We start from the raw sequence: 54,728 nt of genomic DNA, 5'->3' as shown, positions 1-54,728 counted from the left end.
CTCCAGAACCCTGTCGCGGGACTCATCCGCCGCGTCGATGGCCTCCATGCACTGCCAGTAAGTGGCCTCGTCGTCGGCCGCGGACGCGATTCCCACAAGGGCGATGCCCACCTCTCCCAGGAGGCCGCCGAGGTCGACGAGAGCTCGGCGGGCATCGCCGAGTTCCGTGAGCTGCGCGGCACGCAGGGTGCCGGCTCTCGGCAGGGGCACATCCAGGACGCCGCAGCCTCTGCCCGCCAGCTCGGTCAACCCCATTGCCTCGCCCCGTAATTCGGGAGGGCCGGACATCGCGAGGCGACTGCCTATCGCCTGGGCGAGGGCCTGTGCCTGGCAGGCCTCCGCCATGATGCCCCGCGCGTCCTCACTTCCCATCAGGGCACGCCTGCTCGCACCGATGAGTCGCACCGCGTCCATGCACTGTCCTCGTCTGTCCCGACGCGCTCTTCACACGCCTGCCCGAACTCTGCCTGCCACTACCCAGAGTGAAGCTCCTTGGGACGAAAAGCCAGAGGAAGCCGGAAATCTGTGGACAATAATTCGAGTGTGGACAACTTGATGACTCCGGAGAGTGACTATCGGCCCTCCGTGGCCTCCAAGCCCCTGCGCCGCCCCGACGCCCCGACGCCCCGACGCCCCGACGCCACACGTCATTCCCCGGCTCCCGGCCCCTCCCCCACCGGAAACCTCTCCTCGTTCCGGTCGATCTTCGCGGACAGTGCCGCGAGGGCATCGATGTCCAGCACCTCGCACAGCTGGAGCAAGTACGCCAGGACGTCAGCGACTTCGTCCGTCACGCGGGACGCCTTCTTCGGGTCGGACATCACCCGGGCCGACTCCTCCGGCGTCAACCACTGGAAGATCTCGACGAGTTCGGAGGCCTCGACGCTGAGCGCGGCGACCAGGTTCTTCGGGGTGTGGTACTTCTGCCAGTTCCGCGCCGCCGCGAACTCGGCCAGTCTGCGCTGGAGCTGGGCCACATCAAGTTCTGTCACGGCTCAAGGTGTACCACCGCGACCCCGTCCGCTCCCGAGGCCCAGGACGGGTCGCTCACGGCCCCCACCAGCCGAATGTGCCCACGCTCGCACATCCGCGCCGCGAGCCTTACGAGCTGGTCCCGCTGACGTACGTCCAGATCGCGGTCGAACCCGTCGGCCAGAACCGTGAGCGTCTGGAGCGCCTCGGGCACCTCCCCCGCCGTGTCGACCTCCAGCACACCCGGCCCGGTGAGCAGCACCAGTGCGAGGGCCAGATACCTCAACTCCCCATCTCCCAGCACTCCCAGAGGCGTCCGCAGCCCGTCGCCCCGGTCCAGCACCGCCCGGACTGCCGGGGCCGCCCGGACGGCCCGGACCGCCCGAGCCGTCGGTACCGATCCCTGTCCGGCGCCGGACGAAACCTGCTCGGCCAGTACGTCCACGACCTGACCCGCACACCCGTCCCGTACCGCCGCGACCAGCAGCCCGTGCCGCCTCCCGCACTCCGAGCGCGTGCGCCACAGCACCTCGGCGAGGTTGTCGCAGCCGGGCAGCAGACGTCCCGCGCCGAGCGGCACGGGCGCGCGCATGTGCCGGGGTACCGGGTCGCAGGCGAAGACGGAGCGCAGGGCGACCACCATCTGCTCGGCGGCGGCGAGGACTTGGCGCTGGCCGTCCGTCCTGCCGGCCACACGCAGGGGCAGCAGCGCGGTGCCGAGCCGGTCGTCGGGGAGCGGGGCCCGGGTCACGGGGGACGAGCCCGCCGTGTGCCAGGCCGCCTGCACCGTGGGGCGGCTCGGATCGCGCAGGGCCGTCTCCAGCAGGGTCAGCCCGCCGGTCGTCAACCGCTCGCCGACGATGCGGAGTTCGGGCTCGGCCTGCACAGCGAGGTCGAGCCGTACGACTCCTGCGGGACCGTCCACCGTGCAGCCGATGCGGAACCCGCGCCGCCGCCCGGCATCGGGCCGGGCCCGCTCGGGAACGCAGGCGCCAGGATCCGGGAACACTTCGCCCAGCGACGCCCCGCCGCCCAGCCGTGCCAGTGCTTCGTAGGCCCGCAGCGCACTGCTCTTGCCGCTTCCGCTGGGCCCCGCGAAGAGCGTCAGCGGGCCGAGCGGGAACTCCGCGCGCCGGTGTGTGGCGAATGCCGACAGCCGCAGCGCGGTGACCCTCGGCCGCCCGTCGTGGCAGGCGGCCCCGCCACGCGCAGCGTCTTCGGCGGGCACGGCATCCACGGTGGCGGCGCTCTGGAATCGCAAGGGCACGGTCATATCCGGACCGTAGGCTTCCGCCGGCCTGCCGAACCGTTCCGCCCGGCAGACCTTCCTACGATCGAGGGATCAGCAGGTCAAGCAAGTGATCGTCAGACGCCGGGGACTCCCGCACCCTCCATCAGCCCGCCCACTTCTGTGCCCGGTGGCGTGAGCAGGAACACGTTCCGCTCGACCCGGTGCATGCCGCTCGCCAGCCCGAAGACCACGCCCGTACTGAAGTCCAGTACGCGCTTGGCGACGTCCGGTTCGGCGCCGGTGAGGTCGAGGAGGACCGGGACACCGGCCATCAGCGTCTCGGCGACCTCGCGTGCGTCACCGAACACATTGACCCGGAGCACGACGAAACGGCGGCGCGGTTCGGTGTCCGCCTCGGGTATCGACCGGTGGTCGACCGCCGACGGCCAGGCGTCTCGGCCGCGCAGCGGGACGACCTGGGCGAGCCCTTCCCACTGTTCATCGGTGACGTCGTGGCCGTTCACCGGCTCCCCCCGACCTGACTCGCACTGATTTCCTGCACCGGGCAATTCTTGCGCATGCTCACCCGTTCGGCCCAACAGCGACACGGTCCGCGACGCGGCCGTGCCGTACATCACGCCCTCGACGGCTGTGTGGCGCGTGCAACCCCGGCGATCAGTCGTTAAACGCTCGAACGCCGGACTCCGTATCAACAAGCGCCGGACTCCGTATCAAACACGGGACAACCCGCCGGCCACCGACCAGAAGGGGCCACCCGTGGCCGCACAGGGCCCGCAGAGCAGCAGCACACAGGTACGGACCGTGTGCTCGTACTGCGGTGTCGGCTGCGGAATGCTCCTCAGCATCGGGATGGGCCCCGACGGGCGGCGTACGGTCCTGAAGGCGTCCGGCGACAAGGCACACCCCGCGAACTTCGGACGGCTGTGCGCCAAGGGCGCGACCACGGCCGACATGCTCGCCGCGCCTGGGCGGCTCGGCACCGCCCTCATACGGGACGGCCGCGGCGCGGAGCCGGTGCCCACGCCCGTGGACGCGGCGATCGCCGAGACCGCCCGGCGGCTGCGCGCCATCATCGACGAGCACGGCCCGGACGCCTTCGCCCTCTACGTCTCCGGGCAGATGAGCCTGGAAGCCCAGTATCTGGCGAACAAGCTGGCCAAGGGTTTCGTAGGGACGAACCAGATCGAGTCGAACTCCCGGCTGTGCATGGCGAGCGCGGGCACCGGCTACAAGCTGTCCCTGGGCGCCGACGGTCCGCCCGGCTCGTACCAGGACTTCGAGAAGGCCGACGTCTTCTTCGTCATCGGCTCGAACACGGCCGACTGCCATCCGGTTCTGTTCCTGCGGATGATGGACCGGGTCAAGGCGGGCGCGAAGCTCATCGTCGTCGATCCGCGGCGTACCGCCACCGCCGAGAAGGCCGACCTGTACCTGCAGATCAAGCCGGGTACGGATCTTGCGCTGCTGAACGGGCTGCTGCATCTCCTGCACGAGAACGGCCACACCGACCCCGCCTTCATCGCCGCGCACACCGAGGGCTGGGAGGCGATGCCCGGCTTCCTCGCCGACTATCCGCCTGCCACCGTCGCCGAGATCACCGGCATCCCGGAGGCCGGCATCCGCGAAGCCGCCTCGCTGATCGGCCGGGCGGGCGAGTGGACGAGCCTGTGGACCATGGGACTCAACCAGTCCACGCATGGCACCTGGAACACGAACGCCCTGGTCAACCTGCATCTCGCGACCGGTGCGATCTGCCGCCCCGGCTCCGGTCCCTTCTCTCTCACCGGCCAGCCCAACGCCATGGGCGGCCGTGAGATGGGGTACATGGGGCCGGGCCTTCCGGGGCAGCGGTCCGTCCTCGTCGACGAGGAGCGTGCCTTCGTCGAGGAGCTGTGGGAGCTGCCCCCGGACACGCTCCGGAAGGACGGTGTCGGGCAGGGCACCGTCGAGATGTTCCAGAAGATGGCGGACGGCGCGATCAAGGCCTGCTGGATCATCTGCACCAACCCCGTCGCCTCGGTCGCCAATCGCAGGACCGTCATCGAAGGGCTTGAGGCCGCCGAATTCGTCGTCACACAGGACGTCTTCGCAGAGACCGAGACCAACACGTACGCCGATGTCGTACTCCCGGGCGCCATGTGGACGGAGACCGAGGGCGTCCTCATCAACAGCGAACGCAATCTCACCCTCGCCTCGCCCGCCGCGGACCCGCCCGGCGAGGCGCTTGCGGACTGGCAGCTCATCGCGCGGGTGGCCTGCGCGATGGGGTACGAGAAGAGGTTCTCGTACGAGAGCGCGGAGGACGTCTTCGAGGAGATCAAGCGCGCCTGGAATCCGAAGACAGGGTGGGATCTGCGCGGCGTGACGTACGAGCGGCTGCGGGCGGGGTCCGTGCAGTGGCCGGCCGCGCGGGAGGAGGGACCGGACCGGAATCCGATCCGGTACGTGGACGGGGAGCTCGCCTTTCCCACGGTGAGTGGGCGGGCGGTGTTCTACGCGCGGCCGCACATCCCGGCCGCCGAGATGCCCGACGACGACTTCCCCTTCGTACTGAACACCGGGCGGCTTCAGCACCAGTGGCACACGCTGACCAAGACGGGGAAGGTTGCCAAGCTCAACAAGCTGAACCCCGGGCCGTTCGTGGAACTGCATCCGCAGGACGCCCGGGAGTTGGGCATCGCCGACGGTGATGCGGTCGAAGTCGCCTCACGGCGTGGGCGGGCCGTGCTGCCCGCCGCAGTGACGGACCGGGTCCGGCCGGGGTGCTGCTTCGCGCCCTTCCACTGGAACGATCTCTTCGGGGACTACCTGAGCATCAATGCGGTGACCAGTGACGCGGTCGATCCGGTGTCGTTCCAGCCGGAGTTGAAGGTGTGCGCGGTGGGGTTGGCGAGGGTTTCCTCGCCCCCGCCGTCCCTACCCTCCCCCAAGAATCTGGCCCGGTAGACCACGCCCATACCACCCGCGCCGAGTCTGCCCTCCAGCCGGTATCCCCCGACCGACCGCGGGTCCCCCTCCAACAAGGTCACGCATGCCCCCCTCAAGCTGTGAACCGTCCTCCCGCGAAACTGTACGACCACGGTCCTCGGGCTGGACGAGACCGAGGCGGTCGTGCCGCACATCACGCCGACGGGCCCTCTTGTGGGCTGCGGCGGGATCAGAGACGTACGACCGTCGTCTCCGTCGCCTTGATGCTCGTCCATACCGAAGCCCCGTCCGCGAGGCCGAGTTCGGCAGCTGCCTGTGGGGTGATCTCCGCGACCACGTCCGGTGCGCGGTCGGAGGTGATGAGGATGCGCAGTCTGCTGCCGGTGGCGGTGATCTCGCGGACGGTGCCGGGCCAGACGTTGCGCGGGCTGCCGCTTGGCCTGTCGCGGTGGACGGCGACCGCTTCGGGGGCGATGATCGCGAGGGCTTCCGTGCCCGCGGGCAGCGGGTCCGCGATCACCAACCGCCCTCCGCCGTCGGCGAGTTCGAGCCCGTCGGCGGTCGCCGTGCCGGGCCAGGCGTTGCGGCCGAGCATGCGGGCCACCCATGGCGAGCGTGGATGCCGGGTGACTTCGGCGGGTGGGGCGTCCTGGACGGCGCGGCCCTCGTCGAGTACGAGCACGCGGTCCGCGAGCGACACGGCCTCGACCGGGTCGTGGGTGACGATCAGGCAGACTCCGCCGAAGCCTTCGAGGTGACGGCGCAGGGTATGCCGTACCTGGGCACGGGTGGTCTGGTCGAGGGCGGCGAGCGGTTCGTCGAGGAGCAGGAGCCGGGGGCGTACGGCCAATGCCCTTGCCAGGGCGACCCGCCCGGCCTGGCCGCCGGAGAGCTGGGCGGGTTTACGGTGCGCGAGGTGGCCCACTGCGAGCCGGTCGAGCCAGTCCTGCGCGGCGCGGCGGGCCTCGGCGCGCGGTACGCCGTGGGCACGCGGGCCGTACGCCGTGTTGGCGAGTGCGGTGAGGTGCGGGAAGAGCGCGCCGTCCTGCGGGACCCAGGCGACTGACCTGCGGTGCGGGGGAAGTTGGGTGACGTCGATGTCGCCGAGGTGCAGTGCGGCGTGGGCGCGGGGGGTCAGGCCGAGCAGGGCCCGCAGCAGGGTGGTCTTGCCCGCGCCGTTGGGGCCCACCACGGCGATCGTGGTGCCGGGGGCCGCTTCCAGGACGAGCTGGTCGAAGCCGGTGACCTCGGCATGCAGGGACCAGCCTTCCTTGTCCGGGGCACCCTCGTACGCAGCGGGGGGTTCGGGAGTGTTCGCGGGTGAACTCCCCTCGTCCACGGGTGGCTTGGTCGGGTACGGGCGAGCGCTGCCCGGCGTACCCGTGAAGCGGCCGCGCAGGGCGACGAGGACCGCCATGGCGATGGCGAGCAGCAGCAGCGAGACGGAGGTCGCGGCCTGCGGGTTCTCCTGGAGCAGCAGGTACACCTGGAGGGGCAGTGTTTGCGTCGTGCCCGGAAGGTTGCCCGCGAAGGTGATGGTGGCGCCGAACTCGCCGAGGGCGCGGGCCCAGGTCAGCGCGGCTCCGGCGACAAGACCGGGGGCCACCATGGGCAGCGTCACCGTGGCGAACACCCGGAGCGGCGAGGCCCCGAGGGAGGCGGCGGTCTCCTCGTAACCCTGCCGGAGTCCGGCGATCGCCCCTTCGAGGCTGATCACCAGAAAGGGCATCGAGACGAAGGTGGCGGCGACGACCGCGCCCGAGGTGTGGAACGGCAGCGTGATGCCGAAGACGTCCTCCAGCCAGGGCCCGAGAAGCCCGCGCCGTCCGAAGGCAAGCAGCAGCGCGACGCCGCCGACGGTGGGCGGCAGCACCATCGGCAGCAGGACGAGCGAGCGCACGAGGGCCTTGCCGGGGAACGGTACGCGCGCCAGCAGCCAGGCCAGCGGGACGCCGAGCACGAGCGACAGGCCGAGCGACCAGAAGGAGACGACCAGGGAGAGCTTCAGCGCCTCGCTGGTGCCCGGGCTGGTCAGGTGCCCGCCCAGCTCACCCCAGTCGGTACGGGCGAGAACACCGGCCAGCGGGAGGAGCAGGAAGGCGATGGCGAGCAGGGCGGGGAGGGCGAGGGTGAGCGGGGTACGGGAGGAGCGGACGCGGGTTCGCCCGATATCGGAACGCGGGCCGCCAGGGCGTGGGACTTTCATGACTGGCCACGACTCATCACTGATCACGCCCCCCACATGGTCACGGCTTCTCGAAGCCCGCGGTGCGGAGGATCTGCTGGGCCCGCGGCGAGGACAGCCACTTCACGAAGGCCGTGGCCACCGTGGAGTGCTGCGACTCCTTGAGGGTGGCGGCGGGGTAGGAGGCGATGGCGTTCTGCTCGTCGGGGATCGTGATCGCGTCGGTCTTGTCGGCCGCCGTGGCCGCGTCGGTCTTGTAGACGATGCCCGCGTCCGCCTCGCCGAGTTCGACCTTGCTGAGCACCGCCCGGACGTTGGGCTCCTCGGAGACCGGTTTCACCGTGATCTTCCGGTCGGCCAGGACCTGCCTGCTGTAGCGGCCGACCGGCACCTCGGGCGCCGCGAGTACGGTCTTCACCTCGCTGTCGGCGAGGTTCTCGAGGCCCTCGATCTTCTTCGGGTTTCCCGCGCCCACGGCGATGACCAGGCGGTTCTTGGCGATGACGGTCGCCCTGCCGGTGTCGGCCTTCAGCCCGTCCATCGTCCGGGTGTCTGCGGTGACGAGTACGTCGGCGGGGGCGCCCTGCTTCACCTGCGCGGCCAGTTCCTGGGATCCGGCGAAGGAGAAGGCCAGCTTCGTACCCGGGTGCTCCTTCTCGTACGCCGCGCCCGCGGTCCTGAAGACATCGGTCAGGGAGGAGGCGGCCAGGACGGTGAGGTTCGCCGTGTCCGAACTCCCGCTCGTCTGCTCGGTCCCGCCGGTGCCGCAGGCGGCGAGGGAGCCGAGCAGGGCGGCGGCGATGAGTACGGCGGCGGCGCGGCGCCCGGTACGGAGAAGGGACATGCCGGGGGGCTCCTTGCAAGGAGCAATGCCGGAGGCCGTGGCCGGCGGGTGATCAGGCACGGTCGATGTGCACATTGGTCGACTTCACGCGTGCGGTGGCCTGCATACCGACCTCCAGGCCCAGCTCCTCGACGGCCTCCCGGGTCAGCAGGGAGACGAGGCGGTGCGGGCCCGCCTGTATCTCCACCTGGGCCGCGACGTCGCCCAGCTTGACGGCGGTGACGATGCCGGGGAACGCGTTGCGCGCCGAGGTGTACGGGTGCTCCTCCTCACCGCTGCCGCTCTGCGCGATCTCGACGGAGAAGGCGGCCAGATCACGGCCGTCGATGAGGCGACGACCGCCTTCGTCGCGGTGCGTCGCGACGCGGCCTGCGTCCGCCCAGCGGCGCGCGGTGTCGGCACTGACACCGAGCAGCCGGGCCGCCTGCCCGATGGTGTAGGACTGCATGTGCGCCAGATTAAGCCGTGTTGCCTCGCATCTGCAATGCATGAATGGGATCACACCCGGCAAGTGCCACTCAATAAGCTCTAGTCGATCATCTCCAGGTCCGGCGGGACGAGGGTGGTCGATTCGACCAGGCCCCTGAGGAGGTTGTGCAGGAGGTTGTTGTCCGTGGGCGCTCCGGACTCCTTGTCGTGTATCAGCGGGTAGGGGAAGTCGCCGTTGTGGAGGCGCTTGCGAACCTCCGTGATCTTGTGCTCGATACGGCGCTCGGTCCAGTTGTCGTCCGGGCGCAGACACTCCAGCAGGCGGGCGGCGCGCCGGTAGGACAGGGGGCGCGGGCCGCCCTCGTACAGGAGGTAGTGCTGGCCGATCACGGCCAGCAGCAGCCGTTCGTCCTCGGAGAGCGGCCAGATCCGCGGTTTCAGGGTGCTCGCCTGGCGGCGCGGTACGAGGCCGGGGGCGTCGTGGCCCGTCGCATACAGCTCGACCAGGTGTTCCCGGTAGCCCGACCCCCTCACGAACAGCGGGGTGTAGCCGGGCGTGAGCGGGATGGGCTCGGTGCTTTCGTGCGTCAGGCGGCCATGCGGCAGGCGGACGAGCTGCTGTCCGGTATTGCGCAGCCACCATTGGCTTGCGCGGTACGTGAGTTCGCCGTGCCGGCGGCTGACCCGCAGGTCGTCCTGGCCCACCGCGAGGTCCACGTCCGGCTGCTCGCCGCGACCGAAGCGGATCGTCAGGCCCGGTCGTGGCGGGACCCTGATGCCGCCGGTCAGTGAGCGCGCATGCAAGGTACCTGGACTGGCCTTGGCGACACCGCGAGCCAGACTCGCGAGCTGATCCATGGTGGCCTCCATCCGTCTCCTCGGTGTCGGGGAGTCGGTCGGCGGGTGGGGTGCGCGTACCCCTCCGCCGCGCACCCCGGCGCCAGTGTGCCCGCGGGGATACGGGACCGGTCCCCGGCGGGGTCACTCCGCGGGCAGCACGGCTACTATCACCCCCATCATCAATCGCCAGGAATCCTGATGATTGACCTCGACAAGGAACCATCCCCGAACGGAGCCGTATGTCTCTCTTGGCCAGGCCGGCAGTGGCCTCCTTCGCCGCGAAGACCATGCAGCGCATGCTCGGGCTCGCGAGCCGACGAGCCAGTGGGCGGGGCTCCGTGGCCTCGTGGCGTGAGCGGCTTCCCGAGTTTCCGCGCGACGTCCGCGAGTTGACGGTGCCGACGTCCATAGCTCCGGCCCCGGTCGTGGTGTACATGCCCAAATCCGAGGATGGGGCACTCCCGCCGGTCCACGTCAACTTCCACGGCGGCGGATACGTTCTGCCGGGAGCGGAGATGGACGACGCACTGTGCCGTTACCTCGCCGCGGAGGCGGGCGTGGTCGTGGTCAACGTGGACTACGTGGTCGCGCCGCAGCACCCGTTCCCCGCCCCACCCTCGCAGGCGTACGAGGTCGTCCGCTGGGTGGCCGCGCATGGCGGCGAGCACGGCTGGGACGGCAGCCGGCTCACCGTGGGCGGGCAGAGCGCCGGCGGCGGTCTCGCGGCGGCGGTGGCGCGTCAGGCCCTTGGGACCGGCGGGCCCGCGATCGCGCTCCAGGTCCTCCACTATCCGCCGCTCGACCTCGCGACGAGCGCCAAGGACAAGAAGGCCGCCATCCCCAAGCCGACGCTGCGACCGTGGATGGCCGCGATCTTCGACAGCTCGTACGTGCCGGACCCCGCCCGACGCACCGACCGTCTGGTCTCTCCGGCCAACCCGGCGGACACAGCCGACCTCACGGGTATCGCCCCGGCACTCGTCATCACCCCCGAGTACGACCTCCTCCGCGCCGAGGGCGAGCGGTACGCCGGGCGACTCGACAAGGCCGGAGCACTGGCCGAGCACCACCTCGTCCCCAAGGCCGACCACGGCTACGACCTCAATGACGCCGAGGCCGCCCGGCCGGTCTACGCGCTGATCGCGGACCATGTGCGGCGGGCCACCAACGCGTAGGCGGGCGTGGGCGGTGAACCGGATCGGGCCTGTTCTCCTCTCGTCCGGAAGGTAGGTCACCGGAGGGGGTGAGGGAGCACGTGAGAGACGTCAGCCGACCGGCGGCGTGCCGTGCGTGTGGAAGGACTCGATGGTCTTCAGGCCCCAGGCCTGGCCCTTCTTCCGCTCTTCCTCGGTCCAGGTGATCAGGGGCCAGTCCGGGGCGAGAACCAGTCGGGTGAGCGGGTTGCACAGTTCGACGCGGTTGCCGCCCGGCTCGTAGACGTACAGGAAGAACGTCTGCTGGATGGCGTGCTTGTGCGGGCCCGTCTCGATGAACACGCCCGTGTCCAGGGCGAGATCGGCGGCGCGCAGGATGTCCTCGCGGGTGTCGGTGGCGAACGCGATGTGGTGCAGCCGGCCGCGGGAGCCGGTCCAGTCCTCGGTGTAGACGACGTCGTACGACTTGTTGGTGAACGTCAGCCACTTCGCGGCGATCCTGCCGCTGTCGAGCCGGATCTGCTCGGTGGGGCGGGCGCCGAGGACATGCTGGTGGAAGTCGGCGTTGGCGGCGACATCGGCGGCGAGGTAGTTGACGTGGTCGAGGCGGCGGACGGCCACACCGTGGCCCGGCTTGGCCTGGGGCTGGTTCTTCAGACCCGGCTTGAGCGCCTCCGGGGCCTGGTACCACTCGGACTCCCAGTACAGGGCGACCTCGTGGCCGTCCGGGTCGGTGGTGACGTGGAGCGGACCGATGCCCGGCTCGTCCTCGGTCCAGCGGCCCTCGTGTCCCGCGGACGCCAGCTCCTCGACCCTGCGCTGCAGGGCCTCCTCGCTGGAGGCGCGCAGTGCGGTGCGGCGGATGCCGGAGGTCTCGTGCGCGGTGAGGACCAGGCTGTGGTGCTCGTAGTCGTCCCAGGTCCGCAGGTAGACGGAGTCGCCGCGTTCGCCGTTGACCGTCAGGCCGAGGTAGTCGGTGAAAAAGGCGAGGCTGCGGTCCAGGTCCGGTGTGAGCAGTTCGACGTGCCCGAGGTGGGCGATGTCTCCGAGGGGCGGTGTCATAGGGAGCTCCGCAGGGACGAGGGTACGGGGAAGGCGGTGCGGGAACGCTGGTGCAGCGAAAGGGAGTTGTTCAGGAACGGGGCGCGGCGGTTTCGGCGGGCCCGGGGTATACCGTCCCGTCGAAAATCTTGCGCGCGGTGCGGACAACGGCCGTGCGGCGAGCCACCGGAGCGCCGCCTCCCGCGTCGACGACCGCCTCGATGTCCAGGAACCCGGTGGGGTGCTCGATGCGCAACCGCTCCCCCGCTGCCGGGAGTTCGGCCACGTCCTGGCCGACGCCGCCCTCGATCCGCAGCCCGGCGGCGACACTCGCGGCGGCCAGAACGCCGATGGAGGTGTGGCAGCGGACCGGGATGAAGGTGCGGGTCATCACCGCGCCGCCGTGCGCGGGCGGGGCCAGCAGGCTGAGCTTGGGCACGGTGGTGCCGTCGACCTCGCCGAGGCCCATCAACGGGCCCGCCTCCAGGCGGATTTCACGGAGCCGATCGGCGAGGGCCGCGTCCTTCTCCAGGTACTTGGGGTCCTCGTAGCCGGTGATCTTCAGGGAGGAGGCGGCGATCAGTACGGTCGGCATCCCGTTGTCCACGCAGGTCACCGAAGTACCGGCGAGGGTGTCGCGGATCTTGCCCGTGGGCAGCAACGGGCTGCGGCCCGGCATGAACTCGATGGCCACGGGCGCCGCGGTCCCTGGCACTCCGGAGATCTCGGCGGAGCCGGTGTAGTCGACGCGTCCGTCCGGGGTGGGGAAGGTCGCGATGGCGAGTTCCCCGGTGTTGAGCATACGGATCCGTACGGAGGTCTCGCCGTCGGCCGGGGCGACGAGCCCGCGCTCGACGGCGAAGGGTCCGACGCCGGCGAGCAGGTTGCCGCAGTTCTGACGGTCCGACACCTCGCTCGTGCCGACGCCGACTTGGAGGAACAGGTAGTCGACGTCCACCTCGGGATCGGCCGAGGCCGACACCACGGCCACCTTGCTGGTCAGCGGGTGCGCCCCGCCGAGCCCGTCGATCTGGCGCGGATCGGGGCTGCCCATGACGCGCAGCAACAGGTCGTCGCGTACGCCGGGTTGGGTGGGCAGGTCGTCGGCCAGGAAGTAGGCGCCCTTGGAGGTACCGCCGCGCATCAGCATGCAGCGCACCTCCTCGGGCTCGGGCCCGCCGCTCACGATCCGGCTTCGTCGCGGGCGTAGTCGGCGTATGACCGGTACCGCACCCCCAGGCGTACGAGGGTCTCCCGCAACGCATAGCGGTCCAGGCCGAGTTGGCCCCCGGCGAAGGCGGCGCGGGAGGCCTCCTCCTTGGCGGTACGGGCGGCTGACGCCGCGACGGCCTCGGCGGCTTGCTCGCGGGGCACGCACATCACGCCGTCGTCGTCGGCGAGGATCACGTCGCCGGGCCGGATGATCTGCCCGCCGATGGCGACCGGCACGTTGACCGAGCCGCCGGTCGCCTTCACGGTGCCCTGGGCGGACACGGCGGCGGACCAGGCGGGGAAGCGCATCTCGCGCAGTTCCGCGGTGTCGCGGATGCCCGCGTTGATCACCAGGCCGCGTACTCCGCGCTTCTGGAGCGCGGTGGCGAACAGTTCGCCGAACATGCCGTCCGTGGAGGGCGAGGTGGTGGTGACGACGAGGAGGTCGCCCTCGCCGCACTGCTCGACCGCCGCGTGGATCATGAGGTTGTCGCCGGGCCAGCTCAGAACGGTGACCGCGGTGCCGGCGATGCGCACGTCCTGCTGGATGGGGCGCAGGTGGGGGCCGAGGAGGCCGGTGCGGCCGACGGCTTCGTGGACGGTGGCCACGCCGTACGCGGAGAGGGCGTCCACGTCCTTCTCGGAGGCCTTGGGAGGGTTGGTGACGATCACGCCGCTCATGCCAGCTCCCCGGTGATCTGCGGGTAGGGGCGCATGTAGGCCTCGGCGTAAGTGGTGTGCGGCAGGCCGAGGTTGGGGCCTGCGTTGCGCTTGAGCTGGACGCCGCGGCGGATGGCGAGGTCGGTGTAGTAGTCCCAGAGGTGCTGCTGCGCGGCCAGGCACTCCATGGCCCGGCGCTTGGTCTCCCACACCTCGGTGATGTCCAGGAGAACCTCCGGCTTGAAGCCGCACATCTCGGGCTGGTGCGGCTCGAAGAAGAACACCGGCGGGGCTCCGATGATCTCGCCATCGGCCGGGTAGCCGATGGCCTGGGCGAGCACGCGGGCGTCCAGGGCCATCCGGGCGGCGGCCGGATGGTCGCCGTTGTACGGGTCCTCCAGCGGGTGGGTGAGCACGACGTCGGGCTGGGTCTTCCGATAGGTGCCCACGAGTTGGTCGGTCAGCTCCGGGGTGGCGAGGAGGGGATAGTCGCCGGCGTCGAAGAAGACGACCTCCGCACCGAGGGTGGCCGCGGCCTTCTCGGCCTCCTCGCGGCGTATCCCCTTGATCTCCTCCAGCGTCTTGCCCTGGCGCCACGCCTTGGCGGACTCGCCCCGCTCGCCGTAGGTCAGGCACGCGATGGTCACCCGCTCACCGCGGGAGGCGGCCAGGGCGATGGCTCCGCCGGCCCGCCATACGAAGTCCCCGGCGTGCGCGGTGATGACGAGGGTCGAGCGTGGGGGTGCGGGCGCCGTTTCGTCGTGCGTCATGGCTGCAATCTCCTTGCTGGAAAGGTCAGTCGACCCACTCCCGCGGCCTCATTCGCGCAGCGTCTATTCGCGCAACGCGTCGATCACGCTCGTGAGGTGGTCGCGGGCGGCCGCGTCGGCCGCCTGGGGGTCGCGGGCCCTGATCGCCTCGATCATGGCCAGGTGTTCGTTCACGGACAGCTGGGGGCGCCCGGGGCGCAGTGCGAGCTGGAAGCGGTGGCGCACCAGTTGCGCGTTGAGCCGGTCCAGCAGTTCCACGGCCACCTGCTGGCCGGAGAACTGCTGGATCTTGGCGTGCAGTTCCTGGTTGAGCCCGGAGTAGGTCATCGGTTCGCCGTCGGCGACGGCCTTGCTCATCGCCGTGCCGAGGTCGGCCAGTTCGGTCAGCTGGTCGTCGGTGGCCTCGACGGCCGCCTTGGCCGCGCACAGTCCTTCGAGGACCATGCGGCACTCGGTGATGGCGACCGCTTCGTCGACCGTCACCAGCCGGACCCGTGAGCCGCGGTTGGGGATCCGCTCGACCAGTCCCTCGGCCGCAAGATCGATCAGTGCCGCGCGCACGCTGGCCCGTGTCACACCGAACTGCTCGGCGAGTTCGTTCTCCACCAGCCGCTGGGCCGGTGCCATCTCGCCGCGCAGGATCGCCTGCCGCAGCTGCGTCAGCGCGTGCTGCTTCGCTTGCTCTCCGCCGCTCGGCCTGCCTTCGTCCGCCATCGTGCTCTCCCTGAGTGAGTGCCTGTCGACCGTAAATGCAGGTGAACAAAATTGTCAACAATTTCGTTCACATACTGCGCCACGCAGGAAGCCTCAGGGCCGTCGCAGACAGCGGGCTCGGGAGGCGGCTACTCAGGCCGTCCGGCCGAGCGGAAGCCTGATCGTGAAGGTCGTCGAGCCCGGACAGCTGGTCAGTTCGAGGGTTCCGCCGTGGGCCCGGGCCAGTGAGTGCGCGACCGCGAGGCCCAGGCCGCTGCCGCCCCGGTCGCGGCTGCGGGCCTTGTCGACGCGGTAGAAGCGGTCGAAGACGCGGTGCTGGTCGGCGGCCGGGATGCCGGGGCCTGCGTCGGCGACCCGCACCACCGCCATGCCGGACTCGACGGACACCTCGGCCGACACCTTCGTACCGGCCGGGGTGTGCACCGCGGCGTTGGAGAGCAGGTTGTCCAGCACCTGCCTGATGCGCAGGGGGTCGAGCCACAGCCTCACCGGGCCAGGACCGGGCGTGACGGTCAGCGGGTGGTCCGTCCGGCCCACGCGGAAGGCGTCCGCCGCCTGGTGCACCAGTTCCACCAGGTCCACCTCCTCCAGCCGCAGCGGCGCCTCCACATCGGCGGCGTCCAGCCGGGCGAGCAGCAGCAGGTCGTCCAGCAGTACGCCCATCCGCGCGGCCTCGGCACGCAGCCGGGCCAGGTGCTTGTCCCGCTCCTCGGGACTGTGGGCCGCCGCGTACTGGAACAGGTCGGCGTAGCCGCGTACCGACATCAGGGGCGTACGCAGCTCGTGCGAGGCGTCCGCGACAAAGCGGCGCAGCCGCTGTTCGACCTCTGTGCGGACGGCGAGCGAGTCGTCGATGTGTTCCAGCATGGTGTTGAACGCGGTGCGCAGCTCCTCGACCTCGGGGCCGCCGCTGCGCCCGTCGTGGCGCACCGGCAGCCGTGCCGAGTCGGTCAGGTCGTGCGACGTGATGCCGCGGGCGGTGTGCGCCATGTCGCTCAGCGGCTTCAGACCGCGCCGCAGCATCCCCCGGCCGGACACCACGAGGGCGAGAATCGCGAGCACAAAGGTGACGACCTGGATCGTGATCAGCTGCCCCACCGTGTCGTCGATGCCTTCCATGGGCGCGGCGCTGACCAGGATGACGCCGGGCTCGACCTCGCAGGCGCGCAGCCGGTACTCACCCTTGCCCTGGAGGTGTTCGGTGCGCAGGAGCTCCGTGTCCGCGGCGGTCTGCGCCCGGGCCAGGGCGGTGAAGTCGTCGACGTCCTTCGGCAGGTCGGAGGCTTCCTCGGGCTTGCGGAGCACGGGCGTACCGCCCGACACGTCGTACACGGCGTAGAACCAGCTGTAGTACTTCTTTCCCGAGAGCGTGCCGTATTCCTCGATGTTCCTGGACTGGGCGATCTGTGCCTGCGCCAGCTGTGTGTCGAGCTGATCCGACAGGTAGTCCCGCATGTACGTCGTCAGCGCCGTACCGACGACCGCGAACACCATCAGGGACAGCACGCCCAGGCCCAGCGCGAGCCGGGTGCCCAGGCGCAGTCTGCGATACGTCCGCCTCAGCCGGCCGATCACCCGGTGACCTGCCGCACCACGTACCCGACGCCCCGCACGGTGTGGATCAGCGGTGCCCGGCCGTCAGCGCACTCGTCAGGCCCTTCGAGCTTGCGGCGCAGCCTGCTGACGACCAGCTCCACGACGTTGGAGCGGCCTCCGAAGCCGTACTCCCAGACGTGGTCGAGTATCTGCGCCTTGGTCAGCACGGTCGGCGACTTGCGCATCAGATAGCGGAGCACCTCGTACTCGGTCGGGGTGAGCGTGAGCAGTTTCTCGCCGCGCCGCACCTCACGGGTGTCCTCGTCCATCGTCAGGTCGGCGACCTGGAGCACGGACCGCTGGAAGGCGGGACCCGCGCTGCGGCGCAGTACGGTGCGCAGCCGGGCCATGAGCTCCTCCACCGCGAACGGTTTGACCAGGTAGTCGTCGCCGCCCCGGGTGAGGCCCGCAATGCGGTCGGCGACTCCGTCGCGGGCGGTGAGGAACACGACGGGCACCATCGTCCCGGACAGCCGGAGCCGGTCGAGCACACCGAATCCGTCCAGGTCGGGAAGCATCAGGTCGAGCACCACGATGTCGGGGTGGAACTCGGCGGCCTGGCGCAGCGCCTCCTCACCGGAATACGCGGTGACCGCGTCCCACCCCTCGTAGCGGGCGACGGTGGCGACGAGGTCGGCGATGGGCGGATCGTCGTCCACCACGAGCAGGCGTACTTTTTCCACCCGCTCATAGTGCTTCACGTGACTCCTGGCGCCCATAGCCGTCCCCCCTCCAGACTCACATCGATAAAAACTTGAAAGTTGACCGACAGCTGAACGACAGCTCCCACCAGGCAGGCTCGGTATCCCCGGATCATTGATCGAGGAGTTGCCGTCCCGTGACGACTGTCCAACGCGTCAGACCCCCCACACCGGCGATACGCCCCAAGATGGTGGCCCGCACCGGCCTGCACACCCTGCTGGCCGCGAACGTCGCGGTGGTGACCGCCTTCTTCTTCCAGTCCGGGCTCAACTCGAACGCCCTCCTCCTGCTGGGGCGGTTGACCGGCCTGTACGCCGCACTCCTCATGGCCTTCCAACTGCTGCTCGTCGCCCGGCTGCCGTTGCTCGACCACCGGATCGGCATGGACCGGCTGACCTCCTGGCACCGCTGGGTCGGTTTCGGTCTGCTGTGGTCGCTGCTGGGGCACGGCGTGTTCATCACCCTCGGCTACGCCGAGTCCTCGTCGATGGACCCCGTCAGCCAGCTCGTGGACCTCGCCGAGACCGTCGAGGGTGTGCTGCGCGCGATCGTCGCCCTGGTGCTGATCATGGTCGTCGGCGCGGTCTCGGCGCGCTGGGCCCGGCGCCGGATGGCGTACGAGACCTGGCACTTCATCCACCTCTACACGTACGTCGCGGTGGTGCTGGCGTTCACGCACCAGGTCGCGGTGGGCACGACCTTCACGACGAACTCGGCGGCCACGACGTACTGGTACGCACTGTGGGGCGTGGCGCTCGGCTCGGTGTTCGTGGGCCGGCTCGTGCTGCCGCTGTGGCGCAATCTGCGGCACCAGCTGCGCGTCTCGGCCGTCGTCCCCGAGTCCGACAACGTGGTGTCGGTCTACATCACCGGCCGCGATCTGGACCGGCTGCCCGCGCGGGCCGGCCAGTTCTTCCTGTGGCGGTTCATGACCAAGGGCCGCTGGTGGCAGGCCAACCCCTTCTCGCTGTCCGCCGCCCCGGACGGCCGGAGCCTCAGGCTGACCGCGAAGACGGCCGGCGACGGCACGGCGGCGCTGCGGCACCTGAAGGTCGGCACGCGGGTGTTCGCCGAGGGCCCGTACGGCGCCTTCACCACGATGCACCGGACCCGCCCTGACGCCCTGCTCATCGCGGGCGGCGTCGGGGTCACCCCGATCCGGGCGCTGCTGGAGGATCTGCACGGCCACGCCACCGTCATCTACCGCGTGGCCACGGACCGGGACGCGGTGCTCTACGACGAACTGCGCGAACTGGCCCACGCCAAGGGCGCCCACCTGTTCCTGGTCAGCGGCCCGGCCACCCCGGACAAGCTGGCACCGGCCGAACTGACGCGGCTCGTCCCGGACATCGCCGACCGGGACGTCTACGTCTGCGGCCCGCCCGGCATGACCGGCGCCGTCCTGCGCACCCTGCGCGACCTGGACGTGCCCAAGCAGCAGATCCACTTCGAACGCTTCAGCCTGGCCGGATGAGGGGACGACACCATGAAGCGAGCAGTTCCTGTCCTGGTCGTGAGCGTCGCTGCCCTGATCCCGGTCTGGCGTTACGCACCGTCGGCCGAGACCTCGTCGTCGAGCACCGAGGTCGCGGCACCGGCTTCGACGCCGTCCGCGGCTGCCTCGTCGGGCTCGGGCTCTTCGGACTCGGGATCGTCCGACACGGGATCCTCTGGTTCGGGCACGTCGAACCAGGTCATCGCGGGGTCGACCCTCAACACCGAGAAGGGCCCCGTGCAGGTCGAGGTGACCTTCGAGGGTGACACGATCAGCTCCGTACGGATGCTGCAGCAGCCGAACCACCCGCAGACCGAAGCCGCCGTGCCGAAGCTGATCGAGGAGACGCTCGAGGCGCAGAGCGCCGACATCGACACGGTGTCCGGCGCCACGATCACCAGCGAGGGCTACGTCGAGTCCCTCCAGGCCGCGATCGACGCGAAGAGCTGAGGGGCTGAGGGTGCGCCGGGTCGAGCACATCATGGGGTTCCCGATCTCCGTACGGATGGACGAGGGAGAAGGGGATGCCGCCGAGGCCGCGGACCGGGCCTTCGACTGGCTGCGCGAGGTGGACGAACGGTTCAGCCCCTTCAAGCCCGGCAGCGAGGTGTCGCGGCTCGACCGTGGTGAGCTCGAACTCCACGACATCAGTCCGGAGTTGGCGGAGATCCTCGACCTGTGCGAGAGGTACCGGGTCGCGACCGGGGGCGCCTTCGACGTACGGCTGCCCGGTCGCGGCCTCGATCCCTGCGCCATGGTGAAGGGCTGGGCGGTGCAGCGGGCGGCGGACCTGGTGGCGGCGACCGGGCCGTCCCGGTTCTGCCTGAACGCCGGCGGCGACGTGGTCGCGGCCGGCGGTCCATGGCGGGTGGGCGTACGGCACCCCGAACAGGCCGACAAGCTCTGCACGGTCCTGGATGTGACGGACAGCGCCGTGGCGACCTCCGCACGCTACGAACGGGGCGACCACATCATCGACGGCCGCACCGGCCGCCCGGCCACGGGCCTCCTCAGCGTGACGGTCGTGTCCTCGTCCCTCACGGAGGCGGACGCCACGGCGACGGCGGCCTTCGCCATGGGCCCGGAAGGCATCGACTGGGCCGCCGCACGAGACGACTGCGAGGTGTTCGCGGTGGACGCGGAGCGGAGGGTGTTCCGGACCAAGGGGTTTCCGACGGCGGCGTGACGGGGTCTGAGTACGACCCCGGGTCCCGAGGACGCGGCCTCAGGTGGACGCCTCCTCGTCGGGGGTCAGATCGGGTTCGGAGTCCGCGTCGAAGCTGGCGAAGTACGCGGCAGCCATGTCCTCGTCGGCGTGGCCCTGGGCGGCGGCGCGCTTCATGCGTGCGGCGCTCGCGGCGGCGACGTCGAGGCGTACGCCATTCTGCTCACCCGCCTCGACGATCAGGCGGGCATCCTTGGCGGCGGTGGCCACCGCGAACTGGGCCGGGGAGAGCCTGCCGTCCAGGATGAGTCCGGCCTTGGCCCGCAGATAGCCCATGTCGAGCGGGCCGCCGGCGATGGCGTCGAAGAAGCTCTGCGGGTCCACGCCCAGCGCCTTGGACAGCGCGAGGACCTCGCCGGTCGCCGCGGTTGCCGCGAGGACCCAACTGTTCGCCACGAGCTTCAGCCGGGTCGCGCTGCCGGCCGCGCCGTCCTCGCCGGTCCACACCGTGCGGGCGCCGACCGCGTCGAAGACGGGAGCCACCACGTCCCGGCCCTCGACCGGGCCCGCGGCCAGGACCAGCAGTTGGCCCGCCTCGGCGGGCTGACGGGTGCCCAGCATGGGCGCGTCGTAGAAGACCAGCTCGTGTGCGCGGGCGAAGCCGGCCAGCTCGCCGATGCCCTCGATCCCGGCAGTGGTGGACTGCACCCAGGCCGTGCCGGGGCGCAGCGCGGGCTCCGCCTCGCGCATGACCTCCAGGGCGGCCGGCCCGTCATAGAGCATGGTCAGGACGACATCGGCACCGGTCACCGCCTCGGCGGGCGTACCGGAAATGTGCGCCCCGTCGGCCGCGAGGGGCTCGGCCTTGGCGCGAGTGCGATTCCAGGCGCGGACCGTGTGCCCGGCTTTGGCGAGGTTACGGGCCATCGCGGCGCCCATGATGCCGGTGCCCAGGACGCTCACGGTGAGCTTGTCGGTCATGACGTCAACTTCCCTGTGCCTGTGGTGCGTTGGTCTTCTTCGGCCTTGGTCGGCTGCTTGGTCGTGGTCTGCTCATGGGAGCGGCTGAGGATCTCGTGTGCCGCGACTCAGCCGAGCTTCTTGAGCAGTTCGGCCGCGAGCGGGCCGGAGGAGGCGGGGTTCTGGCCGGTGACGACGTTGCGGTCGGCCTCGATGTGCGGCGCCCACGGTTCGCGGGCCTCGACCTTCAGGCCGGCCGCGGTGAGCCGGTCCTGGAGCAGCCACTTGGCCTTCTCCGCGTTTCCGGCCTGCCGCTCCTCGCTGTTGGTGAAGGCAGTGATGCGGTAACCGGCGTAGGCGTTGGTGCCGTCCTCCTTCGTCGCGGCCAGCAGCGCGGCCGGGCCGTGGCACACCACGCCCACCGGCAGACCGGACTCCACCGCCCGGGCGAGGAGACGGCCGGAGTCGGCGTCCACCGCCAGGTCCTCCATCGGGCCGTGACCGCCGGGAACGTACACCGCGTCGAAGCGGTCGAGGCGTACATCGGCCAGCGCGACCGGGCTGCGGAACTCGGCGGCGCCCTCCACCACACCCCGGACCGCCGCCGCGTTCTCCGCGCCCCCGTTGACCTCGGGGCTCAGGCTGGCGGGGTCGACGGGCGGCACGACACCACCGGGCGTGGCCACGGTGGCCTCGTGGCCCGCGGCCTTGAACGCCTCGTAGGGGACGGTGGCCTCCTCGGCCCAGAAACCGGTGGGGTGCGTGCTGCCGTCGGCCAGCGTCCACTGGTCGGCGCCGGTCATCACGAAAAGGATCTTCGCCATGTGTACTCCCTGAGTGTTGCTGCTGGGTGATCCTGGCCATCGGTCGCCACTCGCACTGGGTGCTGCCACCGCGTGCGCCCTGACGACATCCACGACGCTAGTCCCCACCCGGCGTCCGCGTGTCCTCGCCCCGGGCTCCGGCGCCTCAACCTCGTGCAAGGAGGCGCCAACGGCGGGCACGTGTCAGGTGTCGCGATGCACCACGTGCCCGCCCGTCACGGTGAGCCCCATTCAGTGCTCGTGCGGCTCTTCACGGTGGACCGGGCCATGCGGGTCCTCGCAGTGCGCCCCGTCGCCGGCCGACTCACCGGGCAGGGCCAGCTGCAACACCTTCTCCGGGGTGTGATCCACCTGGAGAGTGGAGTGGGTGATGCCGTAGTCGTGCCGGAGGAGTTCCTCCAGGTCTCGGCGGACGGCGTGGCAGTCGCCGCCGGGTTCGACGAGGACGTGTGCGGACAGGGCGGACTGGCCCGAGGTGATCTGCCAGACGTGCAGGTCATGGATCTCGACCACGGCCGGCTGGGCGACGAGCTTGTCACCGAGCGTGTCGGGGTCGACATCAGCCGGGGCGGCCTCCAGGAATATCCGGCCCGACTCGCGCAGCAGCCCGTACCCGGCCTTCACCATCAGCGCGACGACCACGAGTGTGGCGATGCCGTCGGCGCGGGCGAACCCGGTGAGCAGAACGATCAGACCGGCCACCGCGGTGCCGATGAAGGCGAACAGGTCGTTGAGGATGTGCTGGTAGGCGCCCTCGACGTTGAGCGAGGAGCGGTTGGCCTTGGAGATGCACCAGGCGGCCGCGACGTTCACGACGATCCCGGCGAGGGCTGTGACGAGCACCAGCCCGCCCTCCACCTCGGGCGGATCGATCAGGCGGTGCACGGCCTCGTACGCCAGCCATGCGCCGAGCAGGAGCAGGGTCAGGCCGTTGGCCTGGGCGGAGAGGATCTCGGCTCGCTTGAGGCCGTAGGTGAAGCCGCCGCGGGCGGGGCGTGCCGACAGCCGCATGGCGATCAGTGCGAGGACGATCGACACGGCGTCGGTCAGCATGTGGGCCGCGTCGGAGATGAGGGCGAGGGACTGGGCGATGATCCCGATGACGACCTCGATCGCCATGAACGCCGTGATCAGTGTGAGCGCGATCCCCAACCAGCGGCGGTCGGCGTCCGCGGAGACGCCGTGGGAGTGCCCTGCGTGCCCACCCGCGCCGTGCTCCTGCTTCGGGCCGTGCTCATGACCGTGGTCACTCATGCTGTACGCCTTCCCCCTCGCGACGGATGCCTCGCATGCAGTGAAACGCATGGGTCAGCGAATCACCAAAGGCTGCATCGGTGACCGTTGTCATGTCCGTTAGAAAGCCTCTGACCTGCGGAAACTTATCGACCAATGATCGTTCCCAAGTGGCGGCGTCGCGAGCCCCACCCTGTCGTCAACGGGCGGGAGAGTCGGTGGGTACGCTTCCGGGGCGTACGGGTTCCGCAGTCCCGTAGGCCGCCATCCGCTCCCCGTCCGAACAAGCGACGGACTCCCGAAAGCCCCGACCTGATGCAACCGCCCCACCCGGCACAAGCCGGCTCGCCGGCGTCCGGTGCGCTGCGCGCACTGCGGGCCGGGGTGCTGGCGGTGCTGTGTGTACTGCTGCCGCTGGCCGGACATGTCCTGTCGCAGGGGCATGCGCCTCGGTGGGTCATCGTGGTCGGGATGGGAGCGGTGGCCGGGCCGGGCGCGGCGGTTCTGACGCGGCATCGGCTGACGGACACCCAACTGCTGGGCGTGCTCGCCCTCGCACAACTCGCCTACCACGTCGCCTACTCGTTGCCGGGTGCCTGCGTGGCGGTGACGGGACAAGACGGCACCTTCGGCGGCTCGTCCTGGCTGGTCGAGCACGACGCGGTGTCCGGGCCGCCGCCCGGTGTTCTGCTCGCCGGGCACCTGGTCACCCTGCTGCTCGCCGCCCGTCTGATGGGCGTCACGGAGCGGTTGCTCTGGCAGAGCAGGCCGCTGCTGGCGGCCGTACGACGTCTGCTGGTGTTCGTCTGGCCACTGCTGAACGGCCGTCACGGGACCGGTCCGCAGATCGCGCTCCCCGACAGCAACTCGCCACTGATGTCGGCGCTGCTCGTGCGGTTGAACGAGGGCAGGGCTCCGCCGTCCGCCGGGCACGCTCCATTCGCCCTTCTCCGGCCGACGCCGACCGGCGCCCCCTGCATGCCCTGACGGGTTCGACGCGAGGGCCGCCCGGCGGGCCGGTCCCTCCCACCCCGGTGGCCACGTCGCCGGGGGCCACAGAGAGTCCCGCGTCATGAACGTCACCGACCGGCGTGCCGTCCGCACGGCGGCACGCACCCTGGTCGCACCCGCCGCCCTGGCGGTCCTGGCCACCACCGTTCCGCAGGCCGCAGCCCACACCGAACTCGACACCACCAGTCCGGCCGTGCGCGCCGCACTCGCCGGACTGCCCCCGCGCGTCACGCTGTCCTTCAGCGACGCGATGACCCAGAAGTACTCCAAGGTCGCTGTCACCGGCCCGGACGGCGCCTCGGCCGCCGCGGGCGATCCGCAGGTCGAGGGCAAGACAGTCAGCCTTCCCCTCGACACCGGCTCTCCAGCCGGCCGCTACACCGTGGGTTATCGGGTCGTCTCCGCCGACGGCCATCCCGTCTCGGGCTCTTACACCTTCACCATCAAGGAGACGGGCAGTCCCAGCCCGTCTCCGCGTGCCGCGCGATCGGCCGATGCGACGCCTCGGCAGCCCGAGTCCGGCCAAGCCGGTGGGGGGTCTTGGGACGCGGGCGGCACCATGCTGATCGGTGCCGGTGTGCTGGCCGTCGCCGTGGCGGCCGCGGGCGGGTTTGTGGCGCGGCGGAGGCGAGCCGGTCGTGGCCACTGACACCACCAAGACCCGGCGGCTGCCGCCTCTGTCCCTCGTGCTGGTCGCATCGGTCGGCCTCGCCGTCGCCGTGACGGTGGCCGCCGTGCGGGCCGGTGGCGGCGCGACGGCGCAGATTCCCGGGATCCCGGACGCGGGTGCCGTGACGGCCTGGGGGCTGCCGGTGGCCCGTACCGTCACGGACGCAGCCGCGGTGGCCACCATCGGCTCGCTGCTCCTGGTCGTCGTCCTGTTGCCGGGCGGCAGGAGACTCGGCCCCACGCAGCTGCGTTACCTCAACTGGGCCGCGGCGACAGCGGCGTTGTGGGCCGCCGCCTCGGCCGCCACCCTGTTGTTCACGCTCTCCGACCTGTTCGCCCGGCCGGTCGGCGACATCATGTCCCCCGCCGTGCTGGCCGACTTCGTATCCACCGACCCCCAAGGGCGGTCGTACGCCCTGATGGTGGCCGCCGGAGGCATCATCGGGACGCTCTGTGTGGGCATCGGTACGGCGTGCTGGGCCCGCTTGGCGCTCCTGGTCGCCCTCGCCGGACTCCTGCCACCCGCCTTCACAGGCCACTCCTCGGCGTCCGGCAACCATGACGCGGCGGTCACCAGCCTCGCGCTGCACCTGATCGGTGTGGCCCTGTGGGTCGGCGGGCTGCTCTTCATGCTGGTCGTCGCTGCCCGGCGGGAGCCGGACACGGCGGCCGCAGCCCGCCGCTTCAGTCCCCTCGCCGGCTGGGCGCTGCTCGCGGTCGCGGCCAGCGGAATCGTCAATGCCGTGGTCCGGCTCCCGTCCCTGGGCGACGTGTTCACCAGCCGGTACGGGCTGATGGTCATCGGCAAGGCGGTCGCGCTCGCCCTGCTCGGTGCCGTCGGCTGGTGGCACCGCCGCCGCACGCTGCCCACTCTCGCGGACGGCAGCCGACGGGCGTTCGTCCGGCTCGCGGCCGGCGAACTGCTGCTCATGGCCGCCGCGATGGGACTCGCGGTGGGCCTGTCACGTACCCCGGCGCCCGGTGCCGAGGACGCGTCCCTCTCCTCCGCCGAGGAGTTGCTGGGCTTCCCCATGCCGCCGCCGCTCGGCGACTTCCCGTGGACGCCGCTGTTCACCCAGTGGCACTTCGACCCGGTGTTCGCGTTCGGCACCGCGGCCGCCGCCCTGCTGTACCTGGCGGGCGTACTGAAGTTGCGCGCCCGGGGCGACAAGTGGCCGGTCGGGCGCACCATTTCATGGTTGCTGGGCCTGGTGGTGACCGTGCCGGCGACCATGAGCGGGCTGGCGGTCTACGGCAAGGTGCTGTTCAGCGTGCACATGGGCCAGCACATGATCCTCGCGATGACGGTGCCGATCCTGCTCGTGCTGGGCGCCCCCGCCACGCTCGCCCTGCGCGCCCTGCCCCGCGCCCCCAAGGGAGAATCAGACGGGCCGCGGGAGATGCTTCTCAAGCTCCTGCACAGCCGCTACGTGAAAGTGATCTCGCATCCGGTGATGGCGAGCGTGCTGTTCATCGGCAGCGCCTTCGTCGTCTACTACAGCTCGCTCTTCGAGATCCTGATGCGCAGTCATCTGGGCCACATGTTCATGCTGGTGCATTTCCTGGCCGTTGGACTGCTGTTCTTCTGGGTCGTCATCGGCATCGACCCCGGACCGCACCGACCGCCCCACCTGGGCCGTCTGTTCGTGCTGATCCTGACGATGCCGTTCCACTCCTGGTTCAGCATCTCGCTGATGAGCTCGACCGCGCTGATCGGCGAGGGCTGGTGGTCCGCGCTCGACCGGCCCTGGGTCGAGTATCCGATGGACGACCAGTACGACGCCGGGGCCATCGCCTGGGCCACCGGCGACATCCCCGTCCTGATCACCACGATCATCCTGGCCATCCAGTGGGTCCGCTCCGACCAGCGCGAGGCCCGCCGCGTCGACCGGAAGATCGACCGCGGCGACGAGAACGACCCGCTGGCCGCCTACAACGCCTACCTGGCGAGCCTGCACGCCCGCGACCGGCTGCCCGACCGCACCACCGACTCCGCCCCCACCGAGGAATCATGAAGAAGCTCAAGAAGCACCTCATCGTCGCCGCGGCGCTCGTCGCCGCGTTCGCCGCCGCCCTCGGCGCCTTCCTGCTGTTCTCTCCCGACGACGGCGACACCGGCGGCGTGAACGTGCAGCCCGCCGCCGAGGCCCTGCCGGTCCGCGACACCAGCCACCGCCTCACCGAGCCGAGGAAGAGCGAACTCACCATCGTGGAGTTCCTGGACTTCGAGTGCGAGGCGTGCGGGGCGATGTACCCGGTCGTGGAGAAGCTGCGCGAGGAGTACGGCGACCGGGTCACGTTCGTCGCCCGCTACTTCCCCATGCCCGGCCACCGCAACGGCGAGCTCGCCGCGCGCACCGCCGAAGCCGCCGCCCGCCAGGGCAAGTTCGAGGAGATGTACACCAAGCTCTTCACCACCCAGAAGGAGTGGGGCGAGTCACAGGAGTGGAAGGAGTCCGTCTTCCGCGGCTACGCGAAGCAACTCGGCCTGGACATGGACCGGTTCGACGCCGACCTCGCCGATCCGGAGACGGCCGGACGTGTCCAGGACGACCAGCGCGACGGCCTCGGGCTGGGCGTGCAGGGCACCCCGACGCTCTTCCTCGGCGGAGAGGCCATCGCCACCCCCGGCTCCTACGAGGTGTTCAAGTCCCTCATCGACGACCGGCTGTCCGACTGACGAGGGCCATGCGCCGGCGCGTTCTTCCCCCTGTGAACAGTCCCGCCGTCCCCCTACGTATACGACAAGGTGAACGCAGTGACCTCCAGCAAGGCCCCCGCGTACGACGAACGCCTCACCGCTCCCAGATCCTGGTGGGTCATCGCCGTCCTCTTCGGCCTCTCCATGGCGCTGATCTTCATGCCCTACGGCCCGATTGCCGCGCTCATCGCCCTGGTGGCGGGCACCTGCCTGGCCGGGCTCTTCGTCAGTTCCCAGGGCTCGATGCGGATCAGAGTCACGAACGGCCTCCTGGTGGCCGGCGACGCACGGATCCCGCTGAACGCGCTGGGCGAACCGCAGGTCCTGGAAGGTGAGGATGCGCGGGCCTGGCGGACGTACAAGGCGGACATGCGCGCGTTCATGGTGATGCGCAGCTACATCACCACCGCCGTGCGCGTCGAGATCGTCGACCCCGACGATCCCACTCCGTACCTCTACCTCTCCACCCGGACGCCGGACCGGCTCGCGAAGGCGATCGGTGAGCGAGCCTGACCGTGCGGCGGCGTACGTACGGCTGTTTACGGGACGGCCGCCGACCGGTAGGGACGATGGGCGACCGTGCCGCGTGATCACGTGACCGGGCACGAGGGACGTGCCGGAACAGGCCGGGCCGGCCGCGCGGGAACATGCGCGCGGGCCGGCCTGTTCGCCGTGCTCGGCACCGTGCTCGCGACCTTCGGTCACCACGCGATCGCCGAAGGCACGGTGCCCTGGCGGCTGGTGGGCTCGGCGATCGTGGCCCAGTTCGTGGCGGTCTGGCCGCTGGCGCGCCGCCGCTACGCGCCGGCCGCGACCGTGGTGGCCACGCTGGCGGTGCAGGGTGTGCTCCATCTGGCACTGTCCTTCGCGGACGGCGACACGCAGGCGGCAGTGCCGGGGCACCCCCTGCACGCCGGGCATCTCGCTGCCGCCGCGGGCGACGGTCACGCCTGGCATCACGCCGGGGCGGCGATGACGACCGTCCACGCGGCCGCCGCGCTGGTCGTGGCCTGGCTGCTGCACCGGGCGGACACGCGGATGACGACCGCGCTCGGCACATTCCGCATGCTCGCCAGATCAGCCGCGGCCGCTGTGGCCCAGGTGCTGCCGCGACCGGTGTGCGACACCGGCCGGGTGTTGTTCACGCTGCCCGACCGGCGGCCGGGCGCCTCCTTCCAGGGAGCGCCCCAGGCATGGGACGACGTGCTGGAGCACGCGGTGGTGCGCAGGGGACCACCGCGGCGGGAGCACTTCCGCTCCGTCACCGGTCCCGGCATCCGCTGGACCGGTCTCTCCCGTATCAGCAAGGAGTTCCCCTGTGTCCATGTCCACCCAACTGGTGGCCCATGCCGGTCGCCGCGTCGCTCTCGCCGGTGCCGCCGCGCTGACTGCCACGCTCACCCTGGCCACACCGGCCGCCGCGCACGCGGAGGTCGAGGCCGACAAGCCCCAGGCCCTGGCCGAGAACGCCACCCTGGACTTCGTCTCCGAGGCCGAGTCCGACACCGCCGGCTTCACCGAACTGCGCGTCGTACTGCCCGAGGGCATCGCTCCCGGTGACGTCACGCTCGACGAAGCGCCCAAGGGCTGGAAACTGAAGGCCACCAGCGACGGGTACACCGTCGGCGGCCCCGCCCTGAAGACCGGCGTCGACGCCGAGCACAAGATCAAGATCCGGCAGCTGCCGGACGCGAAGGAGCTCGCGTTCAAGACCGTCGAGACCTACAGCGACGGCGAAGTCTCCCGCTGGATCGAACTGCCCAGCGGCGGCGAGGAGCCCGAACAGCCCGCCCCCGTCCTGAAGTTGAAGGCCGCGGCCCCGGGCGCCAAACCGGCCAACCCCAGCCCGAGCCCCAACCCTGGTGACAGTGCGACGCCCAGCCCGAGCCCGTCGGCAACGGAGTCGGATGTCGCGGCCGCGGGGTCCGATGCCGACACCAATGCCTCGGAGGAGGACGGGGGCAGTTCGGCGGGCCTGGTCATCGGCGGGGGCGTCGTGGCGCTGCTCGTGGTGGGCGGCGGCGCGTGGTGGCTGACGAAGCGTCGCACCGCGGCGTCGCAGAACTGACCGTGCAAGCCCTGTCCGGGGGGCGGGCCACTTCCGCCCTCCGGACGCACGGACGCCGACACCGCACGCCCCGGCGAACGTCCGCGGGCCGGCCGGCGTCCGTGCTCACCACGAACAGCGGGTCAGGTCGGCAACGGCCTGATGGTCACGTTCTTGGAGACGGTGACCTGGTCGATGTCGGAGGTGCGCACCGTGACCCGCAGGGTCCAGGTACCGGGCAGGGGAAGCCGCAGGCGGTCGGTGGCCCAATAGCCTCCCCGGTCAACGAGTTTCGCATCCAGCGGGCCGATCCGCTGGGCACGGTGGGTGAGGGTGAGACGGAGTTCGGGAACCGAGGACGGGCCCCCGTCGGGCCCGTACACGATGGCCTCCACGGTGTTGTCGCCCACTTGCCCCGGCGCGAAGGTGATCTGCGCTCTGCCGTGCCCGTTCGGGGTGCCGACATCGAACGGGATCACGGCCACGCTCGCCCTGGGAGCCTGGGCTGCGGCGGTCGCGGCGGCGCTCTCCACGGCGGCACGGCTGGGCTGGGTGCCGGTGAGCACCGTGGTGATCGCCAGGACCACCACGCCGAGGACGGCCTCGGCGGCGACCGATCGGCGCAGGCCACGCAGGTGGCGGCCGGACTCGGACGGGGAGTCCGAGGCGGCGGGGCTGACGCCCGGGGCGGGCGGCCCGTCGGCGTCCGTGTCCTCGGTTGTGTCGCCGCCCGAGGAGGCACCGGCGCCGACGGCCTGTGCCAGGCGGGCGCGCTGAGGGGCAGTCGCCGGGAGGGATTCCCGCGGTTGCGGCCGGTGGCCGAGTTGCGCGGTCCACTGGCGGGAGAATGCCGCCACGGTCAGTACCAGGACCACAGCGGCAACCTTGAGATTGAGGAGCCTGCCGTACTCGGTGGTGGCCAGGGCCTCCAAGGAGCCGACCTGTCGCCAGGACTGGTAGACGCCGGTTGCGACCATGACCACGACCGCGGTGAACGCCAGCCGGGAGAAGCGCGCCACCGCTGCTGCCGGGATCACCGTGCCTGCGGGTGCCCGGAACAGGGCGACGGCCAGCGCAAGCAGACCACCCAGCCACACCGCCATGGCAAGCAGATGCAGCACGGAGACGGGGATCGCCAACGGGACCTGGATACCGGTGGCGGCGTGGTCGGCAACGGCCCAGGTGAGGGCCAGACCCACGGCGAACAGCACACCCGCCCCGTACACCCCGGTCCCGAACTGCCGTTCACCGGTGAGCCGATCAGCTGCGTCGGCACGGGGAGCGGAAGACGCGTGCGTCGGTGGAGCGGCGTCAGCGGCCGAACCTTGACGCCTCCCCTCGGAACTGCCGCGGAGCCGGGTCGCCAACCGCAAGGCAAGGACTCCCGCCACGGCGAGCAGCAACAGCCGTGCCCCCAGGGCCAGCCCGCCCCTGCCCGTGACGGTCCGGCCCAGGAGCGACAGGTCGAACACCGCGGTGAGTCCCCGGCCGGTCTCGTACGGGCCACGGAGCAGCAGCAGGACGACGGTGGAGGCGAACAGCGCCGTCCAGCCTGTCAGCAGCAGCCTGCGCAGCGGGCGCAGACCTGCGCCGGCGGGCCAGCACCCGAGGGTGAACACGGCGACGCCGATGAGCAGGGCGAGACCGCCGTACGCGACGTAGCGGAAGGCGTCGTAGAGGCGGGAGACGGCGGTGTCGTCCGAGGTCTCGGCCGAGGGCGCGGCGGCGGCGGAGGCGGATGGTTCGCCGATGGAGAAGGTGAACGCACCGGAGATCGGGTGACCGTCCGCGGAGACGACCCGCCAGGACACCGTGTAGGTGCCCTCGGGCAGCTTGCCGCTCAGCATCACGCGGGCGGTGTCGGCCTTCCCGCCAGCGCGCGTGACCGCACCCTGGTCGACCCGCTCGTTCTTCGGGGACAGTACGCGCAGTGAGCCGTCGGCGAGGCTGACGCCTTCGCTGAAGGTGAGCGTGACCTGCTTCGGGGCCGCCTTGAGGACCGATACGTCGGCCGGTTCGGACCCGGTCAGGGTGGCGTGGGCGGAGGCGGGTCCGGCGCCGCCGAGGAGGAAGGCGAGCACGGCTCCGGCCAGGAGCAGGGCAGTCAGCGGTTTGGCCCGGCGCGATGCCACGAGCATGAGGGCAGCCTCCAGGGTGGGTCGTACGGTGCGGATGCGGGCGGGCCTGCGGTGAGGGGTGGGGTTGTCGCTACGACGCGCTCGGGGCCGGAGTCGGGCCGATGCCCCGCAGTTGCTGAATCGTCCCGCCGAGCTTGGTACGGAACTGCTCCAGCATCTCCGGCTCTTTCGCGCTGAGGATCCAGCGCGAGCCCACCAGGTACTTGCCGCCGTAGATGGCGGCGGATTCCAGCCAGGTCTGCTTGTACTTCTCCTCGGGGAAGGTGGTGATGAGGTAGTCGACCTTCTTCGTGTGGCAGAGGCCCTGGCGCAGTTGGTCCGCCTCGATGCGGATCTTGGGCTTGCAGCCGGTCAGGTTGGCGATCACCTCGACCTTCGCAGGCGCCACGGCCTCGGCCACGGGGCTGGTCGAGGGCTTGGGGTCCTCCGCGGCACCGTCCTCGCCCCCGCTGCAGGCCGTGGCCAGGGGAAGGAGGGCCAGGCTCGCGGCCAGCGCGGCGCCGCGTATCAGGCGGGCGGTGGGCAGGGTGCGGCCGGTACGTCCCCCATCTGACTGCTCCGGCTGTTCTGGCTGCTCGGGATGCTGTGGCACGTGCCTCTCCGTCTCCAGGCTGTTCCCGCCCGCGGTCAGCGGCCAGGAGTACGACAAGGGGTACGGGTGAACGCTGGGTGCCGTTCACCCCGGTATGTCATGGAATATCCGCGGGGCGGCAGAGGCGCCGCAGCCCAGCGAGGTTCAGCTCGATGGACTGGTGCGCGGGCAGGCCCCCGGCCGGCAGCCCGAGCTCCCCCTGCTGGTCGGCGATCTTCGCGGGGAACGTTCGGGCGTGCTCGCTGAGCGTGTGCATGAATATCGGCCTCGTGACTCTTCGTGGGGCTCTCGGGGAGGGAAGGCGCGAAGAGCGCGTGCCGCGCGCGTCCGGATACGCGTCAACGAGCCGGGGCGAGCGGCCGGTTGAACGCTCGGTCGGCGATGGAGGTGCGTACCGGTGGTGGGGAGGGTGCGCGGAGCACGCTGCCGATCAGCAGCGGAAGGTCTGCAGGGTGGTGAGGTCGGGCGCGAGTCCGCCGCCGGGGTTCCAGACGTCTCTCGCCGCACGGGGATGCGGCACGCCGGACACGACGACGAGGGACGTAATCGTCGCCCTCGCGCTCGCGTCCTCGGCGAGAGACGGCGGCTCGACGAGGTGAACTGCCCGGGGTGGCATGGCAAGAACGTCGTCGGCGGCCTCGTGGTGCTGCGACCCGGTACCGGCGTGAGCCACGGTGGACACGGGACTCTGCGCCGTCCTGGACTTCGCTTCGATTGTGGGTGCCACGGCTGACACCGCGCCCGGAGTGGCCGAGGAGTGGTGGGGCAGTCCGAAGTGCAGCAGGACGGCAGCAGCCAGCAGCACGGCTGCTGCCGCCATGCGCCGCATCACCACCGGACCCCCGGATGTCTTGCTCGTACTGACACCGGAACGTTACCGGCGCGCATCCCTCGAACATGCCGAACTACCCTGCAGGAAAGGTGACATGGGCAACACCACCACCTTCACTTCAAGAGCAATCACCCGGTTCGGTGGACCTTGCCGGATGTAGGAAGCGAGTGAGGGTCCAACGGCAGTGCGGCACTGTCCGCGGACGGCGGTCTCCAGCGCCGAAGAGGCGACACGGACGACCGTCCGGCCGCCCAGGGCCGTGACCGACGGGTCAAGGCTCGTTTCCGACCCCGGCGCGGAGCCGCGAGTTACCTCTCGGGCAAATACCCCGAGGGGTATTTGACGCTCCCCTCCAGGCCGCCGTACTCTCGCCGGAGAGATACCCCCGGGGGTAATTGAGAGCCAATCAAATGGCTCGTGAAGTGACACAGGAAGCGTTCGCGGCGGCCTGGGCCGACGGCGCGCTCGTGGTCGACGTCCGGGAGGCGGACGAGTACGCCGCCGGACACGTGCCCGGCGCCCGTCCGATGGCGCTGCGCACCGTGCCCACACGGTGCGGCGAACTGCCCGCCGACCGGCCGGTGTACGTGATCTGCGCCAGCGGCAACCGCAGCAGGACAGCCGCCGACTGGATGACCTCCCGCGGCGTCGACGCCTACTCGGTGACCGGCGGCACCGGCGCCTGGGCCCGCGCCGGCCGTCCCGTCGCGGCCGTTTCACACGAGCACGCCACCTGACCCTGCCGGGCCCCCGCACACCGGCCAGCCGGAAAGGAGCACCGCCTTGGCCGCCACCCCCTCCCCCACCGACACCCCGATCACCGGCCGCCACCGCGTCGCCGTCATCGGCGGCGGCAGCGCCGGCATCAGCGTCGCCGCCCGCCTGCGCCGCGCCGGCGTCAGTGACATCACCCTGGTCGAACCGTCCGACACCCACTGGTACCAGCCGCTGTGGACCCTGGTCGGCGGCGGCCAGGCACCCCTGCGCGTCACCCACCGCCCCGAGGGGTCGGTCATCCCGGACGGCGTGCGGTGGATCCGCCGCCGCGCCCTGGCCGTCGCCCCCGAGACCCGCACGGTGACGCTGTCCGGCGGCGCCGAACTCACCTACGAACATCTGGTGATGGCACCCGGTCTCCAGTTGGACTGGGACGGTGTCCCCGGCCTCGGCGAGGCAGTGGGTCACGATCGGGTGAGCAGCAACTACGCGCCCGAGTACGCTCCGCGCACCTGGGAGCTGATCAGCAGGATGCGGTCGGGCACGGCCGTCTTCACCCATCCGGCGACACCGCTGAAGTGCGGCGGCGCCCCGCAGAAGATCGCCTACCTGGCCGCCGACCACTGGCGCAGGCGCAAGGTGCTCGACGACATACGGATCGTCCTGGTCATCCCCGACCCGGTGATGTTCAAGGTGCCCGCCTGGTCCCAGGTGCTGGAGAAGGTGGCGGCGCGGTACGGGATCGAGGTGCGGCTGCGCTCCGAGATGACCGCCGTCGACGGCGACGCCCGCGAGATCACCGTCGCCGACCACGCGAACGGCACGAAGGAGACCATCGGCTACGGCCTTCTGCACGCCGTGCCGCCCCAGAGCGCCCCCGACTGGGTCAAGGCGAGCCCGCTCGCCGACCCGGCAAGCCCCCAAGGCTTCGTCGCCGCCGACAAGCACACCCTTCAACACCCGTCCTACGACAACGTCTTCGCCCTCGGCGACGTGGCGAACCTGCCCACCTCCAAGACCGGAGCCGCGGTGCGCAAGCAGGCCCCGGTGGTCGCGGCGAACCTGCTGGACGTGATGAACGGACGCTCCCCGGCGCACCGCTACGTCGGCTACACGTCCTGTCCGCTGGTGACGGCCCGCGACCGGATGCTGCTCGCCGAGTTCGACTACGACCTGAACCCCACGCCCACCTCCCGCTGCTCGACCCCTTCAAGGAGCGGCGCACGATGTGGCTGTTCAAGCGGTACGGCCTGCCGCCGGTGTACTGGCACGGCATGCTCACCGGCCGCCTCTGACCGGTCGGCCCGGGCACCCCCCGGCCCGGGCCGACCACCGTCCCCGCCCTCCGACAAGGGCGGACCAGACTCTCGAATATACCCCCAGGGTATTCAGTCCCATTCGACATGGAGGTCACCCGACCATGTTCTTCGCCCAGTACTACCTCGACTGCCTCTCCCAGGCGTCGTACATGATCGCCGACGAGACCACCGGCAAAGCCGTCGTCGTCGATCCGCGGCGCGACGTCTCCGAGTACGTCACCGACGCCGCCGAGCACGGTTTCACCATCGAGGCCGTCCTCAACACCCACTTCCACGCCGACTTCCTCGCCGGCCACCTGGAGCTCGCCGACCGCACCGGCGCCTGGATCGGCTACGGACAGCGCGCCGAGGCCGAGTACCCCATCCGCAAGCTCACCGACGGCGAGCACATCAGCCTCGGCGACGTCCAGCTCCAGATCCTCGAAACCCCGGGACATACGCCGGAGTCGATCAGCGTCCTGGTGTACGAGCACGCGCAGGACACCGTCCCCTACGGCGTCCTCACGGGTGACGCGCTGTTCATCGGCGACGTGGGCCGCCCCGACCTGCTCGCGTCGATCGGCGTGACCGCCGACGAACTCGGCAAGATGCTTTACGACACCATCCAGCACAAGTTGATGGACCTCCCGGATGCCGTGCGGGTCTTCCCGGCGCACGGCGCCGGATCCGCGTGCGGCAAGAACCTCTCCACCCAGCGGCAGTCCACCATCGGCGAGCAGCGCGCCACCAACTACGCCTGCCGGCCGATGAGCGAGGAGAAGTTCGTCGAGCTGGTGACGGCCGGGCAGCCGTCCGCGCCCGCCTACTTCGTCTACGACGCCATTCTCAACCGCAAGGAGCACGGCCTGTTCGACGCGGCCGCCGCGCCCCGGCCGCTGTCGGCCGGGGAGTTCCTGCAGCGGCGCGCGGCCGGGGCGGTCGTGGTCGACGCCCGCTCCCCGCAGGACTTCGCGCCCGGCCATCTGCGCGGCTCGGTCAACGTGCCCGCCGACGGGCGCTTCGCCGAGCAGGCCGGCATGGTCGTCGCCCCCGAGCAGGACGTCGTCGTCATCGCGCCCCAGGACCGCGAGGAAGAGGTCGTCACCCGCCTCGCCCGGATCGGCTTCGACAAGGTCTGCGGCTACCTGCGCGAACCCGAGGGCGCCTTCCCCGCCCTGGCCGACGAGATGGAACAGGCCAGCCGGCTCACCGCCGAGGGACTGCGTCGGCTGCTCGACGGCGACGAGCCCCCGCTGGTCCTGGACGTGCGCAACACCGCCGAGCGCGAAGAGGGCTTCATCGAGGGCTCGCTGCACATCCCGCTGGCCGAACTCGCCCGCCGCGTCGACGAGATCCCCGCCGACCGTCCCCTGGTCGTGCACTGCGCGGGCGGCCACCGCTCCTCCATCGCCGCCAGCCTGCTGCGCCACCACGGCCACACCGACGTCTCCGACCTGCTCGGCGGCTACGGCGCCTGGCTCGCCCTGCCCGCATCCGCCGACGTCTGATTCACCGCACTCCCGCCACCCTGCGCGACCTGGCCCTCTCCGGCGAAGGTCCGCGGCTGCCGGACGTGCGCACGCCCGGCGAGTTCCGCACCGCCCACATCCCCGGCTCCTACAACGTCCCCCTGGACACCCTGCGCGAGCACCGCGCCGAACTGCGCCACCACCTCGACGAGGACGTCATCCTCATCTGCCGCTCCGGCGCCCGCGCCGCCCAGGCCGAACAGGCCCTCGCCGAGGCCGGACTGCCCAACCTGCGCGTCCTCGACGGCGGCGTCATGGCCTGGGAGACCGCAGGAGGCCCGCTCACCCGCGGCCCGGAACGCTGGGACCTGGAGCGCCAGGTCCGGCTCGTCGCCGGAACCCTGGTGCTCGTGACCGGCGTCGCGGGCCTGTTCCTGCCCGGACTGCACCTGATCGGCACTGCGGTCGGGGCAGGGCTGGCCGTCGCCGCGCTCACCAACACCTGCGCCATGGGCATGCTGCTGGCGAAGCTGCCCTACAACCGCGGTCCCCGCGCCGACCTCGCCACCGTCGTCGCCGCCCTGCGGGATTCCTCGTGATCGCCGTCGTCATCGCCGCGTCCCTGCTCATCGGCGTCAGCCTCGGCGTGCTGGGCGGCGGCGGGTCCATCCTGACCGTGCCCATCCTGGTCTACCTGGCCGGAATGGAGACCAAGGAGGCCATCGCCACCTCGCTGTTCGTCGTCGGCGTCACCAGCGCCGCCGGCGTCGTCTCCCACGCGCGGGCCGGACGCGTCCGCTGGCGCACCGGGCTGCTGTTCGGCCTGGCCGGCATGACCGGCGCCTACGCGGGCGGACGGCTGGCCGAGTTCATCCCCGGCAGCGTCCTGCTCATCGCGTTCGCTCTGATGATGATCGCCACCGCCGTCGCCATGATCCGCGGCCGCCGGCAACAGCCGCGGAAGGTCCACCACGAACTCCCCGTCCCCCACGTCCTGCTGGACGGCATCGTCGTCGGCCTGGTCACCGGACTGGTCGGCGCGGGCGGAGGCTTCCTCGTCGTGCCCCGCGCTCAGCGGTCGACTGGACTCAGGAGCAGCCGACACCAGCGAGAGGGGCCCGGCCATGACCGGCAGCACACCGCAGACCCTCAGCACGAACCACCCGCAGCAGACAGACGTGCATCGCCTCCAGGTCACCCACGTCGAGGGCGACGCCTACACCGTGGACGTCCGCGGACACCGCCTCCACGTCGACCAGCCGCTGGAAGCGGGTGGCACGGACACCGCGCCCACCCCGACCGAGCTCTTCGCGGCCTCGCTGGCCACCTGCGTGGCGTTCTACGCGGGCCGCTACCTCCACCGGCACGGCCTACCCCTCGCCGGACTGCGCGTCCGTACCGAGTTCACCATGGCCACCGACCGCCCGGCGCGCGTCTCCTCCCTGCGCCTCGTGATCACCCCTCCGGCGGCGCTGTCCGAGCAGCGGCGGGCGGCACTGCTGGCCGTGGCCTCGCACTGCACGGTCCACAACACCCTCCACCAGCCGCCCGAGACCGACATCGAGCTGGAGCCATGAGCACGACCTCGGCGCCGACCGTTTCGGCACTGCTGGACCGGATCCGGGGCGGCCTCATCGGCGACGACGAGGTATTGGAGGGCCCCTACGGGCCGAAGCGGATCGTCTACGCCGACTACACCGCCTCCGGCCGCTCGCTCGACTTCATCGAGGACTTCGTCCGCGAGCAGGTGCTGCCGCGCTACGGCAACACCCACACGGAGAGCTCCAGCACCGGGTTGCAGACGACCCGGCTGCGCGAGGACGCCCGCCGGATCATCCGGGAGGCGGTCGGCGGCACCGAGGACGATCTGGTGATCTTCTGCGGGTCCGGTGCGACCGCCGCGGTCAGCAAACTGGTCGGTATCCTTCAGCTGCGCCCGGACCGGCCGCCACCCGCCGAGCGGCCGGTGGTCTTCGTCGGCCCCTACGAACACCACTCCAACGAGCTGCCCTGGCGCGAGTCCATCGCCGATGTGGTCGTGATCGACGAGGATCCCGACGGCCATGTCGACCTCACCGGGCTCGAAAGGGAACTACGCCGCCACGCCGGCCGCCCGCTGCGGATCGGCAGCTTCTCCGCCGCCTCCAACGTCACCGGCATCCTCACCGACACCGACCGCATCGCGCGGCTGCTGCACGCCTACGGCGCCCTGTCCTTCTGGGACTACGCGGCAGCGGCGCCGTACGTCCCGATCCGGACGGCCGAGAGCGCTCCGGGCGCGGGGGACCGCAAGGACGCTCTGTTCCTCTCCCCGCACAAGTTCGTCGGCGGTCCGCAGACCCCCGGCGTGCTCGTCGTGCGGCGCGAGCTGGTGCGCAACCGGGTGCCCACCGTGCCCGGCGGCGGCACGGTCGCCTTCGTCGATCCGCTCGGCCACCGCTATCTCGACGACCCCGTGGCCCGTGAGGAGGGCGGCACCCCCGCGATCGTCGAATCCGTCCGGGCCGGGCTCGTCTTCGCCCTCAAGCAGGCCGTCGGCACCGACACCATCCAGGCCGCCGAGGAACACCACTGGCTCCGCGCCCTCGCCGAATGGGACCGCGACCCCGGCATCGAGATCCTCGGGAACCACCACGCCCGCCGACTGTCCATCGTCTCCTTCCGGATCCGCCACGGCGACCGCTCCTACCTGCACCACAACTACGTGGTGGCCCTGCTCAACGACCTCTTCGGCATCCAGGCCCGCGGCGGCTGTTCCTGCGCAGGCCCCTACGGCCACCGCCTGCTGGCCATCGATGCCCCCACCTCGCACGCCCTGCTCGACGAGGTCGCACACGGCTGCGACGGCATCAAACCCGGCTGGATCCGCGTCAACTTCAACTACTTCATCAGCGACACCGTCCGCGACTACCTCATCGACGCCATCGACCTGATCGCCACGCACGGCCATCGCCTCCTGCCCGACTACCGCTTCGATGCGCACACCGGACAGTGGCACCACCACGACGGCCCCGCCGACGCTCCACTGCGGCTGACCGACGTGCGCTTCGGCGTCGACGGGTGGACCTCCGCCCCGGCCGTCCGCCATCACCGGCTGGGCGAGGAGGCGCTGTCCGGTCAACTCGCCCGTGCCCGCGAGGTGCTGGCCGCTCGTCCCGACCGTCTCGACGACGGCCCCACCGGACTGCCGGCCGACTTCGAGCACATGCGCTGGTTCCCGCTGCCTCCCGTCTGCATGGAACAAACCCGGACCGGCACCGGTTGAACCGAGCAGGCCAAGATACCCCGCCCGGTATAGAAGAGCGGAGGGAACACCATGCCGACCGTCGATTGCCGCAGGTGTGGGTGAGGGCGGAGAAGACCAGGCCGCCCGCGATGCCGGCCGAGATCAGCAGGAGGGCCGGATGCATGAGCAGGCCCCGAACGAGGCCGAGGAGAAGCAGGCTGCCGGCGGTGAAGCGCACCTGGCGTTCCATGCTCCAGCCGGAACGGGCGGTCGCAGGCTGCCGGCGTGTGCAGGTCGCGCTCCTCGGCGGCCCAGGCGTCGGCGCCCTCGACGAGGGTCGCCGTGGTGATGCCCTGCTCGGCCGGCAGCTTGCAGGCTCTCCGAGCGGACCCCCGAGGCGCACACGACGAGGACGTCGCCGCGCCCGGCGACGTGCCGTATCTCCGGCAGCACCCGCCGGACGCGCCCCAGGGGGATGTTCAGGGCGCCGGACAGATGGCCGGAGGCATACTCGGCGGTCGTTCGCACGTCGATGACGGTCAGCTCGTGCAGCCGCGTGCGGGCCTGATCCGTGGCGAGGGTGACAGGGGTCGGGGAGTTGGCCATGACAGGTGTGATCCTTACTGGTCGACGCCACCCCGAATCGGGACGTACAGTACCCCTAGGGGTATTTTTCGAGGAGTGATCGTGGAACTGGAGCTTGAGGGTACGGACCTGAAGGCCGTGCTGAACCGGCTGCGCCGGGCACAGGGTCAGATCTCCGGTGTGATCCGGATGATCGAGGAGGGGCGCGACTGCGAGGATGTCGTCACGCAGCTCGCCGCAGCATCGCGCGCGCTGGACCGTGCCGGTTTCGCGATCATCGCGACGGGCCTGCAGCAGTGCGTCACCGACATGGAGTCCGGGCGCAAGAACGGCGAGGACCCGGAGGCGATGCGCGCCCGTCTGGAGAAGCTGTTCCTGTCCCTGGCCTGAAGCTGCTCGCCGCGGCGGCGCCCGCCACGACAGCACGTCAATCAGCATGAAGGCCACGACCGCCGGCAGCACCAGGGTGAAGATCCGCTGAAGCGTGTGTCCGGAGACCTTCACGGCCAACCGCTTGCCGTCCCATGCGCCGAGGATCGCGGCCCCGACGAATGGGCCGACCACCGCCCAGTCCGGCCCCTCGACCGTGCCGGCGCGCATCGACAGTGCGGCCGGCGAGTTGACGCTGATGACCAGCAGGCTGGTGCCCACCGCGTTGCGCATCCGCATGCCGAGCACGGCCACCAGCGCCGGTACGGCCAGGAAGCCGCCAGCCGGCACCGAGGACACCGGTGACCGCGCCGAGCCCGGCACCGGCCGCCGCGGGACGCCCCGGCCGTACCGTCACGACTCCCTCAACGCCCGGCCCCGACCGCAGCATGCGCACGGCGCTCCCGCGACCACGGGGAACGCCGCCGTCAGTACGGTCTCCGGGATGCTGTCGGCGAGCGTGCTGCCCCGAATCGCCGGGCCGATCCCGGCGGGCGCGAACAGCAGCCCCGTACGCCAGCGCACATTCCCCGTCGCGGGCGTGCGCGACGAGCGCGGTGGCCGAGGTGAGCGTGACAATGACCAGACTCGCGGTCGTCGCCCCGACCGGACTCAAACCGAGCAGGTAGATCAGCGCGGGGACGGCCAGGGGACGCTTCCGCCGCCCCCGAGCGCGCCGAGCGCCAGGCCGATGACCCCTCCGGCGGCCAGGGCGAGCATGAGAGCGCTCACGCGACCGTGCCGTTCCGGCCACGCGCGTCCACCGCCGGCAGACCCGATCCGGCCCGCTCCCGCATCCCGCCGATCACGTCCACGGCCTCCGAGCCGCGGGCGACGAGCAGTTCGGCGTCCTGCCGGGAGCGGTTGCCGGAGCGGCAGATCACGACCAGGGGCCGCTCCTGCGCCTGAGCGGGCAGCCCCGCCCCGGCGGCCGGCGCGGACAGTGGCAGGTGCACGGCTCGCGGAGCGCGCCCCACTTGCCACTCGCACGGCTCGCGCACTTCCAGCAGCACGGCGTGCCCCGCCGCGCCCGGTGCTCGCGGCCGCGCCTCCTGCACGCTCACCCGGCTCGGGCCGCCCCGGGCCCGTCGGAAGATGCTCATCTCGGTTCCTCGCTCCCGGGCCGGCCGACCGTGCCGATCAGAAGTGAGCCGCCGGTGAACACCGCGGCCGCCGCGCCGTCCTCCTCCGAGATCCGCACCCCGCGCCGAGGGCCGCCGCGATCACCTGGTCGACGTCTCACGGCGGGTCGACCGCCACCGCCGTGCGCTCACCGCCGGCGAAACAGCTGCGGTTGCCGAGCCCCGACACCTCGATCGTGTCGACGAAGAACACGAGGTACTCCCTTCCAGTGAATATTTACCCTTGGGGGTATACATTCGACGTAGACGAGTACCCCGGGGGGTATCCAAAGGGGCGAAAGCTCGTGGAACCACCTCACGAGTACCTCGCACACGACCGGTAACCCGCCCCGAGCGAGCTGACAAGAAGGGCCACCGCCATGCGCTACGACCGCACTGTGCACCTCGACTCCGACTTCGCCACCACCGTGGAGCGCGTCCGCGAAGCCCTCGCCGCGCAGGGTTTCGGCATCCTCACGGAGATCGACGTCACCGCCACTCTCAAGGCCAAGCTCGACCAGGACATGGAGGACTACGTCATCCTCGGTGCCTGCAACCCGCCCCTCGCCCACCGCGCCTTGGAGGCCGACCGCTCCATCGGCTTGCTGCTGCCCTGCAACGTCGTCGTCCGCCGCCAGGGCGACCGCACCGCCGTACAGGCTCTCGACCCGAACACGATGGTCACCCTCACCGAACTCGACGCCCTGCGCCCCGTCGCCGAGGACGCCACCCGCCGCCTCGACGCCGCCCTTGCCTCACTCACCACGCCCGACACGAGCATCTGACCGGCAGCTCGGCTCAACACGCGCCGGACGCCCTCACAGGGCCCGCCCCATGCCGACTCCAGGGCGAATCCCGGCCTTAGCGCCGCCCAGGACGGCAAGCGGACACGAGCCGGCGACCCACAGGACGTTTGCCGTGAACATCGAGCAACCAGAACGCCGCCTACTCCCAGACCGAAGGACTCGCCCTGCCCGCCAAGAACCTCCACGGCGCCGGCCGTCCTTTGACCAAGCCCCCGTAAGCGGCCCCGCCCCAGACCACCAGGTCGAACCGGAGCTGAGCGAGCCGGATCATCCCCTCGGCACTGGTGCCTGCCGTTCCGACGCGATATCCCGCCAACTCCAGTGCGCCGGCGAGGAGTTCGGTTACCCCGGGATCTGGGTCGACGACCAGGACATGCCGCCCGCCACCACGAGGCGGTGACGGCTTCTCACTGGTGATGATGTTCCTGTGCATGGCAAGACCATTCGGGTAGGGCTTACGCTTCACGACTGAACGGCAGGCCAGGGGCTCGGCCCCGGCCTGAAGAGGCCGCCCGCACAAGGTCTCCGCATCGCCGTCAGGCAGAGGGCCGAACGTCGATGTCGACCTCGGCGTGAGCGACGAAGTCGTCGACAAGCCGGTGGAAAAGCACGGAGAGCTGCACCAGGTCCTCGGGCGACCAGTCCGCCAGAGCCATCTCCATGCCCCGGCGGCGCACCTCCTGCATGCGCTCGACCGCGGCCAGACCAGCCGGAGTCAGCTGAACTCGCTGGGCCCGCCGGTCGTCCGGATCCGGGGCGCGAGCCACGTAACCGGCCCTCTCCAGCTGCCGCAACTGCCGGGCGATGTGGGATGCCTCCACGGACAGCCGGGCCGCCAGCACTCCGGGACGCAGTGGCTCGCTTTCGGCGATGTACCCATGATCGCCGCGGCGTCCCGGTCCAGCGACAGGCCGGACTCGGCCATCAGGCGCTCGTGCTGGCGGGCCCGGTCGCGGCCAGATAGGTGATGCGGGTCAGGGCGCGCTCACTCTCGGTCACAGCCGTCGGGACGGGTGCCGACGTGGGGTGCGGTGTGGACATGGGACCACCATAGAAGTGCTTGCCTGAGTTTAAGCAAGATGAAAAGTTGCTTGACTTAGGCAAGGCAATCTGCTTGCCTAACTCGAGCAGCCTGGATGGGCGCTGCGTCACGTGTCGCGCTGACCATCCGAGTCCTACGGCCACCGGCCGTAGGACTGCAGACCGCCACGAAACCCTCGGCGATGCCCCGTGACCGCACGGCGCACCAGAGCGCCTGACCAGCGACCCAACACACCTGACACTCCATCAGAACAAGCGTCAAATGAGCGTCACGAGCGTCATTTCAGCGTCAGGATATCGCCCGCAACGCCCGCACCGCACATAATGCGCACGCACAAAACCGCAGGTCAGGAGCCCTTCGCAGCCGGTTCGAGGATCGCCACGCACTGAGGGGTGCACAACCTGAATCTCCGCTGGTCAGCGGTGCTGGCGTGGGAGGCCAGTGGCGTACTCGCGGCGGTGGGCGGCGGGAGTCTGGAGCGTAGATCATCTGACACGTCGGGGATGGGGCTTTCCGGCTTTGTCCGCGCCGCAGCGGTCGGGGTTCCTACGATCGCGGGCGGGGTGCCTGATCGTTCGGGAGGGGAAGCGTGTCACGGCCGCGCCACCTCCGCGACCTGCACGTTCACGTTGAACACAGCTCAATGGGGCCGGTGGCCTACGAGTTAGGGGATGCGGCTCTGGCGGCGTGTCTGCGTGTACGCGTGCGTCTATGCGGCATGTTCTGAAGTCCTCCCGTGACTGACATTTGCGCGTCCTTCCCAGGCGTCGAGGGCCCGGTCGAGGGCCGCTTTGACGCCGGCTGTGTAGGCGGCGGCGTGGAGCAGATGGTTCTCGGCGGTGCGCAGTTCTGTGCAAATCTTCAGGCGTCGCTCGTCGAGGGCGACGCCTTCGGTTGGTCGAGTAGCACCGGCCGTGGCTCGTCGCCCGGTGGCGACCGGTTCGAACTCCGGGGTCACTCCTGGGGAGTTCTTCACCGCGTGGCACCAGTCGGCGAGTTGGGCGATGACGTGCGCGTCGTCGGCTATCCGGCCGGCAAGGTCGTCCAGCCTCCTCCGGTCGGCAGGATTCGAATACGTGTGCTCATTGAACTGCATGGCGAGGGTTCCTCTTCAAGCCATAGCAGGGGTGTCGTGATGTGGGGTTCGCGCAGGTCAGGGGGTGCCCTGCGACCGGCAGAGGCGTTGGCCGTCACCTCAGCCGTCGAGGCAACGTGCCGCCCCCTGGGAAAGTACTTGCCAGTTAGGAAAATGCTTAGTACTTTCCCTCTAGGAAAGTACTTCGAGGAGGGCATATGTCTGACCAGGTACGGCCGGAGGAGGCCGCACGCGCACTCACCGAGATCGGCCAGCGGCAGGAGCAGGTCATCCGGATGGCCGGCACTCCCAACTGGTTCTGGTGGGCCATCGCGTTCCTGATGGTCGCGATGTCAGCGGTTGCCGAGACCGGGCAGGGGCCCGTCGCCGTGATCGGCACCGCCGTGTTGGTGGCCGGCGTGCTCACCACCGCCGGGCTGGTGGCGTTCCGCGCGGCCCGCACACCCCAGCCGCGCACCAGCCTGCCCGTCCCCCGTTTCGTGGTCGCGGCTCTGGTCTTCGCGGCGGTCCTCGTCGGCGTATCGCTGGCCGCCACGTTCACCCTGAAGGCGTCCGGGGTCTCGTACCCCGGGACCATCGGTGTCTCGGTCACCGCCGTGGTGCTTGTGGTCGGTGGACCGATGCAAACGCGGTACCTTCAGCGCCTCATGCTCGCGAACCGGCCCGGGAGCCGTCGGTGACCAAGCCCAAGTTCGACGAGCTGATCCACGCACCCACCCGGCTCTCGCTCGTCTCCTTGCTCGCAGCCACCGAGTGGGCGGACTTCAAGTTCCTGCGCGACAGCGCCGGCCTGTCGGACTCCGCCCTGTCCAAACAGCTCACGACGCTCGAGGCCGCCGGCTACATCGAGATCCGCAAGGGCTTCGTCGGAAAGCGGCCGCGCACGTCGGCGCGGCTCACCAGCGTCGGCCGGGCCGCCTTCGATCAGCACGTCGCGGCCCTGCAGGAGATCATCGCCAAGGCAGGCGCGTCGGTACTCCCCTCGACCTGAAGGACGCACGGAAGGGTCCCTCCCACGCTCTCGGGACATCACACGACCGCCCGCCACGTGGACACATCGAACGCGAAACGCTCCCGATTGAGTTGTGTTTTACGTGAACGCGTAGTCGCGGGGGTGGCGTGGCCGGGTGATGCCGTACCGGTACTGGTCGCGGGGGCCTGTCTGGCGTGAAGATCGTCGGTCAGCGGGCGATCTCGTGCCAGGTGAGGATCATCAGCGCCCGTACGAGTCGGGTGGCCCACTTCACGTCGAGGCGGAGCTTGGCTAGTATCCGCCAGTTCTTCAGATGCGCGAAGGCGTGCTCGCATACCGCCCGTTCCGCCGCGATCAGCTGGTTGACCAGCTTCTTCGCGGGCGGGAGCTTCTTGCCCTTGGGCTTCTTGTAGCCGGTGATGACCGCCGGGTCGGCGTCCGGGCCGCCGTCGTCGAGGCCGACGAAGCCGAGGTCGGCGATGGCGGCGAGGCCGGCCTCGCGGAGCCGGCCGACCAGGTCGTCGTGACGGCAGGCGGTGATCTCCGAGCCGCGCGCCGGGCGGGCGGTGGAGGTCCACAACAGCCGTCCCTTGACGTCGGTCAGGGCGATGACCAGCAGCCCGTGCCGTTTGTGCTTCGCCGACCAGCGCCGCCGCATGGGCAGGCCCGTCTGGCGCTGGGTGGGTATCAGCGACCCGTCGAGCAGAACCACGCTGCCACCCTCCCGGGCGATTTTCGCCAGCACCCGCTCCAACCTGGGGGCTCGCGCGGCCAGCAGGTCGATCATCTCCTTCAGCCACCGGTCCACCGTGGTACGGGAGATGTCGTTGCCGCCGGCGAGGTCGGCCAGGCGCTGGTCATGCCGCAGCGCGGCCAGCACGATCACCGCGATCCGCCCGGCCGGGAGCTTCCGCCACCGCGAGCGGATCTGCTTCAGGTGGGCGCGCAGCAGCCCGGTCAGGAAGGTCAGGGTCTGCGTGGACAGCGTCAGCCGGCACTGGTAGACAAGCTCGGTGTGGGCCCCGGCCGGGGGAGACTTTGTAGGCATACGTCATCAACTCGGGCCGGGGGCCGCCTGGTTACGGCCTCACCGCGGGAGATCACGCCCGGATGGTGAAGGTGCCGTTCGACAGCTTGTGCAGCCAGCCCCGATCGGCCAGCTTCGACAGCTTCCCGCGCAGCGGCTCCAGCCGGCCGGGCACCGAGGCGTCGATCCCCAGCTCGGCGCCGACGTCCTTGACCATCACCGGCCCGCCCGCCGCCTTCACTATCCCAAGCATCCGCCGGTAGTCGCCGGGCAGCGCGGACGCACCCGGAACGTCGCTGCGGTGCGGCACCTTCAGCACCGACCGGCCCGCGACCTGCACCCGCTGCGGTGCCCCGGCGTCCGCCTCCTCGGCGACAGCCTCGACTTCCTGCTCGTACAGACGCCGCAGCACCCGCTCCGCGACAGCCAACTCCTCGCGCTCGGCGTCCACCTCGGCCAGCTGCTTGGCCAGCGCCTCCGCGAGCTGGTCCAGCTCAACCCGGCGAGCTGCGACCTTCTCCAGCGACGACACGCTTCCCCTCCCGAACGATCAGGCACCCCGCCCGCGATCGTAGGAACCCCGACCGCTGCGGCGCGGACAAAGCCGGAAAGCCCCATCCCCGACGTGTCAGATGATCTACGCTCCAGACTCCCGCCGCCCACCGCCGCGAGTACGCCACTGGCCTCCCACGCCAGCACCGCTGACCAGCGGAGATTCAGGTTGTGCACCCCTCACTCCACATGATGCGTCATCGGAAAGATGTCGGTCTGAGCGGGTCTCGGAAAAGCCCAGGTCAGAGCAGGTTTCTCGGCTCACTGTCCCGCGTGCGGGCGCCCAGAGCGTCAAACGAGCGTCACGGTCGGCAGTTCTCTTTCGGGGCCCACAGGCTGCCACGGTCAGCTCACCCAGCTGGGGCCTCCGCCGCTGGCTCCGGACGCCGGTTCGCACGTCATGCCCCGCACCACTTCTCGGGTCGCCACAGTCGAGCCTGCCTTTCAGCCCATGACACCCCACACCCACGCCGAAGAACCTCTCGGGGGCGGAGGCCGAGGACCTCGCGCTGCACGGGGAGAAGTTCCGCGCCTGCCTGACCTCCACATCCAGATGCTGTGCCGAGTGCCGGCTCACTGCCCAAGCATGCGGTCGCGGGCCCAGCCCAGACCGTCGGCCAAGGAAGTGAGCTGCTCGGGGGTCAGTACGTCGATGAGCAGCTCGCGGACCGCGGTCACATGGCCGGGTCCAGATGAAGCTCATCAACGATGACTGGTCGGATGTGGAGGACGACCCCGGCGCGGTCGGGGAGATCGCGATCAAGGGCTACAACATCATGAAGGGCTACTACAAGCACCCCGAGGCCACCTCGTAGGCCATCAGCCAAGAATGGTTCCGCGCCGGAGATCTGGCTCGCAAGGACGCGGACGGCTTCTACTTCGTCGTCGACCGGTCCGAGGACATGATCATTCGCGGCGGGTTCAACGTCTACCCGCGCGAGCTCGAGGAGGTGCTCATGGAGCACCCCGCGATCAATTCGCAGGCTACAAATACCCGCGCATCGTCGCGTTCGTCGACGCCCTGCCCATGACCGCCACCGGGAAGATCCTCATGCGCGAACTGTCCTAGAAGGCAGGGCCGTGTCCGGCGCCACGGGTTCCCTGCGCACTGCCCGCGCCTCGCGGCTGTCACCCGTCGCGTCGGTCGCCGGTCCACGGCTACGAGGACGGGCTCAGTGCTGATCCGCTGCCGGCGGCCTGGCCTCGAGCCTTTTCGACAACGTCGGGATCGGCTACTCGCCGCCCCAGGGTCCGTCTTCGAACAATGTGGTCCAAGGGTGGGGACATGGCCCAGAACGTCATGGTGTTGCGCATGCATCCGCGGCACGCGACCGCGCTGGTACGGGCCCTGCTGGCGCTGACGCACCACCAGGTGGCTCGGTGACCGATGATCTCCCCGCAACGATCACGTGATGAGCTGCGCGAACACCCCAACGACTCGTCACACCAGGGCCGTTGACCTGCATGAACCATGGTGGAACTTCCTTATTCCTTGAAAGCGTGGCTCAGCGGCCTGGGAGAGACCTCGTCCGTGATCCACAGAAATCAAGTCGGCTTGGGCACTTGACGTGTTGCATGCAACACATCACACTCAACCCATTCGTACGGATCGGACAACAAGGACAACAGGAGGTCCGATGGCGCCGACCAAAGTGCATGTCCTGGACTGCGGGGCCATGAGTTGCGATCTGGCCTGGCTGCTGCTGAAGCCGGGCCGCACCATGCGCTCCCGCGCCGACCGCGACCGGCCGGTCGAGTGGTATCCCTGCACGACCCACGCCGTTCTCGTGGAGACATCGGAAGGCACACTGCTCTGGGACACCAGCTGCCCGCGCGACTGGGAGACCCGGTGGGAACCGACCGGGCTGCAGGAGTTCTTCCCCTACGACCAGGTGAGTGACGAGCAGTACCTCGACGCCCAGTTGGGCCGGCTCGGCGTAAGCCCCGAGCGGCTGGACTACGTCGTGCTGTCGCACCTTCACTTCGACCACGCCGGGAACGTGAACATGTTCGCCGGCACCGGCGCGCGGCTGGTGTGCCACTCGGAAGAACAGAAGTGGGCCTTCGGCTACGAGGGCGCCTTCAACGGGGCACACCTGAAGGCGGATTACGAGGGCCTCGACTTCGAGACCGTCTCGGGCGACACCGAGATCCTTCCGGGGGTCACCCTGATCGAGGCCCCGGGGCACACACCGGGGACCATGGCGATGAAGGTGGACCTGCCGGAGACCGGTTCGATGATCTTCACGTCGGACGCCGTCTACATGGGCGACTCCTACGGCCCCCCTGCCGTACCGGCGGCCATCGTCAACGACCTGTCGGCCTGGTACGGCTCGGTCGAGAAGATCCGCGGCCTGGCCGAGCAGTCGAACGCCCAGGTCGTCTTCGGCCATGACGCCGAGCAGCTGCGCTCCATGCGCCGGGCCCCGGACGGCTACTACTCATGATTCCGGACACGTCCACGGAGACGGTTTTCACCTACGGTTCGCCAGCCCTGAAGTTCGGGGCTGGAGCCAGCGATGAGATCGGGTTCGATCTGGCCCGCCTTGGGGCGGGACGGGTCCTGGTCGTCACCGATCCCCAGATCGCCGCCACCGGGCACCCTCAGCGGGTCGCCGAACAGATGGCGAAGTTCGGTGTCGAAGCCCACGTGTTCGACGGCGTACACGTCGAGCCCACGGACGCCAGCCTGCGGCAGGCCATCGACCATGCCCGAGGCTCGGGTCCCTGGGACGCGTTCGTGGCCGTCGGCGGCGGTTCCAGCATTGACACCGCCAAGGCCGTCAACCTGCTCACCACCAACACCGGTGAGCTGATGGACTACATCAACGCGCCCGTGGGCGCTGCCAAGGCGCCCGCCCAACCCCTCAAGCCGCTGGTCGCGGTGCCCACCACGACCGGTACCGGTTCGGAGAGCACCACGATCTGCGTGCTGGACGTGCTCTCGCTGAAGGTGAAGACCGGCATCAGTCACGCCTGGCTGCGGCCCACGCTGGCTGTCGTGGACCCGACGCTCACGGTCACCCAACCCCCCGAGGTCACCGCCTCGTCCGGGATGGACATCCTCTGCCACGCGCTGGAGAGCTACACCGCTCGACCGTACGACTCCTACGACCGCAATACGCCCGAGCAGCGGGTGCCCTACTGCGGTGCCAACCCCATCTCCGACATGTGGTCCGAGCAGGCGCTCCGACTGCTGTGCCGCTCGTTCCGGTCGGCGGTGCGCGACGGCGAGAACGTGGCGGCGCGCGTGGACATGGCACTGGCCGCGACGATGGCCGGACTGGGGTTCGGCAATGCCGGAGTCCACATCCCGCACGCCAACGCCTATCCGATCGCCGGGCGGGTCAAGGAGTTCCGGCCGCCCGGCTACGCGGTGCACGAGCCGATGGTGCCCCATGGCATGTCGGTGTCGCTCACCGCACCGGAGGCGTTCAGGTTCACCTTCTCCGCCCGGCCGGAACGGCACGTGCGCGCCGCCGAGTTGCTGGACCCGACCGCCGACAGGCCGAAGGACCTCGCCGACTTCCTGCCCACCATGCTGACGGAACTCATGCAGGACATCGGCATCCCGAATGGTATCGGCGGCGTCGGTTACACCCCGTCGGACGTCCCCGACCTGGTCGAGGGGGCGATGAAGCAGCAGAGGCTGCTCGCCACCGCTCCCCGGCCGGTCACGGACGAGGACATCGAGCGGATCCTCGTCCGCTCGATGGACAACTGGTGAGGCGGTCATGGCCATCTACGATCTGAAGTGTCCGTCCGGCCACCGCCGCGAGGTCATCCAGTCCTTCACCGCGCCCCTGCCGGACTGCCCGGTCTGCGGGGCGCCGACGTCCAAGGTTCCCAGCGTCTTCGGTCTCGCGGGCGCCGCGAAGCTGCCGCCGTCCGCGGAGTCGATGCCACAGACCTGGCGTGGCACCTACGAGGGCGATCGGGACTACGTGACCCACCTGCGGCGCACGGCCGAGGAGCGCCGGCGTCTGGAGGACGCCCACCCGGAACTGGCCGGCGACCGCCGGCCGATCGTGGCACACGAGGGACGCTTCGAGCAGCGACCGCTGCGGGCCGGCGACCCAGTGCCCGGCGTGGGCGCTGGAGAAACCCACGTCCACAGCCACCCCCACACCGAGGCTCACGGCCACGGCCACACGCATGGTCCCGGCCACACGCACGGTCAGCCACCCGGCCAGGGCGGCGAACCCGCGCCACCCTCGAGCCAGTGACCGGTCGCACACAGCCCGACGACCGCTCTCCCCCACGTGGCCGCCAGTGCAGCCGACTCCGACAGCCTGCTCCGCTCCTTGGGCCACCGCCGCCCCTGGGACGCACTGCTTGCCCACATCACAGGCCCCCCCACGAGACATCAGGAGTCCCCTCGGACATGCACGCGGTGGAGATGGATCCGAACGAGGTGGTCGCCGCCCTGCGCGCGGCGGGCGTGACGGAGGTGGACGCCTCGACGCGCCGGAGAGCCGAATACGCGACCGACGCCTCGCTGTACCGGGTCGTACCCACCGCCGTCGCCTTCCCGAGGGGGGCCGATGACGTGGCGGCCGCCTTGGCGGTATGCCACGATCTGGGCGTCCCCCTGACGGCACGGGGCGCCGGCACGTCGATCGCCGGCAACGCCGTGGGCAGCGGCGTGGTGCTGGACTTCTCCCGGCACCTGACCCGCATCTGCCACGTGGACGCCGAGTCCAGGACGGCTGTGGTCGAACCGGGCGTCGTACTCGACGATCTCCAGCGGGCCGCGGGCGCCCACGGACTGCGTTTCGGTCCCGACCCCTCGACGCACAGCCGCTGCACGATCGGCGGCATGATCGGCAACAACGCCTGCGGTTCACGCGCTCTGGGCTACGGCCGCACCGCCGACAACGTCGTCGAACTGGACGTGCTCACCGGTGGCGGCGAGCGACTCACCGCCGTCCGCTCGGCCGACCCGCGGTCCTCACCGACGCTGTCGAAACTGCAGGAGGTGGTGCGGGCCAACCTCGGACCCCTCCGTACCGAATTCGGGCGGTTCGGTCGGCAGGTGTCCGGATACTCGCTCGAGCACCTGCTGCCGGAGCGCGGATTCGACGTCGCACGTGCCCTGGTCGGCACCGAGGGCACGTGCGGAGTACTGCTCGGCGCCAAGGTGCGGTTGGTCGCGGTCCCGGCGCGGACATCCCTGGTGGTGCTGGGCTACCCGGATCTGGCGACGGCCGCCGACGCCGTCCCGCACATCACCGCCCACTCACCCGTCGCGGTGGAGGGGCTGGATGCCCGCATTGTGGATGTCGTGCGCGCCCGGCGCGGCGCCGACGCGGTGCCGCCGCTGCCCAAGGGCGGCGGCTGGCTCTTCGTCGAGCTGTCCGACGACGACGAGAGCGCCCTCGCCGTGCGGCAGTCCGCCGTGGTGGCGGCGGACACGGGTGCGAGCGGTCACCGGATCATCACCGACCCGGCGCAGGCCGCCGCGCTGTGGCGGATCAGAGAGGACGGCGCCGGACTGGCCGCCCGCTCACAACGCGGCCGTGCCGCGCACGCCGGCTGGGAGGACGCCGCCGTCCCACCGGAGCGGCTCGGTGCCTATCTCCGCGAATTCGAGGCTCTGCTCACCGATCATGAGCTGACCGGTACACCGTACGGGCATTTCGGTGACGGCTGCGTGCACGTCCGTATCGACTTCCCTCTGACCGAGCCGCGCGGTCCGGTGGTCTTCAGAGAGTTCCTGCTCGAGGCGGCCGAGTTGGTGGCCCGGTACGGCGGCTCCCTGTCCGGCGAACACGGTGACGGGCGGGCCCGGGGCGAGTTGCTGCCGTTGATGTACTCCTCCGCGGCCCTGAGGGCGATCAGCGCCGTCAAGGACGTGTTCGACCCGGCCGGCGTCCTGAACGCCGGGGTCATCGTGCGTCCCCGCCCGCTCGACGCTGATTTGCGGACCCCGGCGGCCCACCCGATCCGCACCGACCTGGCTTTCGGCTACCGGGAGGACGCCGGGGATTTCACCGCCGCGGTTCACCGCTGCACCGGAGTGGGCAAGTGCCGCGCCGATCCGACGGGGGACGGTGGGGTGATGTGCCCCTCCTACCGGGCCACCCGGGACGAGAAGGACTCCACGCGGGGCCGCGCGCGAGTGCTGCAGGAGATGACGGTCGGCTCACTGGTGCCCGACTGGCGGGCGCCCGCCGTACGCGAGGCGCTGGATCTGTGCCTGGCGTGCAAGGGCTGCGCGTCGGACTGCCCGACCGGCGTCGACATGGCCATGTACAAGGCCGAGGCCCTCTACCAGGCATATCGTCATCGTCCACGACCGCCGGCGCACTACGCGCTGGGAAGCCTGCCGACCTGGTCGCGGCTCGCCTCCCTCGCGCCGGGACTGGTCAACCGTGCCACGTCCGGTCCGCTGGCCGCACCGGGCAAGCGCATGGCGGGAGTGGACCCGCGCCGCGATGTGCCGCCGTTCGCCCGCCAGACCTTCCGGCGCTGGTTCAGCGAGCACCGGCGCGAACGCGGTCGCGTCGGCGACCCGGGCGATCCGGTGCTCCTGTGGGTCGACACGTTCACCGACCACTTCACCCCGCAGGTGGGCATCGCCGCCGTACGGGTGCTGGAGCATGCCGGATTCGCGGTCCGCATTCCCCGGAAGAAGCTGTGCTGCGGCCTGACCTGGATCTCCACCGGTCGTCTGGACACGGCGCGGCGGATACTGCGCCGGTCTGTGGCGGAGCTGCGTCCGCTGGTCGCGGACGGCATACCCGTGGTGGGCCTGGAACCGTCGTGCACCGCCGTCTTCCGCTCCGACGCCCTCGAACTGCTCGGTGGTGATCCCGCCGCACAGGAGGTGGCGGGTGGCGTCCGGACGCTCGCCGAGCACCTCGCCCCGCGCGCCGGGTGGGAACCACCGAACCTGGACGGCGTGCGTGTGGTCGCCCAGCCGCACTGCCACCAGCATGCCGTCATGGGCTGGGAGCACGACCGCGAGTTGCTCACAAGGGCTGGGAGCACGGTACGGAGAGTCGGGGGCTGCTGCGGACAGGCCGGGAACTTCGGCGCCGAACGCGGCCACTACGACGTCAGCGTCGCCATCGCCGAGAGCGCTCTGCTGCCGGCCGTACGCGAAGCGGGTCCCGACGCTGTGGTGTTGACCGACGGGTTCTCCTGCCGCACTCAGCTGTCCGACCTCGGAGCCCGCGAGGGTGTCCACCTGGCCGAACTTCTCGCATCCCGCCTCGAATGATGCGGCTCGGGCTGCGCGCTCACGTCAACAAGGCCCGGGCATGTCACACGTAACATGTCAGGTGCGGCGTAGCGAGGCGCCGGGAGTACGAGCGAGCAGGAGGCCCAGGGTGCGGGAGATCGCCGGTAACGCGAATCTGAGTACGCAGATCGCCGAGGTGGTCAAGGAAGCGATAGTCACCGGAGAAATGCGGCCC

General features: G+C 70.5%; 53 protein-coding genes and 7 pseudogenes (2 of these 60 cut by a window edge). 28 read left to right on the top strand and 32 right to left on the bottom strand.

Annotated elements, in window-relative coordinates:
• The 4 genes from ACFYO0_RS30490 to ACFYO0_RS30475 all read right to left on the bottom strand — a co-directional run.
• Positions 1–414, bottom strand: partial view of a DUF6099 family protein gene (locus ACFYO0_RS30490; RefSeq protein ID WP_388682448.1) — the 5' portion only. The gene continues 60 nt to the left of window position 1, outside the view; 414 of the gene's 474 nt are visible here — the first part of the coding sequence; it begins with the start codon at positions 412–414; its stop codon lies off the left edge, out of view.
• 233 nt (positions 415–647) lie between these two features.
• Positions 648–992: a nucleotide pyrophosphohydrolase gene (locus ACFYO0_RS30485; protein WP_388682447.1), complete on the bottom strand. Its 345-nt coding sequence runs from the start codon at positions 990–992 to the stop codon at positions 648–650.
• A complete protein-coding gene (locus ACFYO0_RS30480; protein WP_388682446.1) occupies positions 989–2,245 on the bottom strand; it encodes an ATP-binding protein in 1,257 nt (418 codons plus the stop codon). Before ACFYO0_RS30480 ends, ACFYO0_RS30485 begins: the two co-directional genes overlap by 4 nt.
• A 92-nt stretch (positions 2,246–2,337) precedes the next feature.
• A complete protein-coding gene (locus tag ACFYO0_RS30475; protein WP_388682444.1) occupies positions 2,338–2,727 on the bottom strand; it encodes a cell division protein SepF in 390 nt (129 codons plus the stop codon).
• Positions 2,728–3,055: 328 nt separating this feature from the next.
• Between ACFYO0_RS30475 and ACFYO0_RS30470 the strand changes: the two genes are divergently transcribed.
• Entirely contained in the window at positions 3,056–5,170 is a 2,115-nt protein-coding gene (locus ACFYO0_RS30470) for a molybdopterin oxidoreductase family protein (RefSeq protein ID WP_388682704.1), read from the top strand.
• 211 nt (positions 5,171–5,381) lie between these two features.
• Here the strand turns inward: ACFYO0_RS30470 and ACFYO0_RS30465 are convergent, their stop codons facing one another.
• From ACFYO0_RS30465 to ACFYO0_RS30450, 4 genes are all read right to left on the bottom strand, one after another.
• Positions 5,382–7,358, bottom strand: a complete 1,977-nt coding sequence (locus ACFYO0_RS30465; protein WP_388682443.1) for an ABC transporter permease — start codon at positions 7,356–7,358, stop codon at positions 5,382–5,384.
• A gap of 40 nt (positions 7,359–7,398) precedes the next feature.
• Positions 7,399–8,181, bottom strand: coding sequence for a molybdate ABC transporter substrate-binding protein (gene modA, locus ACFYO0_RS30460; RefSeq protein WP_388682442.1), 783 nt, complete (start codon positions 8,179–8,181; stop codon positions 7,399–7,401).
• Positions 8,182–8,233: 52 nt separating this feature from the next.
• The gene (locus ACFYO0_RS30455) at positions 8,234–8,629 is read right to left on the bottom strand and encodes a helix-turn-helix transcriptional regulator (protein ID WP_344386716.1); all 396 of its coding nucleotides are present in this window, start codon (positions 8,627–8,629) and stop codon (positions 8,234–8,236) included.
• 80 nt (positions 8,630–8,709) lie between these two features.
• Entirely contained in the window at positions 8,710–9,468 is a 759-nt protein-coding gene (locus tag ACFYO0_RS30450; RefSeq protein ID WP_388682440.1) for an FHA domain-containing protein, read from the bottom strand.
• Between the two features lie 221 nt (positions 9,469–9,689).
• Here ACFYO0_RS30450 and ACFYO0_RS30445 point away from each other — a divergent pair, with 221 nt between their 5' ends.
• On the top strand, positions 9,690–10,625 hold the full coding sequence (locus tag ACFYO0_RS30445; protein ID WP_388682438.1) for an alpha/beta hydrolase fold domain-containing protein: 936 nt from the start codon (positions 9,690–9,692) through the stop codon (positions 10,623–10,625).
• Positions 10,626–10,715: 90 nt separating this feature from the next.
• Here ACFYO0_RS30445 and ACFYO0_RS30440 read toward each other — a convergent pair whose 3' ends face one another.
• The 7 genes from ACFYO0_RS30440 to ACFYO0_RS30410 form a co-directional block, all read right to left on the bottom strand.
• Entirely contained in the window at positions 10,716–11,666 is a 951-nt protein-coding gene (locus ACFYO0_RS30440) for a catechol 2,3-dioxygenase (protein WP_388682436.1), read from the bottom strand.
• Positions 11,667–11,736: 70 nt separating this feature from the next.
• Positions 11,737–12,795, bottom strand: a complete 1,059-nt coding sequence (locus ACFYO0_RS30435; protein WP_388682702.1) for a 4-oxalomesaconate tautomerase — start codon at positions 12,793–12,795, stop codon at positions 11,737–11,739.
• A 32-nt stretch (positions 12,796–12,827) separates the two neighbouring features.
• Positions 12,828–13,538 (bottom strand): 4-carboxy-4-hydroxy-2-oxoadipate aldolase/oxaloacetate decarboxylase, encoded by a 711-nt coding sequence (locus ACFYO0_RS30430; protein WP_388682434.1) that lies wholly within the window; start codon positions 13,536–13,538, stop codon positions 12,828–12,830.
• Positions 13,535–14,287: a PIG-L deacetylase family protein gene (locus tag ACFYO0_RS30425; protein WP_388682432.1), complete on the bottom strand. Its 753-nt coding sequence runs from the start codon at positions 14,285–14,287 to the stop codon at positions 13,535–13,537. The genes ACFYO0_RS30430 and ACFYO0_RS30425 overlap by 4 nt, the downstream gene beginning before the upstream one ends.
• 63 nt (positions 14,288–14,350) lie before the next feature.
• A complete protein-coding gene (locus tag ACFYO0_RS30420; protein ID WP_388682431.1) occupies positions 14,351–15,001 on the bottom strand; it encodes a GntR family transcriptional regulator in 651 nt (216 codons plus the stop codon).
• Positions 15,002–15,133: 132 nt separating this feature from the next.
• Positions 15,134–16,576, bottom strand: coding sequence for a sensor histidine kinase (locus ACFYO0_RS30415; protein WP_388682429.1), 1,443 nt, complete (start codon positions 16,574–16,576; stop codon positions 15,134–15,136).
• Entirely contained in the window at positions 16,573–17,280 is a 708-nt protein-coding gene (locus tag ACFYO0_RS30410; protein WP_388682427.1) for a response regulator transcription factor, read from the bottom strand. Before ACFYO0_RS30410 ends, ACFYO0_RS30415 begins: the two co-directional genes overlap by 4 nt.
• 155 nt (positions 17,281–17,435) lie before the next feature.
• Here ACFYO0_RS30410 and ACFYO0_RS30405 point away from each other — a divergent pair, with 155 nt between their 5' ends.
• From ACFYO0_RS30405 to ACFYO0_RS30395, 3 genes are read left to right on the top strand one after another with little or no spacing between them, the layout of a single operon-like run.
• The gene (locus ACFYO0_RS30405; RefSeq protein ID WP_388682425.1) at positions 17,436–18,773 is read left to right on the top strand and encodes a ferric reductase-like transmembrane domain-containing protein; all 1,338 of its coding nucleotides are present in this window, start codon (positions 17,436–17,438) and stop codon (positions 18,771–18,773) included.
• Between the two features lie 12 nt (positions 18,774–18,785).
• Positions 18,786–19,244, top strand: a complete 459-nt coding sequence (locus tag ACFYO0_RS30400; protein ID WP_388682423.1) for an FMN-binding protein — start codon at positions 18,786–18,788, stop codon at positions 19,242–19,244.
• A gap of 10 nt (positions 19,245–19,254) precedes the next feature.
• On the top strand, positions 19,255–19,980 hold the full coding sequence (locus ACFYO0_RS30395) for an FAD:protein FMN transferase (protein ID WP_388682421.1): 726 nt from the start codon (positions 19,255–19,257) through the stop codon (positions 19,978–19,980).
• 39 nt (positions 19,981–20,019) lie between these two features.
• Here the strand turns inward: ACFYO0_RS30395 and ACFYO0_RS30390 are convergent.
• From ACFYO0_RS30390 to ACFYO0_RS30380, 3 genes and pseudogenes are all read right to left on the bottom strand, one after another.
• A pseudogene (locus tag ACFYO0_RS30390) lies at positions 20,020–20,961 on the bottom strand (NAD(P)-dependent oxidoreductase); the annotation flags it as partial.
• Positions 20,962–21,047: 86 nt separating this feature from the next.
• Positions 21,048–21,743 carry a type 1 glutamine amidotransferase domain-containing protein gene (locus tag ACFYO0_RS30385; RefSeq protein ID WP_388682419.1) on the bottom strand — a complete coding sequence of 232 codons (696 nt, stop codon included), beginning with the start codon at positions 21,741–21,743 and terminating at the stop codon, positions 21,048–21,050.
• Between the two features lie 231 nt (positions 21,744–21,974).
• Entirely contained in the window at positions 21,975–22,997 is a 1,023-nt protein-coding gene (locus ACFYO0_RS30380; protein ID WP_388682417.1) for a cation diffusion facilitator family transporter, read from the bottom strand.
• 294 nt (positions 22,998–23,291) lie between these two features.
• Here ACFYO0_RS30380 and ACFYO0_RS30375 point away from each other — a divergent pair, with 294 nt between their 5' ends.
• The 5 genes from ACFYO0_RS30375 to ACFYO0_RS30355 all read left to right on the top strand — a co-directional run bounded on the left by ACFYO0_RS30375 (position 23,292) and on the right by ACFYO0_RS30355 (position 27,870).
• The gene (locus ACFYO0_RS30375; protein WP_388682415.1) at positions 23,292–23,963 is read left to right on the top strand and encodes a hypothetical protein; all 672 of its coding nucleotides are present in this window, start codon (positions 23,292–23,294) and stop codon (positions 23,961–23,963) included.
• Positions 23,964–24,048: 85 nt separating this feature from the next.
• Complete coding sequence (locus ACFYO0_RS30370) at positions 24,049–24,636, top strand: copper resistance protein CopC (protein WP_388682413.1); 588 nt, start codon at positions 24,049–24,051, stop codon at positions 24,634–24,636.
• Positions 24,626–26,671, top strand: a complete 2,046-nt coding sequence (locus ACFYO0_RS30365) for a cytochrome c oxidase assembly protein (protein ID WP_388682412.1) — start codon at positions 24,626–24,628, stop codon at positions 26,669–26,671. Before ACFYO0_RS30370 ends, ACFYO0_RS30365 begins: the two co-directional genes overlap by 11 nt.
• The gene (locus tag ACFYO0_RS30360; protein WP_388682410.1) at positions 26,668–27,336 is read left to right on the top strand and encodes a DsbA family protein; all 669 of its coding nucleotides are present in this window, start codon (positions 26,668–26,670) and stop codon (positions 27,334–27,336) included. The genes ACFYO0_RS30365 and ACFYO0_RS30360 overlap by 4 nt, the downstream gene beginning before the upstream one ends.
• A 78-nt stretch (positions 27,337–27,414) precedes the next feature.
• Positions 27,415–27,870, top strand: coding sequence for a DUF3093 domain-containing protein (locus tag ACFYO0_RS30355; RefSeq protein WP_388682409.1), 456 nt, complete (start codon positions 27,415–27,417; stop codon positions 27,868–27,870).
• 443 nt (positions 27,871–28,313) lie between these two features.
• Here the strand turns inward: ACFYO0_RS30355 and ACFYO0_RS30350 are convergent, their stop codons facing one another.
• Positions 28,314–28,622, bottom strand: a complete 309-nt coding sequence (locus ACFYO0_RS30350) for a hypothetical protein (RefSeq protein ID WP_388682408.1) — start codon at positions 28,620–28,622, stop codon at positions 28,314–28,316.
• A gap of 59 nt (positions 28,623–28,681) precedes the next feature.
• Here ACFYO0_RS30350 and ACFYO0_RS30345 point away from each other — a divergent pair, with 59 nt between their 5' ends.
• Positions 28,682–29,425, top strand: coding sequence for a DUF1775 domain-containing protein (locus ACFYO0_RS30345; RefSeq protein WP_388682406.1), 744 nt, complete (start codon positions 28,682–28,684; stop codon positions 29,423–29,425).
• A gap of 122 nt (positions 29,426–29,547) precedes the next feature.
• Here the strand turns inward: ACFYO0_RS30345 and ACFYO0_RS30340 are convergent, their stop codons facing one another.
• The 4 genes from ACFYO0_RS30340 to ACFYO0_RS30325 all read right to left on the bottom strand — a co-directional run bounded on the left by ACFYO0_RS30340 (position 29,548) and on the right by ACFYO0_RS30325 (position 32,954).
• The gene (locus ACFYO0_RS30340) at positions 29,548–31,542 is read right to left on the bottom strand and encodes a copper resistance CopC/CopD family protein (protein ID WP_388682404.1); all 1,995 of its coding nucleotides are present in this window, start codon (positions 31,540–31,542) and stop codon (positions 29,548–29,550) included.
• A gap of 70 nt (positions 31,543–31,612) precedes the next feature.
• Entirely contained in the window at positions 31,613–32,134 is a 522-nt protein-coding gene (locus ACFYO0_RS30335; protein ID WP_388682402.1) for a hypothetical protein, read from the bottom strand.
• A 97-nt stretch (positions 32,135–32,231) separates the two neighbouring features.
• On the bottom strand, positions 32,232–32,390 hold the full coding sequence (locus ACFYO0_RS30330; protein WP_388682400.1) for a hypothetical protein: 159 nt from the start codon (positions 32,388–32,390) through the stop codon (positions 32,232–32,234).
• Between the two features lie 174 nt (positions 32,391–32,564).
• Positions 32,565–32,954: a hypothetical protein gene (locus ACFYO0_RS30325; protein ID WP_388682398.1), complete on the bottom strand. Its 390-nt coding sequence runs from the start codon at positions 32,952–32,954 to the stop codon at positions 32,565–32,567.
• Positions 32,955–33,376: 422 nt separating this feature from the next.
• Here ACFYO0_RS30325 and ACFYO0_RS30320 point away from each other — a divergent pair, with 422 nt between their 5' ends.
• The 7 genes and pseudogenes from ACFYO0_RS30320 (at position 33,377) to ACFYO0_RS30290 (ending at position 39,715) form a co-directional block, all read left to right on the top strand.
• The gene (locus tag ACFYO0_RS30320) at positions 33,377–33,703 is read left to right on the top strand and encodes a rhodanese-like domain-containing protein (protein ID WP_388682396.1); all 327 of its coding nucleotides are present in this window, start codon (positions 33,377–33,379) and stop codon (positions 33,701–33,703) included.
• 46 nt (positions 33,704–33,749) lie between these two features.
• Positions 33,750–34,978, top strand: a pseudogene (locus ACFYO0_RS30315) (FAD-dependent oxidoreductase).
• A gap of 125 nt (positions 34,979–35,103) precedes the next feature.
• Positions 35,104–36,489 carry a rhodanese-like domain-containing protein gene (locus ACFYO0_RS30310; protein WP_388682394.1) on the top strand — a complete coding sequence of 462 codons (1,386 nt, stop codon included), beginning with the start codon at positions 35,104–35,106 and terminating at the stop codon, positions 36,487–36,489.
• Entirely contained in the window at positions 36,474–37,049 is a 576-nt protein-coding gene (locus ACFYO0_RS30305) for a rhodanese-like domain-containing protein (protein ID WP_388682700.1), read from the top strand. The genes ACFYO0_RS30310 and ACFYO0_RS30305 overlap by 16 nt, the downstream gene beginning before the upstream one ends.
• A pseudogene (locus tag ACFYO0_RS30300) lies at positions 37,046–37,540 on the top strand (sulfite exporter TauE/SafE family protein); the annotation flags it as partial. The gene ACFYO0_RS30305 and the pseudogene ACFYO0_RS30300, both read left to right, overlap by 4 nt.
• A 34-nt stretch (positions 37,541–37,574) precedes the next feature.
• Positions 37,575–38,027, top strand: a complete 453-nt coding sequence (locus ACFYO0_RS30295) for an OsmC family protein (RefSeq protein ID WP_388682698.1) — start codon at positions 37,575–37,577, stop codon at positions 38,025–38,027.
• Positions 38,024–39,715 carry an aminotransferase class V-fold PLP-dependent enzyme gene (locus ACFYO0_RS30290; protein WP_388682696.1) on the top strand — a complete coding sequence of 564 codons (1,692 nt, stop codon included), beginning with the start codon at positions 38,024–38,026 and terminating at the stop codon, positions 39,713–39,715. Before ACFYO0_RS30295 ends, ACFYO0_RS30290 begins: the two co-directional genes overlap by 4 nt.
• 67 nt (positions 39,716–39,782) lie before the next feature.
• On the opposite strand, the pseudogene ACFYO0_RS30285 reads toward ACFYO0_RS30290, so the two are convergent.
• A pseudogene (locus ACFYO0_RS30285) lies at positions 39,783–40,282 on the bottom strand (rhodanese-like domain-containing protein); the annotation flags it as partial.
• Positions 40,283–40,363: 81 nt separating this feature from the next.
• Here ACFYO0_RS30285 and ACFYO0_RS30280 point away from each other — a divergent pair.
• Positions 40,364–40,651 carry a metal-sensitive transcriptional regulator gene (locus ACFYO0_RS30280; RefSeq protein WP_388682694.1) on the top strand — a complete coding sequence of 96 codons (288 nt, stop codon included), beginning with the start codon at positions 40,364–40,366 and terminating at the stop codon, positions 40,649–40,651.
• 27 nt (positions 40,652–40,678) lie between these two features.
• Here the strand turns inward: ACFYO0_RS30280 and ACFYO0_RS30275 are convergent.
• The 3 genes and pseudogenes from ACFYO0_RS30275 to ACFYO0_RS30265 form a co-directional block, all read right to left on the bottom strand.
• Positions 40,679–41,422 (bottom strand): annotated as a pseudogene (locus ACFYO0_RS30275) (sulfite exporter TauE/SafE family protein); the annotation flags it as partial.
• Positions 41,419–41,793, bottom strand: coding sequence for a rhodanese-like domain-containing protein (locus ACFYO0_RS30270; RefSeq protein ID WP_388682392.1), 375 nt, complete (start codon positions 41,791–41,793; stop codon positions 41,419–41,421). The gene ACFYO0_RS30270 and the pseudogene ACFYO0_RS30275, both read right to left, overlap by 4 nt.
• A pseudogene (locus ACFYO0_RS30265) lies at positions 41,793–42,025 on the bottom strand (hypothetical protein); the annotation flags it as partial. The pseudogene ACFYO0_RS30265 and the gene ACFYO0_RS30270, both read right to left, overlap by 1 nt.
• Before the next feature lie 166 nt (positions 42,026–42,191).
• Here ACFYO0_RS30265 and ACFYO0_RS30260 point away from each other — a divergent pair.
• Positions 42,192–42,596: a DUF302 domain-containing protein gene (locus tag ACFYO0_RS30260; protein WP_388682390.1), complete on the top strand. Its 405-nt coding sequence runs from the start codon at positions 42,192–42,194 to the stop codon at positions 42,594–42,596.
• A gap of 160 nt (positions 42,597–42,756) precedes the next feature.
• Here the strand turns inward: ACFYO0_RS30260 and ACFYO0_RS30255 are convergent, their stop codons facing one another.
• From ACFYO0_RS30255 to ACFYO0_RS30245, 3 genes and pseudogenes are all read right to left on the bottom strand, one after another.
• Positions 42,757–43,050: a hypothetical protein gene (locus ACFYO0_RS30255; RefSeq protein ID WP_388682385.1), complete on the bottom strand. Its 294-nt coding sequence runs from the start codon at positions 43,048–43,050 to the stop codon at positions 42,757–42,759.
• A gap of 103 nt (positions 43,051–43,153) precedes the next feature.
• Positions 43,154–43,658, bottom strand: a pseudogene (locus ACFYO0_RS30250) (MarR family winged helix-turn-helix transcriptional regulator).
• Positions 43,659–44,368: 710 nt separating this feature from the next.
• Positions 44,369–44,755 carry a hypothetical protein gene (locus ACFYO0_RS30245; RefSeq protein WP_345571675.1) on the bottom strand — a complete coding sequence of 129 codons (387 nt, stop codon included), beginning with the start codon at positions 44,753–44,755 and terminating at the stop codon, positions 44,369–44,371.
• A 197-nt stretch (positions 44,756–44,952) separates the two neighbouring features.
• On the opposite strand from ACFYO0_RS30245, the gene ACFYO0_RS30240 reads away from it, so the two are divergent.
• On the top strand, positions 44,953–45,435 hold the full coding sequence (locus ACFYO0_RS30240; protein WP_388682383.1) for a hypothetical protein: 483 nt from the start codon (positions 44,953–44,955) through the stop codon (positions 45,433–45,435).
• A complete protein-coding gene (locus ACFYO0_RS30235) occupies positions 45,432–45,746 on the top strand; it encodes a transcriptional regulator (RefSeq protein ID WP_306935027.1) in 315 nt (104 codons plus the stop codon). The genes ACFYO0_RS30240 and ACFYO0_RS30235 overlap by 4 nt, the downstream gene beginning before the upstream one ends.
• A 190-nt stretch (positions 45,747–45,936) precedes the next feature.
• Here the strand turns inward: ACFYO0_RS30235 and ACFYO0_RS30230 are convergent, their stop codons facing one another.
• Together ACFYO0_RS30230 and ACFYO0_RS30225 are read right to left on the bottom strand one after the other, a co-directional pair.
• Positions 45,937–46,776 carry a transposase family protein gene (locus ACFYO0_RS30230; RefSeq protein ID WP_345571677.1) on the bottom strand — a complete coding sequence of 280 codons (840 nt, stop codon included), beginning with the start codon at positions 46,774–46,776 and terminating at the stop codon, positions 45,937–45,939.
• A gap of 52 nt (positions 46,777–46,828) precedes the next feature.
• Positions 46,829–47,287 (bottom strand): hypothetical protein, encoded by a 459-nt coding sequence (locus ACFYO0_RS30225; RefSeq protein ID WP_388682380.1) that lies wholly within the window; start codon positions 47,285–47,287, stop codon positions 46,829–46,831.
• A gap of 712 nt (positions 47,288–47,999) precedes the next feature.
• On the opposite strand from ACFYO0_RS30225, the gene ACFYO0_RS30220 reads away from it, so the two are divergent.
• From ACFYO0_RS30220 to ACFYO0_RS30195, 6 genes are all read left to right on the top strand, one after another.
• A complete protein-coding gene (locus ACFYO0_RS30220; protein WP_388682378.1) occupies positions 48,000–48,122 on the top strand; it encodes a hypothetical protein in 123 nt (40 codons plus the stop codon).
• Between the two features lie 822 nt (positions 48,123–48,944).
• Entirely contained in the window at positions 48,945–49,754 is an 810-nt protein-coding gene (locus ACFYO0_RS30215; RefSeq protein WP_388682376.1) for an N-acyl homoserine lactonase family protein, read from the top strand.
• Positions 49,751–51,034, top strand: a complete 1,284-nt coding sequence (locus tag ACFYO0_RS30210) for a hydroxyacid-oxoacid transhydrogenase (protein ID WP_388682374.1) — start codon at positions 49,751–49,753, stop codon at positions 51,032–51,034. Before ACFYO0_RS30215 ends, ACFYO0_RS30210 begins: the two co-directional genes overlap by 4 nt.
• Before the next feature lie 7 nt (positions 51,035–51,041).
• Positions 51,042–51,533: a zinc ribbon domain-containing protein gene (locus ACFYO0_RS30205; RefSeq protein ID WP_388682372.1), complete on the top strand. Its 492-nt coding sequence runs from the start codon at positions 51,042–51,044 to the stop codon at positions 51,531–51,533.
• Between the two features lie 158 nt (positions 51,534–51,691).
• Positions 51,692–54,532, top strand: coding sequence for an FAD-binding and (Fe-S)-binding domain-containing protein (locus ACFYO0_RS30200; RefSeq protein WP_388682370.1), 2,841 nt, complete (start codon positions 51,692–51,694; stop codon positions 54,530–54,532).
• A gap of 109 nt (positions 54,533–54,641) precedes the next feature.
• Positions 54,642–54,728 carry the 5' portion of a GntR family transcriptional regulator gene (locus ACFYO0_RS30195; protein ID WP_388682368.1) on the top strand. The gene runs 636 nt beyond the window's last position, so only the first 87 of its 723 coding nucleotides appear in the window; the start codon lies at positions 54,642–54,644; the stop codon falls past the right edge of the window.

Origin of the sequence: Streptomyces sp. NPDC006365, assembly GCF_042870755.1 — a bacterium.
GTDB lineage: Bacteria > Actinomycetota > Actinomycetes > Streptomycetales > Streptomycetaceae > Streptomyces > Streptomyces xiangluensis.
The sequence above is the reverse complement of the archived record's forward strand: the minus strand, read 5'-3'. Positions and strand labels throughout refer to the sequence as shown.

Excerpts from the sequence above, each read along its gene's own strand:
- ACFYO0_RS30480 (WP_388682446.1), bottom strand. The coding sequence starts at position 2,245 with ATGACCGTGCCCTTGCGATTCCAGAGCGCCGCCACCGTGGATGCCGTG.
- ACFYO0_RS30470 (WP_388682704.1), top strand. The coding sequence starts at position 3,056 with ATGCTCCTCAGCATCGGGATGGGCCCCGACGGGCGGCGTACGGTCCTG.
- ACFYO0_RS30465 (WP_388682443.1), bottom strand. The coding sequence starts at position 7,358 with ATGAAAGTCCCACGCCCTGGCGGCCCGCGTTCCGATATCGGGCGAACC.
- modA (WP_388682442.1), bottom strand. The coding sequence starts at position 8,181 with ATGTCCCTTCTCCGTACCGGGCGCCGCGCCGCCGCCGTACTCATCGCC.
- ACFYO0_RS30455 (WP_344386716.1), bottom strand. The coding sequence starts at position 8,629 with ATGCAGTCCTACACCATCGGGCAGGCGGCCCGGCTGCTCGGTGTCAGT.
- ACFYO0_RS30450 (WP_388682440.1), bottom strand. The coding sequence starts at position 9,468 with ATGGATCAGCTCGCGAGTCTGGCTCGCGGTGTCGCCAAGGCCAGTCCA.
- ACFYO0_RS30445 (WP_388682438.1), top strand. The coding sequence starts at position 9,690 with ATGTCTCTCTTGGCCAGGCCGGCAGTGGCCTCCTTCGCCGCGAAGACC.
- ACFYO0_RS30440 (WP_388682436.1), bottom strand. The coding sequence starts at position 11,666 with ATGACACCGCCCCTCGGAGACATCGCCCACCTCGGGCACGTCGAACTG.
- ACFYO0_RS30435 (WP_388682702.1), bottom strand. The coding sequence starts at position 12,795 with ATGCTGATGCGCGGCGGTACCTCCAAGGGCGCCTACTTCCTGGCCGAC.
- ACFYO0_RS30430 (WP_388682434.1), bottom strand. The coding sequence starts at position 13,538 with ATGAGCGGCGTGATCGTCACCAACCCTCCCAAGGCCTCCGAGAAGGAC.
- ACFYO0_RS30425 (WP_388682432.1), bottom strand. The coding sequence starts at position 14,287 with ATGACGCACGACGAAACGGCGCCCGCACCCCCACGCTCGACCCTCGTC.
- ACFYO0_RS30420 (WP_388682431.1), bottom strand. The coding sequence starts at position 15,001 with ATGGCGGACGAAGGCAGGCCGAGCGGCGGAGAGCAAGCGAAGCAGCAC.
- ACFYO0_RS30400 (WP_388682423.1), top strand. The coding sequence starts at position 18,786 with ATGAAGCGAGCAGTTCCTGTCCTGGTCGTGAGCGTCGCTGCCCTGATC.
- ACFYO0_RS30385 (WP_388682419.1), bottom strand. The coding sequence starts at position 21,743 with ATGGCGAAGATCCTTTTCGTGATGACCGGCGCCGACCAGTGGACGCTG.
- ACFYO0_RS30380 (WP_388682417.1), bottom strand. The coding sequence starts at position 22,997 with ATGAGTGACCACGGTCATGAGCACGGCCCGAAGCAGGAGCACGGCGCG.
- ACFYO0_RS30375 (WP_388682415.1), top strand. The coding sequence starts at position 23,292 with ATGCAACCGCCCCACCCGGCACAAGCCGGCTCGCCGGCGTCCGGTGCG.
- ACFYO0_RS30370 (WP_388682413.1), top strand. The coding sequence starts at position 24,049 with ATGAACGTCACCGACCGGCGTGCCGTCCGCACGGCGGCACGCACCCTG.
- ACFYO0_RS30360 (WP_388682410.1), top strand. The coding sequence starts at position 26,668 with ATGAAGAAGCTCAAGAAGCACCTCATCGTCGCCGCGGCGCTCGTCGCC.
- ACFYO0_RS30345 (WP_388682406.1), top strand. The coding sequence starts at position 28,682 with ATGTCCACCCAACTGGTGGCCCATGCCGGTCGCCGCGTCGCTCTCGCC.
- ACFYO0_RS30340 (WP_388682404.1), bottom strand. The coding sequence starts at position 31,542 with ATGCTCGTGGCATCGCGCCGGGCCAAACCGCTGACTGCCCTGCTCCTG.
- ACFYO0_RS30330 (WP_388682400.1), bottom strand. The coding sequence starts at position 32,390 with ATGCACACGCTCAGCGAGCACGCCCGAACGTTCCCCGCGAAGATCGCC.
- ACFYO0_RS30325 (WP_388682398.1), bottom strand. The coding sequence starts at position 32,954 with ATGGCGGCAGCAGCCGTGCTGCTGGCTGCTGCCGTCCTGCTGCACTTC.
- ACFYO0_RS30320 (WP_388682396.1), top strand. The coding sequence starts at position 33,377 with ATGGCTCGTGAAGTGACACAGGAAGCGTTCGCGGCGGCCTGGGCCGAC.
- ACFYO0_RS30310 (WP_388682394.1), top strand. The coding sequence starts at position 35,104 with ATGTTCTTCGCCCAGTACTACCTCGACTGCCTCTCCCAGGCGTCGTAC.
- ACFYO0_RS30295 (WP_388682698.1), top strand. The coding sequence starts at position 37,575 with ATGACCGGCAGCACACCGCAGACCCTCAGCACGAACCACCCGCAGCAG.
- ACFYO0_RS30290 (WP_388682696.1), top strand. The coding sequence starts at position 38,024 with ATGAGCACGACCTCGGCGCCGACCGTTTCGGCACTGCTGGACCGGATC.
- ACFYO0_RS30270 (WP_388682392.1), bottom strand. The coding sequence starts at position 41,793 with ATGAGCATCTTCCGACGGGCCCGGGGCGGCCCGAGCCGGGTGAGCGTG.
- ACFYO0_RS30260 (WP_388682390.1), top strand. The coding sequence starts at position 42,192 with ATGCGCTACGACCGCACTGTGCACCTCGACTCCGACTTCGCCACCACC.
- ACFYO0_RS30255 (WP_388682385.1), bottom strand. The coding sequence starts at position 43,050 with ATGCACAGGAACATCATCACCAGTGAGAAGCCGTCACCGCCTCGTGGT.
- ACFYO0_RS30245 (WP_345571675.1), bottom strand. The coding sequence starts at position 44,755 with ATGCAGTTCAATGAGCACACGTATTCGAATCCTGCCGACCGGAGGAGG.
- ACFYO0_RS30240 (WP_388682383.1), top strand. The coding sequence starts at position 44,953 with ATGTCTGACCAGGTACGGCCGGAGGAGGCCGCACGCGCACTCACCGAG.
- ACFYO0_RS30230 (WP_345571677.1), bottom strand. The coding sequence starts at position 46,776 with ATGCCTACAAAGTCTCCCCCGGCCGGGGCCCACACCGAGCTTGTCTAC.
- ACFYO0_RS30220 (WP_388682378.1), top strand. The coding sequence starts at position 48,000 with ATGAAGCTCATCAACGATGACTGGTCGGATGTGGAGGACGACCCCGGC.
- ACFYO0_RS30215 (WP_388682376.1), top strand. The coding sequence starts at position 48,945 with ATGGCGCCGACCAAAGTGCATGTCCTGGACTGCGGGGCCATGAGTTGC.
- ACFYO0_RS30210 (WP_388682374.1), top strand. The coding sequence starts at position 49,751 with ATGATTCCGGACACGTCCACGGAGACGGTTTTCACCTACGGTTCGCCA.
- ACFYO0_RS30205 (WP_388682372.1), top strand. The coding sequence starts at position 51,042 with ATGGCCATCTACGATCTGAAGTGTCCGTCCGGCCACCGCCGCGAGGTC.
- ACFYO0_RS30200 (WP_388682370.1), top strand. The coding sequence starts at position 51,692 with ATGCACGCGGTGGAGATGGATCCGAACGAGGTGGTCGCCGCCCTGCGC.